Below are 55,351 nucleotides of genomic sequence, written 5' to 3'. Positions count from 1 at the left end.
GGGGTCTTGGCAGCCTACATGCTCTTCTTCCCCCACGCCCAAGTGATGACACTCGTGTTCGCGCCTTACCCCCTATTGATCCCGATAAGGGCGAGCGTCTTCATAGGCTTGTGGTTCCTCTACCAATTAATAATGGGCACTTGGAGCCTCAGCGGAATGCCCACGGGGGTCGCTTGGTGGGCGCACATCGGAGGCTTCTTGACCGGGGCCGCCCTAGCGTACTTGCTAGCCGACCGGAACAGAATAATTGAGCTGCGCCTAAGGGGGCGCTACGTCGTTTATATCTGACCTACTGGTCAAGGACCCGGGGAGGGGCCGTGAAGGAGATAGACCTGACCGCCCAAGACGTTGTATGTGGAGACATGATATCCAACATAGCCATGGCTGTCCAACAGCTCGGGAGCGGCGAGGAAGCGAAAATAATACTTCCCATCGAGTACAAGGAGAGTATCGAAGTGTATAAAGAAGCATTAAAGATGATTGGGGCAGATGTGCTCGAGGTAAAAGAGGAAAACAACAAGTTGATATTGAGGGTCAAGAAGGCTTGAGGTCAACCACCTCCCAAACGGGAGCCCCGTCCTCCGAGAGCGGCTGCCAGCCCTCTCCCAAGGGCTCGCTCGCGTAGACTCCCTCCTTTTTCCACATAACGTAATACCTATCGCCCGTGTGATAGTTGAAGATCACCAGCTTCGACGCGCTCGTGACGATAGCCACGAAATTGGCCGACGGCTTGGGCTTGACAGTCTTAGAAACGGTCTCTAACGCCTCTTCCAGCTCCCTTCCGGAGGCCAAGAGCGCCCCGAAGTAGCAAGCTAAGGCCTCGCTCGAAGTCCTACGGTAGAGCTTCAGCCCAGAGGGCCTCGGGACCTCGACGTTGCCGTTGTGAGCCAAGATGACGCCGTTGCAAACGTGTGGGTGTACGTGTTCCAAGGATTTAGGTAACTTCTCCGCCCTGCGCGCGTGGAGGAGGAAAGGCGCTCTCGGGAGGGGCTCCAAGCTCTCCCATATCGGCTCGAGCTTCTTCTTGATTAGGATAGTGCCGTCCGCTAAATAGGCTGCAAAGCCCCAACCGTCGCCGTTAGGCAGACCTTTGCCGTCCTTGCGAGCCACCTTTACAAAGTTAGTAATGAACCTAGGCCTCGTGCCCGCCATCATCCGGCACAAGCTCGCTCTCCCGAAGGGGCAGTCCGTTGACCTTGTAATGTTTGGCCATTAAGTACGTATGTATCTTCTTTATCTGTTTCACCTTGCCTATCTTCTCCTTTACGATGTTCTCTAAGCTCTCCAAGTCCTCCGCCCAGACCACCGCGTAAACGCTCGCGTCTCCCAAGAGCGTGCCCAGCTCCACCACGTGCGGTATCTCGGCTAGAGTCTTCGCGACCTCGTCTACGCTCGAAGGTTCTGTTTCTATTAACAAGAGGGCGACGACGTTGAAGCCGAGCTTCTTAGGGTTTAATATTGCCGTGTAGAACCTTATCACGCCCTCTTCCTCGAGCTTCTTGATCCTCCTCCTAGTAGCCACGTCGCTTATGTTGAGCTTTTCAGCTATATCGGTCGTAGTCGTCTTCGAATTCTTTAATAATGTCTTGAGGATTAACTTGTCCCTATCGTTTATCCTCTCGGAGCGGACGAAGTCTATTATGCTCGGCTCGCCCAGGTTCCGGACCCTTCTGGCAGCCATCACAGAACCCCATTAAGGGGGTTAACATTACTCGCTAATGAAGCTTCCGCAGGCTCCGTTTCCCTACAATAGGGAAGGTAAACTTGGTCCGACGCTATTTTCACGTTTAGGCCCCCCACGGGTTCGTCCACAGAACCTCGTTGCCGCGATTTAAACGCGGTTTATGAAGCGCTAAGATATTTATAATGCCCACAGAGCAGTAACATGCGGTTATGTGATTTCCTTCGCCTCCTCCATCGAGCTTTTTACTTTAAACAATTGGGAAGTGGAACGGGGAGGTAGGTGGAGGAAGAGCGCGAGGTCGATTACCTAGAGCCCGAGACCCAAGCGAAGGTCTATAGCAGCATAGCTGAAATAAACCTCATCGAGACTCTGAATAACTTGATGAGTTCTCTCACCGAAGAGATTAGGGCTGCCCTATCTATGGTCGAGAAGGCCAAAGGGGGGACCGCGGCGGAAGTGGACGCCTCCCTTCAGAGCGTCAGGGAGCTGAAGGAGAACATAGAAAACTACAAAGATAAGGCTATGGAATACTTGGTGAGGTTGCCAGCAGGCCTAATAATGAAGGACACATTCATGCCTATAGTACTCGGCATCTCCAACGCCGCCCAGTACGTGGACGGCTCTTGCTACAGGCTGGGCGTCCTCGCGAAGAGGGGGAAGGCACACGAGGAGTTAGTGCTGGAAACTCAAGAGCTCCTAAACTTACTGCTCGAACAAGCGGAGAGGTTGGCCAAGGCAGCGCGCGTAGTAACGGAGCCTAAGATGGCAATGAAGTACGTGAACGAGAGCATAGGCCTGGAAGACGAAATAGATAGGGCTTACCGTTCGAAGCTTATGGACGTATTAGAGGGCTCTAAGGACTGCGCCTCCGCCGTCCTCTCGTGGGAAATATTGGGCAACTTGGAAGACGCCTCCGACATACTAAAGGACGTAGCTGAGAACTTGAAATACTTCTTAATGCATAAGGTGTAAACTTTGTACACCGCCTACTTGGTAGGCGACAGAGTGGTAGTGCTGGACGACGCCGCTGCCAAGGACATATACTCGAAGGGCTTCTTCGGGCACCCCTTGGGGACGGAGAAGCCAAAGGGCCCGGAGGACGTGAAAGCGCCTTTGGCGCTCTCGCCGTTGGAGGCACTCTACTTGCTAGAGACCGGGGTCATTGAGATACGTGACATAACGACCGACAAGAGCTACAGCCCAGAGGAGCTCAAAGAGATTTGGAAATTCATGGAGGGGTTGGAAGAGAAGTACCTCGTTTACAAGGAATTGAGAAACAAGGGCTTCGTCGTGAGGTCGGGGCTGAAGTACGGCTCCGACTTCGTCGTGTACGAGTTCGGGCCCGGGATAGACCACGCCCCCTACGTCGTGGACGTATTGGAGAAGGGCACCAGCTTGGACCCGTCAGAGATAGTGAAGGGGGGTAGGGTGGCGCACGGGGTGAGGAAGAGATACATAATGGCAATAGTAGAGAACGGCTCTATAAACTACGTTATGCTTAAATGGTACTTGCCGTAGGTACCCTCGACGAAAGGCTCCGGGCGAGGTGGGTGCTTAAGTTGAGGGACGGAGTAAGGAGGGGCGGCAAGGGGCGTAGAGACCTCAAGCCGAAGCCTCTGGGCGACAAGTGCAACCCGGCGTGTCCCTTCTTCCGGTGCTCCCAGAACGCCCTCATGTTCACAAAGAAGTACCAAAGAGGGAAAGTGATCACCGTAGTAACGTGCCGCCTCGTAGGCGATAAGTGCATAGGATATAGGTGCCAATACGCGTACTGTGAGAAGAAGTACTTGTTGCCCGACGGCCGCTGCGCGTGGGCCCTGAGGAAAGAAGAGGAGAAGGAGGACGCGTTCTTAAAGGAAGTGGAAGAGGAGGAGAGGGCCTTTGGTAAGCTTAAGAACAAGCTCCGCGGCTACGACGACTTACTCTAACGTAGTAGAGCTGAAGGACGTCTGGGTGAAGTACGGAGACACGTACGCGCTCGAAGGGGTGACGCTAGACGTACCCAAGGGGGACTTCCTAGCGATCATGGGGCCTAACGGGGCCGGGAAGAGCACGCTCTTGAAAACAATCCTAGGCTTGGCCCCCCTAGTGAGGGGAAGCGTCAGAGTTTTTGGAAAGGACCCCTACAAGCAGAGGAGCGAAATTGCGAAGAAGATCGGCTACGTCCCGCAGAGGGAGAACGTCAACGACGAGGTCCCCTTAAGGGCGATAGACGTAGTGATGATGGGCCTCATAGAGGGCATGAGGCCACAGAGGGAGGAAGCCCTCATGGACAAAGCCTTGAAAGCTTTAGAGGAAGTAGGTCTTGTGGACGTAGCATACAAGACCTATAGGGAGCTGTCCGGAGGACAAAAGCAGAGGGTGCTGATAGCGAGAGCCATAGTCTCTAAACCCGAGCTCTTGCTCTTGGACGAACCCTTCTCCGCGCTCGACGCGCAGAGCTCAAGGACCGTCGCCCGACTCTTGAAGAAGTATAATGATGAGGGGACTACTATAATTCTAGTAACTCACGACATCACACCTATCGCAAACGACGTAAAGAGGGTAGCGTTATTGAATAAGAAGCTAATAGCCGTGGGCGAGCCTTTAAAGATATTCACTAAAGAGAACTTGTTGAAAACCTACGGGGTAGAGGTCCCGGTGCTCGTGCAAGGAAGACTCTGCATACCGCTGATAGGTGATCAACATGGACGTTAGCTTTATCTTATTGAACTCTGTCCTTTTTGCGACTACATCCTACGTAGGCAAGTACCTGAAGTACCTAAAAGCGTCATTCCTCGTGCCCGCTTCCTCGGACTTCGCCTTGGCCGCCACAATACTCTCCTTATACTTCCTAGGAAGGGCAGACGCCACGTTCTTAATCTTTGCGACAATTCCGGTCGCAGCCGCCCTGTGGAAGAGTAGGGGGCGCCAGATCCTCTACTTGAAGGCGATAGCGTATACCGTCACTACCCTCATGATTCCGTACTTGAGTTACGAGGTGTATGAATACGCGCAGTCGCTCCTTACGGGGTTCTTGTTCGTAGACCCCAACATGTTATACCTAAGCGTTATAACGGTCACCTTGACATCTGTACTTGTGGCGTTTCGGAAGAACGTCATCTACTCTATATTCGACCCAGAGTTCGCTGCCCTTAAGAACATGAGGCCCGCGCTGTGGATAGGCCTCTTGGTAGTTACTTCAATAATCGACGGCTTTTCGCTGACCTTGAGTCTGGGGTTCTTGTTAGCGCACGTGGTAGCCCTCTCCGCCGTGGGAGTTAGGGAAACGCCCAAGGCCGCTGTCATATTTTTCGTTACGTCGCTAGCGCTCTCGAGCGTCGTCGCCGCTCCTTTAGCTTGCGCGGCCTCCGCTGTGGCGGTAAGGGCCGGTGAAGTGTTACTTCTGCGACTCCTCAGCGGTCGCGAGGTGCGAGGTCTGCGGGCGACCGGTCTGCGAAAGGCACTCCCCCGTCTGTCCCGCGTGCCTTAGGGGGAGGTGCGAAGTCTGCGGGAAGAGGCTCTCCGTGTCCAGGTGTTACGTGTGCGGGCGGTTAGTCTGTAGAGAATGTAGCGAAGAGGTTCAGCCCGGTATGAGGGTATGCAAGTACTGCTTGCCCAACTGGAGGGAGAAGCTCGACGAAGTTACTAAAAAATCCTTGAAGAAGTACGTAAGGTGGTACCTTGAGGAGGCCCGTCGTTATAGTAGGCTGTGGAGGGCTGGGAAGCTGGACCTCGATAATGATGGCTAAGGGAGGATGGAAGGAGTTCGTATTGGTAGACCCGGACGTGATAGAGGAGAAGAACTTGTACACGCAAGCCTACTTCCCTGAGGACGTAGGGAAAAGGAAGGTATTCGCCTTAAAGAAGAAGCTAGAGGCCTTGGGGGCGAGGGCAGAGGCGGTCCCGAGCGCGGTAGAAGACGTCATAGACGACCTCCCGGAGGCCCCCTTAGCACTAGCCTTAACCGATAACATACCGAGCAGGATAAGAGTAGAAGAGAAGTACAAGACGCTCCACGCGATGGTCAGGCCGGGCTTGGGTATCTTGCTCATGACCAATGATAATTTAAAATTAAGGGACATAATGAGGGAAGGTAAACACGTGGGGCCCCAAGAGGTGACGATGGTAACCCTGGTAGCCTCGGTAGCCGCGAGGGAGGCCCTAGAGTACTTGTCCCGGGGCAGTTCGGTCCTCGAAGGAAAAATGCTTTTGATAACTCCTTACAAGTTCGAATTTTGGTGGAAGAAATCTTGATAGAGTTGTTGCTGCTGTGGTCCTTCGAGGGGGGCTGGCTGGTCAGCTCCTTGGCGCCGGGGCCCTTGTTGGGAGTAGCCACCTTCGCACACTGCTTTTACTTGCTGAACTGGACAGACGGGGCGGTAGCGCTAAAGGGCTGCCCCGGGGGCCAGATATTGCGGGCCTCCTACGCCTTCGGGAAGTACGCCTTCCTAGGGAGTGATGGAGTCTACTTAGTTGAGGGGAAAGACGTCCGGAAGTTAGACTGTAACTGCACTTACGTCCTGCCCCTCAAGAACGGCGTAGCGGCTTGTACGAGGGACGGGAAGCTCGTTACCCCTAGGTGGACCCTGCCCATAAGCTGTAACTGGCTCGGGACCAACGGCACGGTCCTCTTCGCCTCTTCGGACAACTCTACTTACATAATAGATCTCAACGACGGTGGGGTGCTCGCGGAACTGAGGGCCGGGGGCGCGGCCGGCTCCGCTTGCGGGAGCTTGCTAGCCTTGACCAACGCGTCCTCCGTCACGGTGTTCAACGGGACCGAGTCGCTGTGGACCGCCCCCGCCAACTGGGCCGGAGAGCCGGACTTCTCGGACGACTGCAAGTACTTGGCTTACCCGGAGGTTTACGAGGGGAGGCTCAACGTGGTCGAAGCTGCTACCGGAAAAGTGGTGCTCCGCAAGACGTTCTACTTCTCTGAGGAGTGTCAGCTGACGCTCTTTTCCGTCGCGTGGAAGGGCCACATAATAGCGCTCGGCAGGGGGGACGGCTGGGTAGAGGCGTACACGGTGAGGGGCCTTGAGGGAGGCTAACGCTTTGAGGTCTAAGGGTCTCGAGGTGAAGTGCGAGGACTTGGGCGACTGCGTCGCGTGTTACTACAAGAAGGGCGAAGAGCTGTACACAATCGTTATCAAGGAGGGTTTGAAGGGATATTTCGCGAAAGTGGTCCCCTTCCACAAGCTCCCTCCCGCGTTCACGTGCTCCTCAGCCTTTTTGGTTCCCTACGGTCTATACGCCTTTGCCGAGGACCTCGACGAGTTGGCGGACAAAGTTAAGGAGAAGTTGGAGTTGGTTAGAACGTCATCTGATTAAGCTTTCCCGGGTTCCCTCCTTGGGGAACCTCCGTGGCCTTATTCGACTGGGGAACCTACAACGGGTTGACCAAACTGGAGAGCGCGTCCTTGACTGGGATGAGGCTCACCGAAATACCCCCGGCCGAGTTCTCCAGAAGGTACTACACGGAAGAGCACTTTATCAAGTATAGAGAGCTCTCCTCCAAGTACTTCCACTTGGTCACGGCACACGCTCCGTACTACAGCTTGGTAAATCACGACAAGTACACCCACGAGAAGGTGAAGCGGGCTATGGTGCAAGCGGCCAAGAAGGCCAGCGTCGCCGGGGCCAAGATCTTCAACATGCACCTAGGCCCAAAGGTGAGGGGAGTTCCTTACGACTACGAACCGGTCGTGGACGTAGTCAAAGCTATACTCAACGAAGTCCCCTCGATATACGTTTCCTTGGAGACCACATACACCGAGAGGTTCCTAGGGAGCTTGGACGAAATAAGAGAGATAATCGAAATGATAGGGGACGAGAGGGTCATACCCTCCGCCCAGCTGGAGAACGACTTCATGAGGGAAACTAGGGCTTACGCCCACGGGGACTTGACCCTCGCGGACAAGCAAGCCACCGTTGACTTCTGGTTGTCCATATTCAACAAGTTAAAGAGAATGACCAACAAGTACTTCAGCCTCAGGTTTAGTCAGATAATATCCTTCAGGTTTAGAACTTTTATAATGAAGAAGAGGGTACCCCTCGGGAAGGGCTACCCCAGCCTCGAGCCCTTGGCGGAGGCGCTGGCCTTGTTCCTAACCAGAGACCTCTACTACGCCGGCTCGGGCCTGGAGGCGCACTTGATATACACCGGCCCGTGGCAGCTCAAGTACAGAGATACCGTGAAGCTCTACTGCGAAGTCATGGGGAGGGCCACTTCTTACATCAAGTGAGGGGAGCGCTATGAAGGTCGTCTGGAGCGAGAGCTTCACGAAACACTTCTTCGCGCCCCCTTCAATAGTTCGCGAGTGGACTGCCAGGATGAAGAAGTTCAAAGAGGTCGTAAGCGGTAAGGTAGAGCTAGTCCCCCCGGAGGAGGCCTCCTTAGAACTCTTCGAGCTGGTGCACTGTAGGAGCTTAATAGAGAGGATAATGGAGTTAGACTCCATCGGAGGCGTCATAGACTACGGGGACACCTACATCTACCCTGGCTCCGCCTCGACGCTCGTGGACGTCTTGGGAGGGGTGTTGAGGGCGGCTGAGCTCGCGGAGGAGCAAGGGTTCGGCTACACCCCATACGGAGGCTTACACCACGCCGGCAAGTGCAGGGCGGCCGGCTTCTGTCCGGCCAACGACGTAGCGGTCTTGGCGGAGGCCTTGGCTAGGAAGGGCTATCGGGTAGCCTACTTGGACTTCGACGTTCACCACGGGGACGGCACCCAAGAGATATTCTACGAAAGGTCAGACGTCCTCACCGTGAGCGTACACATGTACTACCCCGGCTTCTACCCCGGGACGGGCTGGTACGCGGAGCTCGGCGCCGGCGAAGGCAAGGGCTATTCCCTCAACGTGCCCCTTCCCCCGAGGTCCGGTGACGAGGCGTACGCAATGGTAATAGACCTAATTGTGAAGAGGGCCATTGAGAACTTCGAGCCGGACTTCGTGGTCGCCCAAATGGGCGTCGACGGCTACTGGAAGGACCCCTTGGGCGGAGCCCTGAACCTAACCGCTAACACCTATTACAAGATAGGGGAATTTCTGAGAAGTATAGAGGTCCCCGTAGCGGGCGCTGGAGGAGGGGGTTACGGGGAAGGGGCAGTGGTTCCGATGCTGAGCGAGCTGGGGTTTAGGATAGAGGAGGAGCCTACGCCCTCCCCGCCCGAAGCGTTAGAAAGGGTAGAGGAGGTCCTCCGTTACTTCGAAGAAAACGTTAGTTGGTTCTAAAGCCCGCGGGTCGAGAAGCCCCTAGGGTGTGACGTCGTGGAGACCGTAGACTTTAACACCTTTAGTAAGGTAGACTTAAGGGTCGGCAAGGTGATAGAGGCAGAGGACGTGCCCGAGTCGAGGAAGCTGATAAAACTAATAGTCGATCTAGGGCCCCTAGGGAAGAAACAGATACTCAGCGGGATAAAGAAGTGGTACAGACCCGAGGAGCTCGTAGGCCGTTACGTCGTGGTCGTCGCTAACTTGGAGCCCAAGAAGATGGCCGGTCTGGTGTCTGAAGGGATGGTACTGATGGCCCAAGAGGACGAGGGGAGCAAGCCCGTGTTCGTGGTCCCCCAAGAGCCCGTAAGGCCCGGAACGAAGGTGTTCTGAGCATGTACGTTTGGTTCCCTTCGAACCCTAAGTACATAAAGTTTATGTACGGGGCACCGGCACTCTTGATCTCATGGGCCGTGTTGACTATAGCTTTCGGAATAAGGTACTTGCTGTTCGGCTTCTGGCAGCTGTTGGCGTGGGTCGCCCTGGCGGTCGCGACGGGCTTCATCTTCCACGAACTGGCGCACAGGGAAACGGCCAAGAGGATGGGCTGTCGGGCGGAGTACGTGCTGTGGCCTACGGGGCTCGCGATAGCCCTGTTCTTGGCTCTAATAAGCAAAGGCTCTTTCGTCTTCGCCGCCCCGGGGGCCGTAACGTTCGCTTGCGCCTACCGCAACAAGAGGGCCGAGGGCTTGATAGCCGCTGCAGGCCCCCTCGCCAACATTGCGGTGGCGCTGGTATCACAAGCACTGTTCTACCTCACCGGCGCTTGGGGCCTGCTGATAGTTTCCAACGTTAACTGGTTCTTAGCGCTGTTCAACTTGTTGCCCTTGGACCCGTTGGACGGTGCAAAGGTCATGAGGTATAACTTAGCGCTGTGGCTGGCGCTGTTCTCCGTCTCTGTGGTTTTCACTTTCGTGCTCTAACGTATGGATTAGCTTATAGAAAAGCTTTATTTTGCCCAACCGTAGGGTCCCCCGAAGGTTTATGATAAAGGAAAGGACGCTGAAGGTGGTAGCAGCCCTAGGCCTTTTCGGAGTGCTGGTCCCGCTGCTTCTCCTAGTGGTCCCCCTCCTCTCCAACAGCTATGACTTTATACTCGAACACGGCCTAGAGATCATAACGTCTATGAACTGGTCCCCTTACGACGGGGAGTTCGGCAGCCTACAGTTCATCTTGGGCACGCTGTGGGTCACGTTCTGGTCCACGGCGTTAGCTACCCCGCTGGCAGTAGCGTTAGCTGTCTTCGTGACGGAGCTGGTGCCTCCCAAGGCGAAAACTTTCTTCGGAACTTTGATAGACTTAATAGCGGCAATACCCAGCGTGATCTACGGTTACTGGGGTCTCATCATCTTCGGTCCTCTCCTAGCAAACACGGCGTACCCGGTCCTGGCAGGGCTTTCGTGGGTGCCGGCGCTGGGCGCGCTTTTCTCGACCAGCGCGATAAGCCCCCAGTGCTTCATGACGGCCATCCTAGTGCTGTCGCTAATGATAACCCCCTACGCCTCGGCAATAATTAGGAACTCCTACGAAATGATTCCTAGGGAATTAGTAGAGGCCGTTTACGCCCTCGGGGGCACCAAGTGGGACGTGATAAGGATAAACCTAGGTTACATTAAGTCCTCCATACTAGCCGGAGTGGTGATAGCGGCCGGACGCTCCATGGGAGAGACCATGGCCGTTACCATGTTAATAGGTAACTCAATAGAGCCTTTCAAGCCTTGCTTGTTGTGCAGAGGAGCCACGATAACCTCGCTGGTGGCCAACGAATTCGAAGAGGCCATGATGAATCCCGCCCACGTCAAGGCGTTAACCGCCCTCGTCTTAATCCTGATCTTTCTGGGGAGCATTATACTCGCCTTGGGGAGGAAGTTGGGAAGGGCCCTTACGGAGGCTGAGATAGTTGCGTAGGGGCGCGATCTGGATAGCGCTAATATATGTAATAAGCTTGAGCGCCTTGGGCGTGCTAATATGGATACTCGGCTCCATAGCGGTTAACGGGGCCGCGGTCATAGCGAAGTACGGCACCGACATATTCCTAAAAGACATCCCGCCCCCGATCTTCCTCTTCGAAGAGGTAGAGGTGGGGATCGCGCCAGCTATAATCGGGACATTGATGATTGTTGGAATGGCGTTGCTCATCTCCTTCCCATTGGGCTTTTTGGCCGGAATAGTGATATCCGAGTTCGGAAACACCCGTCTGGGAAGGCTCGTAGAGAACTTGGCTTCCACTTTGGTGGAAGTGCCCACCATAACCGCGGGCGTCGCTATCTACTGGACGCTAGTCGTGCCTACGGGCTCTTTCTCAGCGATAGCCGGGGCCCTAGCGCTCTCCCTGATCATGATTCCCTATATAGCCTTGTATACGGCAGAGAGCTACCGGAAGGTGCCGAGGCTGATAAAGGAGGGCGGGCTGGCCTTAGGACTCAAGTACACCACTGTGCTGTTTAAAGTCATCAGAGGGCTCGTGTTGCCGGGGGTAGTCTCGGGGGTACTCATGGCGCTGGCCAAGGGAGCTGGGGAGGCCGCGCCCTTGCTGTTCACCGCCGGTTGGAACGACAAGGTGACTCTGGACCCGTTCGAGCCGGTCTCCACGCTCAGCGTCCTCATATACAAGTTCGGCTTCAGCTCCCAAGACTTATGGTTGGAGATGAGCTGGGCGGCCTCCTTCGTTTTGGTGTTCCTCATAGTCCTTCCTCTAATAATATTGAGTAAATTAGTGGTGAAGAGGCATGAGTTCTGAAACCATGGTCAAGATAGAGAACTTGAGCGTAACCATAAATGGCAAGACTGTGTTACGGAACATAAACTTGGAGGTCCCGAAGAACACGATATTCGCCATAATGGGGCCTTCGGGATCCGGAAAGAGCACGCTCTTAAGGGCAATAAACAAGCTGTGGGACTTGTACCCCCAAGTGAAGGTTACTGGGAAGATATACGTTAACGGGACAGACGTCAACAAGATGCCTCCTCACGAGCTCAGGAAGATCGTAGGAATGGTCTTCCAGAGGCCCAACCCGTTTCCTCACATGAGTATATTCGACAACGTCGCCATAGGGCTGAGGCTGCACAAGCTGGTAAAGAGCAAGGAAGAGCTGAGGGAACGCGTGGAGTGGGCCTTGAAGAAGGCGTACTTGTGGGACGAGGTGAAAGACGACTTGAAGAAGAAGGCTCACGCGCTGTCCGGAGGCCAACAGCAGAGGCTCTGCATAGCAAGAGCCATAGCCCTGAAGCCTAAAGTCCTACTCATGGACGAGCCTACCTCCGCGCTGGACGTGGTATCCACGAAAAAGATAGAGGAAAACATCGTAGAGCTGAAGAAGGACTTTACAATAATAATAGTAACTCACAACCCCCAACAAGCCGCAAGGATAAGCGACTACGTGGCCTTCATCTACAACGGGGAGCTGGTGGAGGTCGGGCCCACTTCCGAGATATTTACTAGGCCCAAGAACCCGTTGACGGAAAAGTACGTGTTGGGGAAGGTGTAATGGTCTCGTGGAGCGAACTCCCCCTCCACGGGGGCAAGGTCCCTCCCCACCTCCTAGTTAGGATGAAGGGGTTAGCTAAAGCTATAGTGGAAGTTATGGTAGAGGAGTGGGGTCCCGACGAGCTCGTATATAGGCTCTCAGACCCTTTCTGGTTCCAAGCGTTCAACAACGTCATAGGGATGGACTGGGACTCCTCCGGATCGACTACGGTAGTTCTCGGCGTACTCAAAGAGATCAGTTGGAAGGAGGACCTCGGCTTCTTGGTCTTAGGCGGTAAGGGTAAGAAAATGTTAAAGGTTAAGGAGGAGGCAGAGGTCGCCGCCAAGAGGTTAAACGTTGACCCGGAGGAGCTGAGGAGGGTTTCCAAGGCCTCAGCCAGGCTGGACTCGGCCTTGCTACAAGACGGCTACGAAGTCTACATTCACTCCTTGATCGTGAGCGAGCGCGCTTGGACCGTGGTCCAGCAAGGGATGAACGAGGAGCTCGCGCTGGCCCGGAGGTACCAGCTAAACCACCTCAACGCCCCTTGGGAGGTCCCGCACTCCGCGGTGGCGGGGAGGAGGGGGGAGGCGCTGGACTTGACTTCCAAAGCGTCCATAAAAACCATTGATATATCCTTAGATATAATTGATGAGGGGCCTAAGAGGGTCCTATCGTTACTCAAGTCCGCCACGGCTGCGTTGAAGGGGCAGAGGAACTTGAGGGGAGAGGTACTGAGGGGGCCCCAGCTGAAGTTCTACTACCCGGTCAGGCCCAGCCCTCAGTTGGAGAGGGCTTTGGCGGACCTCTACGAGTTTCGCCCCAAGAGGAGGGAAGAGCTGCTAGTGGCCCCCGGGGCCGGGCCCAAGGTCATGAGGGCCTTGGCGCTCATAAGCCACCTCATATACGGCGCCGCGCCCTCCTTCGAAGACCCCGTGACCGTGCCCCTGGACCCGTTCTTGTACTCTTACGCCGTAGGGGGGAAGGACGGGGTCCCGTACCCGTACGACGTTAAGACCGCGGACGAGGTGATCAAGATATTGGAAGAGGTAGTGGCGAGGGCTAAGGTGGGGGAGAAGGAGAGGCTCCGAGCCTTAAGGAGGTTAAGCGAGATGGTGGAAAACCTTCACGCGAGGGGGGCGTGAAGCTCTTCGTCCTTCTTCCTCCTCCACTTGTCCAACAGCAGGAAGACGCATAAGCTTCCGCACATGTTGCAGCTCTTTATGGAGGTAGGGCCGTACTGGTTCCTTATCTCCCTCGCCTTGTCCGGGTCGAGGGAGAGCCTTATCATACACTCCCAGTCCAGCCTCCCTCTGCACCTCCCCATCTCTATGTCAACCTTCATCGCCCTGTCCGGGTACTTCACTATGTCGGCCGCGTGGGCGGCTATTCTGAAGGCTATCACGCCTTCCCTAACTTGTTCTGGGTTGGGCAAGTTCAAGTGCTCCGCGGGGGTCACGTAACACAAGAAGTCCGCTCCGTGGGCCGCAGCTATGGCCCCTCCGATCGCGCCCGCTATGTGGTCGTAGCCGGCAGCTATGTCGGTTACGAGGGGGCCAAGGATGTAATAGGGCGCGCCCTCAGTAAGCCTCTTCGCGAGCTTTACGTCAGCCACCACCCTGTCCAAGGGCACGTGGCCCGGCCCCTCCAGCATAACTTGTACCCCGGCCTCTCGAGCCCTCTTCACCAGCCTCGCGTTTACCATGAGCTCGCTCAAGTGGTACTCGTCGTGGGCGTCCTCGAGGGCGCCGGGCCTCAGGCTGTCGCCCAAGCTGATGACCGCGTCGTACTCCTTAAACATCTCTAGGATGTAGTCGAAGTTAGAGAGGAGCGGGTTCTCCTTCCCGTGTTCGAGCATCCAAGCAGCTAGTATCGAGCCCCCTCTGCTCACTATGGGCTCCGCTCGGTCGCTCTTAACGGCCTTCGCCGCCAGATCCCTCGTCAAGGCGGCGTGAAGGGTCATGAAGTCTACTCCGTCCTTAAGGTGCTTCTCTATAGTGTTCAGTATGTCGTCCTCAGTCATGTAGAGTCCCGCTCCCTTGCGAGTAGCCACGTCCATGAAGGCTTGGTATATGGGTACTGTGCCCAGGGGGAGGGGTTCGGCCGCTTCCATGATCTTCCTCCTTATGACGTCCAAGTTCCCGCCGGTGGACAGGTCCATCACTGTGTCCGCTCCGTACTTCTTAGCTATCTTCGCCTTCTCGACCTCCATATTTACGTCTATTAGAGTGTTGCTCGTGCCTATGTTAGCGTTGACTTTGGTTAACATTCCCTCCCCAACGGCCACGGTCTTTACTCTGTCAGCCCTCTTGAGGTTCCTAAGGAGCACTATTCGCCCCGCCGCTAGACCCCTCCTCACGAACTCCGGGTCTACCCCCTCCACTTCGGCAATCTTCTTCATCTCTTCTGTGATCCTCCCGTTGCGTGCGTCTTTGTAGATAGTCATGGCGTGGGACCTTTAGTCCACACAGACCATTGGGTATTAAATATTAGGGTAGGGCTATGCAAGCGGTAAACAAAAAACGCGTTCAGTCGAGTATCCTGACGATCTCTCCCAGTATTTCAGCCTTCCCTCCCCTGGGCCTGACCAAGGGGGTCCCGCACATGAGGCAGGTGGCCGGGTAGGTCGCGTGGCTGAACACTATCTGTTCGTTGTGACACGTGGGACACCTAACCTTCAAGAACTTGGACCTGGGCTCCGGCGTCAGTATCTTGTAGAGCTTCCTCTTACGCGGCACCCTCTCGTCCCCGGGGCCGGAGTTCCGGCTTACAGTTATAATGGTTTGAGCGGACGGCTGACCGACGGGAAATGTTATACGAGCTCCTCTCCAACTCTTGCGTAGCCTGCGACCTGTGCGCCTCGCGGTGCCCTTGGTACCCGGTCTTCAAACCCTCGCAGAGGAACTTGGGGATTAGGGAGGCCGTAGAGAGCTGTACCATGTGCGGCAACTGCGTCTTGGGGTGCCCGCTGAAAGTGCCTACTCATAAGGCAACGTTCGAGAGGAAGGTTAAGGGGTTAATACCTAACGACCTAAAGAAGTTGAGGGAAAGGGTAGAGGAGAAGGGTTCTACCTTCGGGATCAAGATGGATTGGGGCGCGCTGAAGGGCTTCCCTCTGGACGAGAGGGCGGAGTGGCTCGTCCTCCCCGGGGGCTTCGACCCCTTACCCACCTCGCGGAACGACTTCCTCGCGCTCCTATGGACGTTGAGGGAGCTCGGGGTAGACTTCACCTTATCTACCGAGGTTCCGGAGGGCTTCGGAAACTTCTACTTCGATTATGCTGATCCCCAGTACTTCAAAAAGAAGGCAATTAAGATAATAAAAGTAGCAAAGGCGTTGGGGGTCAAGGGGCTCCTACTGAGCGAGTGCGGCGCGGACTACAAGGTCTGGCCGAGGGTCACGAGTTACTTAAAGATAAAACACGACTTGAGGGTAGAGATGGCAGTAAATTTGATTTCAAAGAAGTTGAGGCCGAGGCACGTGGTTAGGAAGGTCCCGTGGAAGACCTCCTACCATGACCCGTGCGGGCTCTCGCGTTACAACTTCTTGACCGAACCCCCGAGGAAGATATTGAAGATCATTAGTGAGAACTACGAGGAGAGGGAGCCGGGAGGGCGAGACCAACTCTGCTGCGGGGGCGGCGGAGGGGTTTCGCTCTCGGAGGCGTGGAAGAGGAGGGCCGTGGAGGCGGTGGGCCGGAAGAAGGTCGAACAGTTCAAGGGAGTAGAAATAGTAGCGACGGCTTGCGCGAAGTGTAAGTCGATGCTCTTGACCTACTCCTTGCTGCTGAGGGGCGGTTTCCGAGTGCACAGAATAGGGTACTTAGTGGCTTGGTCGATGGGCAAGCCCCTCCCCCCTCCGTAATATTGTTATCTTACTGAGACGTCCCTCCGGTAACCTCGCGTCCCCTCTAACGGTTCACCGGGGAGTCCCAGTGGGCCTGAGGGTTAAGGTAGTGGAGGCCTTAAGGAAGACCCACCGAACTCGGAGGAGGCTGGAGGCCTACTTGTATAAAGCTAAGGCGAAGGAAAGGGAACTGATGGAAAAGCTCGTCGAAGCGCAGAAGAACGGCGACGAGCTCAGAGCTAAGGTCTACGCCAGCGAGGTGGCGAAGCTGAGGAAGTTCGTAGAGAGCATAGCGGCGCTGGACGTCAAGCTGGAGCACACCGAGCTGAAGCTCCAGAGCGTGCTGATGTTAGGCGACGCGGGCGCCGCGCTCAAGCCGGTGGTGAACGAGATAAAGGCGCTCGCGGCGCCGGTGAGGAGGCTACTACCGGAGATAGAGGAAGAGATGAACGACTTGATAGAGACCGTTGACGAGCTCGCGGAGGAGGAGCTGGTGGGAGGCGCTTACGTGGACGTCTTCTTGGACCACGAGGCTGAGAAGATACTGAAGGAGGCTCAGCTGATAGCGCAGAAGAGGCTCGAGGAGAGCTTGGCGGTCGCCTCCGAGGAAGGTTCTAAAGCTTAAGTTCCTTCACCCGCTCGGGTGGCCTCCTCGAAAAGGAGTTACTCCCGCAAGAGGGAGCTGTTTTTAGATTGCACCCTCATCCTCCACCCTTCTAACGTGCGCTGGCTGACCGGCTTCGACGCGGGCATAGTCCTAATGGGGAAGGACGAAGACTACTTGATCGTCCCGGAGCTGGAGTATGAAAGGGCCCTAGAGGTCGTGGACTGGCTAAACGTGGTGAAGGGGCCGAGAGGGGCCCTGTGGAAGAAGGCCCTCGAGCTGTGCAATGGACCCTTCTTCGCCGACCTCTCCTACCTCAACTTCAGAACTGCAATAACCTTGATGACTGAACTCGGCGCAGGGGACGCGTCCAAGACCGTCAGGAGGGCTAGGATGAGTAAGGACGAGGAGGAACTATCGAGAATAAAGAAGGCTCTGGAAATAGCGGAGAGGGCCTTCCTAGAGACTTGGAAGGAGTTAGAAGAGGGCACAACCGAGCTGGCCGCCGCGGGCGCCTTGGAGGCCCACATGAGGGAGTTCGGGGCGCAAGAGTTCGCGTTCCCCACGATAGTGGCCTTCGGGCCCAACTCCTCCAAGCCCCACGCTGTCCCCGGCGAGGCCCAGCTCAGCTTCGGGAGCGTGGCGCTCTTCGACTTCGGGGCCGTTTACGGAGGGTTCCGGAGCGACATAACGAGAACCTACGTACCGGACAAGGAGCCCTACGCCTCTTGGTACCACGCGGTGCTGGAAGCGGTTAACGCCGCGCTTAAGGCCTTGAAGCCCGGGGCGAGGGGCAAGGACGTCGACGCGGCCGCGCGAGAGGTGCTGGCGGAGTACGGCTTCGAGAAGGCCTTCGTCCACGGCTTGGGCCACGGGGTGGGGGCGGACATACACGAGCCTCCGTTCCTCTCGCCCTCCTCGGAGGACGTAGTGTCCAAGGGGGCAGTGGTCACCGTGGAGCCGGGGGTATACTTCAAGGGTCAAGGCGGGGTCAGGGTGGAACAGCTCGTTTACGTGGATTATAATCCTATAGTGCTGAATTCCACACCGGTGATGTGGTGGTAAGGGCCGAGGGCCCCGCGCGCGAAGTGTTAGAGCTGGTCAAACGCTGCTTGTCGGAGCTCGAGAGCATAGACGAAAGCTTACAAAAGGAGGACATAGACCTAAACGAGGTCAAGAAGAGAATAGAGGAGATAAGGCCCTTCGTAAGCGCGGTGTCGGCGAAGTGGATACCGGAGATCCTCTATGCGTTAGCGCTCAAGAGGGAAATGAGCTTTAACGAGCTCAAGAACACGTTGGGAATATCTTCCAGAGTGCTTTCGGACAAGTTGAAGGAGCTTCGGGAGTTGGGCTTGGTTGAGAAGGTAGAGGTGGAGGGCAAGAGGGGCGCTTACGTCTTGACTGAAAAGGGTAAGAAGGTGGTCTACGCATTGACGCCGTTCTTAATAGCTGTCTACATTAACAAGGAGTAGATCCTCTCCCTGAGCTTGGCGACGTTGTCCCAAGAGGTCTGACGGGCGAAGCTCTGGAGCCTCCCCCAAGCGTCCGGGAGCTTGGGGGCCTTCATGAGGGCTGCCAAGGCAGCCTCGTCTCCCGGCCTGAAGGTCAGCTCCGGCGCCCTCTCCCAGCACTCCGCCAACCTCTGGACCCTCGAGCACAGCGGGTACCCTCCGGTAGCTACGGTCGTGTGGAAGGCACCCGAGACCCCGAAGTCGTTCGGCAAGTCTTCGTAGGGCAGCAAGACGAAATCTGAAGACTTTATGAGGGTTCCTAACAGCTCGTCGCTCAAGAAGCCTTGAACGCGCGCCGCCCCCAGCTCCTCCGCCCTCTTGACCAACTCCTCGTCTGCTTCGGAGAGGGGCTTGCCTGCCAACAGCAAGGTCCCCTTGCCCACGAGTTCATAGGCCTTAACCGCCACCTCCAGCCCCTTGTCCTTCCTCAATAGGCCGTAGAGCAAGTAGACGGGCCTCTCGTAGCCCAGTTCCCTCTTCTCCCCCGGTAAGGAGGCGCTACCGTGGGGGACGATAAAGGTCTTCTTCAGTTTGCCTAACATCCTATACAAGGCGTTTTCCATCATGAAGTGGTGTACTATTATAGCGTCGCTGGTCTTTAGCAGCTCCTCGTGCAGCCTCCTCCACCATGGGTCCGGGGAGAAGCGGACGGTGTGGAGAGTAGCGACCACCGAACCGTAAGCCTTGGCGTTCCTCAGCAGCCAGATCCCCCTGGAGTCCAGAGGAATTACCGGCCACAAGCCGTACTCGTATTGAAACTCTATGACGTCGAAGGGGCCCTCCCTCTCGAGCGCCTCCAAGATCTGGTAGTGGAACCTCTCCCCTCCGCGGGTCCAAGCCCTCAAGACTCGGGGGTTGTCGCCTTCCTCCCGCGGGGCGTCTGCGTACTCGGTAGCGATAACGACGACCTCGTGGCCTCGCTTCGCCAGCGCGCGCGCCAAGTCGCGGGAGTATATTCCGATGCCGCAAGGCATGGGAGGGTAGGAGCTCACTATAGCTACTCTCAAAGTTCACCTCCTAAAGGACCTCAAGAGCACTTCTCCTAAAACCACCACACCGTCGCCTATCTCCGCCCCCACAGCCTCGGCCAACGGCTTACACTTGGCCGCGTAAGCCAGCACCGCCGGCTCGGAGGGCTTGTAATCAACGTAAGCGTCCGCGTTGAGCAAGCCCTTGGCGAACACTAGGTCGGACTCCCTCCTCAGCCTCTTGGCGTCTTCACAAGGGTCGAAGATCGTGCAGTCCCCGGGCAAGGAGTCTAGCTTGCCGTCCCAGCCCAGAAGCTGGGCCACCTCCGCCAGCTCGGGGTAGGTGGCGTCTATCTCGTAATCTTCTTCCCGGGCCACCAGTATTACGTCCCACCCCATGTACTTGAAGTACTTGGCAACCATTATGTCGTAAGGCAGCTCCGGGAGGTTGTCCACCGCGTATACCAAGGTGCCGGCCGGGTTGAGGAGCACTTCCGCGCCCTCCGTCACCAAGGTCCCGTACTTCACCTTCCCTAGCCTGTACTCCCCGCCTACCGCGGTGTCGTACAAGTTGCCCAACGTCGCCATGCGGAGGGCCTCCTCGAACGTTTGAGGTACCTTGAGCTCCCTTGAGAGCGTTTCTTCGAGGAGCCTCTTCTTTTCTAGAGCATACACGTTACCTACGACGGACTTTAAGGCCTTCCACGAGAAGCGGAAGGCCTTACTCTTCGGGAGTTGCATGGAACCTACCGTGGCACTCAGGATGAACTGGAGCTCCTTGTCGGTGGCGCCGCCCTTAAAGGAATCGTAAATGCGGGCGTCGAGCAGGCACCGGACGCACTCTTCTCTCCACTTCATCAAGTTCGAGCTCCGGGGCGCGGGAGAGCGAGAAACTAAAAAAGGCCTTAGAACTCGCTTCCGAACTTGCTGGAGCCGCCTTCCTCTTCCTCCTCTCCGCCCTCTTCCTTCTTGCCCTTCTTGCCCTCCTTCGGCGGGGCGGCCGCAATCACGTCGTCGATCTTCAGCAAGGCGTTAGCTGCCTCGGTGGCGCTCTTGAGCACTTGCTCCCTCACCCTCACCGGCTCCACTACTCCGAGCTTGGTCATGTCCTCCTCTATCTTGCCCTCGACTACGTTGACGCCAGCCCAGATCTTGCCTTCCCTGTGGAGCTTCCTCAGTTCCATGAGCGCTTCGAGGGTGTCCATACCCGCGGTGTCGGCCAACACTACCGGTATCTCTTCGAGTGCCTCGGCGTAAGCCTCTATCGCCAGCTGCTCCTTGCCGCCCACGGTGGAAGCGAACTTCCTCAAGCGCTCGGCGAGCTCTACCTCCACCGCCCCTCCGCCGCCCACTATCATGGGCTTCATGAATATGTTCCTCAGCACGTGGAGAGCGTCGGTTATGTTCCTCTCAGCCTCGTCCAGCGCCATGTCGCTGGCACCCCTCAGCAGTATGGTGACCGCCCTCGGGTTCTTGGCGCCCTCGATGAAGACCATCTTGTCCTTGCCTACCCTCCTCTCCTCCACTAGCTTGGCCTCGCCCAACACCTCGGGGCTCACGTCCTTTATGCTGGTCACCACCTTGGCTCCGGTAGCCTTGGCCACCTTCTCTATGTCGCTCCTCTTCACCCTCCTAACGGCCATTATGCCCTTCTTCGCCAAGAAGTGAGCGGCGACGTCGTCGATGCCCTTCTGAGTTATCACTACGTTGGCGCCGGTCTCGGCGATCTTGTCTACCATCTCCTTGAGTATCTTGGTCTGCTCCTCCAAGAACGCCTCTATCTGCCTGGGGTCAGTTATGTTTATCTTGGCAGTTATGTCGGGCTTCTCGACCTCCAGCGGGGCGTCGAGGACCAGTATCTTCGCGTTCTCCACCCTCTTCGGCATGCCCGGGTGGACCACTTCCTTGTCCAGCACTATGCCCTTTACCAGCTGGCTGTCGAGCAAGCTTCCGCCCTTCTTCTTTTCTATCTTTATGTCGTCGAGGCTCATCCTCAGAGTGCCGTCAGGCTGCTCGACGGCCACGGTGTAGGCGGCCTCGATTATCATGTCTAGCAGCTTGTTCCTTATCTCCTCGGCCTCCTGGCCGACGAACTTGCTGCTGAGGGTGGTGTATACTAGCTTCCTCATATACTCCTTGTCCTTGGGGTTTATCTTAACGGCTATGTTGCTGAGCTCCTCTAGAGCCTTCTCCATCGCCTTCTTGTATCCTTCGATTATTATGCTGGGGTGGATGTTCTGGTCGAGCAGGGGCTCGGCCTTTTCCAGCAAGCTGCCGGCCAAGACGACGACGCTGGTAGTGCCGTCGCCCACCTCCGCATCTTGAGCCTTGGCGGTCTCCACGATCAACTTGGCGGCAGGGTGCTGGACGTCCATCTCCTTGAGTATGGTTACACCGTCGTTGGTTACAGTGATGTCTCCGAAGGCGTCAACTATCATCTTGTCCATTCCTCTGGGACCCAAGCTGGTCTTCAACGCTTCGGCAATTATCCTAGCGGCTAGTATGTTGCTCCTCAGAGCCTCCCTGCCGTAGGTCCTGGTGGCGCCCTCCTTGAGTATCAGAACCGGTACACCGGCCGCCATCGCGCTCACCCACCGTGGGGTGTGGTGGAACCGGTTCTATATAAGTTTTTCGCCACCATGCTGGCCCCTTAGCCTCTCAGCATTACAAATCGCCAAACTTTTGTATTTAATCATTGCCTCTTTCACCTTCACTCACATGGGAACATCCTATGTTCGAGAGCGCACCATTACTATTCACTCTCTCAGACCCCCTTATATCTTTTCATGGGAACGCTGAAGATCATGAAGGGAAGGGGAGAGGAAATTTTTCTCGAATAAAGGGAAAAGCTTGGGGAATTGTAAACTCTCGGTAGAACGCAATTCTTTTAAGGGAAAGACCTTGGGGCTTTATATGGAAGGGCTCGGTGGAGTCTCAAGAGAGGATAGAAAGCTAACAAGGTAATGTAGTACCAGGTGAGTCTCTCGCTTGTAGAACCGTGGAGTCTCAAGAGAGGATAGAAAGATGATCTCGGCTCCCACGCTCATCGCGAATACCTTTTTGTGGAGTCTCAAGAGAGGATAGAAAGTCGACCACGTCTACGAGGACGTGAGGGAGGTGCAGAGTGGAGTCTCAAGAGAGGATAGAAAGGGTTCGTGTGGCACACACAACGCGCCCCAGTATTGGTACAGCGTGGAGTCTCAAGAGAGGATAGAAAGGCTGCCACGCCTCCTCTCATCGATCGACCGGGTGGTACCTGTGGAGTCTCAAAAGAGGATGAAAAGTCCTCATCGCTCAAGGCGTTTCCGTTGGACCAGAACTAAGTACGCTTTTTACCTATCCACTTTAAACTCCGAGAACTAATTCATGATTTCGGCGAATCCTATGTTAGGCGAAAACCCCCTCAAGATCCCTAAAGATAGAAAGTTTAAGAAGGTAGAAGTGGCCCAAGCCCTTCGCTGGGGAATCATAGCCGAGCTAGACGCGATAAACTTCTACGAACAACTGGCGGAAGCTATCGAAGACGAACGCGTAAAGAAAGTTTTCCTCAACGTAGCGCGTGAGGAAAAGGAACACGTAGGCGAGTTCCTCGCGATGTTGCTGGAGTACGACGAAGAGCTTAAGGAGATGATCGCCAAAGGGTACAAAGAAGTAGAAGAGGAAGTAGGCGTCGTGCCCAAGAGCATCCCGTAAGAGACAAACCCATTAAGGCTGCTTCCGAAGCGCACGCGGGCCTAAGCGTTGAAGACTAAACCTAACGTAAGGTACTTGCTAATGTCCGTCTCTCTATTAGCGCTTTTCGCCGTCGTAGGCTTCTACGCAGGAGCCAGCAGCTCTTACACGGACGTGTCCGACTTGGTGAAGTCGAGGCCGGGCACTTACTTGGTAAGGGGCGACGTCGTGAAGTGGACCGTGACTCCGGACAGGCAGCTCCTAGTGTTATACCTTAAGGGCAAGGACGGCAGCACGATAGAGGCCGACGTTCCCGTGAGCTACATAGAGAAGAAGTACGGTCCCCTGAGCCAAGTTATCATAACCAACGGCGAGATGGTCGTCAAGGGCTACTGGGACGGCAAAGTATTGCATGTAGAGGAAATATTGAAGGGATGTCACAGCGCCTACGAGCAGCCCGCGGTTAACTCCTAAACGTCTCCCCAGTTTTTTGTAGGGGTCAAATTTGTTCACCACACTGGTCGTAAAGGACATTAAAGAGGAGATGAGGAAGAAACACGAACTCGTGGCCCTCCTTTCCTTAACTGCGGCCTTAGCGTTGCCAACGTCCTACGCCATCTCCGGTCCCGGCTCGGTCCGCCCCTACGACGCTCCCTTTTTGGTGGTAATAGCCCAACAAGCGGTCAGCTTGATAATAACTACAGTTTTGGGCTTCGTATTAGTGTTGAGGGAGGCCGAAAGGGGAACTATATACGCGTTAAAGCTGGCGCCAGTTCCCCCCGAGTTGACGGTGGCCTCCAAGATAACTTCCCTCTTCTTGTTTTTACTCCCCTTCAACCTCGTCTTTACTATACTAACCAGTTTCTTCTCCTCAGAGGTCTTCTTGACTCAAGGCTACCTGGTATACTTACTCAGCTTAAGCTTGTACATGGCCTCCTTGGGGGCTCTGGTATCGTTTATGATAATATACACAGACGCGGGTACCTTGCTCTCTTCCGTAGCGTTGGCCGCCCTCTCCGCCCCCTTCTTGTTCTCAACCCTCCCGCAAGCTGTGGACGCCCTCAGGGGGTCGCCGAACGCGCCCTTCTTGATGTCATCGATAACCTTCGCTTTGGTGAGCACGCTGCTCGGGAAGTTCTTAGTAGAGATATAGCTTTCGAGTGGCGCCCCCGGCGGGATTTGAACCCGCGACCACGGGCTCCGAAGGCCCGCGCTCTTCCTGGCTGAGCTACGGGGGCCGGGCGCTGGGGGGAGGCCCAACTAAATAGCTTCTCACGTACGCCTCGCGACGGGCAAGACTCTTGATAAAATTCGTGATAGACACCAGCGCGGTTACCGACCCCAGACTGAGACAGCTGTTCGGCGTCAACGAGTTGTGGGAGGTCGTCGAAAAGTATCTGGAATTGATGGCGTTGGCCAAACTCAAGTTGGGCTTTTCGTTCTACACCACTCCAAGCGTGATGAAAGAAATTAAAGGGTTCTTGGAGAGATCTATGTGTCCGTCGGAAATAATAAGTAAGCTCGGAGTTTGGATACTTGTAAAGGACGTAAGTCAGACGGAGGCCAAGATACCGGCGAGGGTCTTCTTGGAGTACGTCGCAGAGGTGAAGAGGAGGTTGGACAAGGGCCTCAGGGTGGCAGAGGAGAGCACTCGAAGGGCCATGGAAGGCGGGGAGATAGGCGAACACATCCGCAACTTGAGGGAGAAGTACCGCGAGGCCACGCGTAAGGGACTATTGGACTCCGTGGCCGACTTAGAAGCGGCGATACTGGCCCTAGAGCTCGGGGCGGTCCTAGTTACGAACGACGAAGGCTTATGCAAGCTGGCGTCGAAGCTAGGGGTCAGCTGTATCGACCCCCTGACGTTCGTCAAAACGATAGAGGAGTACCTAAATTTAATCAAAAGGCACGGCTAGCCCTCACCAACTACCATCTCGCCGTCGAGCTTTACTACCTTAATGTTCAGCTTCTTCATCAACTCTCCTATTTCCCCCAACACTGCCGCCACCATCTCGGGGTCCTCGACCCCTTCCGCCTCCACCGGGAAGCCCTCGAAGGACTTCACCCTCACCCGGCGTTCCCCGTTTTTCGTTAGCGCTCCTCGGGGCTTTCTCCCGGTCCTCCCCGTATTATTCTCTTAACTGCCTCCTCCAACCCTTCAAAAGTGGCTTCCGGGGCGACCACGAAGTTCAAGCCCAACTCCTTCAACGGCTTTGCTGCCTCGGGCCCTATTACGGCTATTTTCAACTTCTTAAGTTCGTCAATACTAGAGTACTTCTGAAAGGACTCTATTAAGGCCCGGGCGACCTCGGCGCTGCTCACGGCAACTGCGTCGGCCTCCCTAGCCGCCTCCACTATCTTTGGAGAGGGCCTCCTCAAGGTTTTATAAATAACCACCTCGATGAGCTTGTCTCCTAACTCATCCTTCAAAGTCTTTGACGCCTTGTCGGACCTCAGGGCCACTACCTTGTTGTAACGCTTCAAGAGCTTTGCCAGCGCGCCGGAGTGGTACTCCTCCGGCACTATGGGGCTCAAGCCCCTCGCCTCGAGCTCGGCCGCCGTCTTGGGCCCTATTGCCACCACGTCCTTCCCCTTGAGCAACTCGAGGGCCTCGTCCCCGAGCTTTTCGAACACCAACCTCACGCCGGTCTTGGAAGTGAAGACTACTGCCTCCCCCTCCTTTATGGCTTCCTTGATTTGGGAGGCGTCCGCGACGTCCACCAGCTCTAGCGCCGGGACGTTGGTCACTTCGAGGTCCTTGAAGGGGGGAGGTCCGTGGGGGCTCAGAGTGAGCACTCTACCACGTCCCTTACCGTGCCCGCCTTGCAAGCCCACTCGACCACCTCTCCGAACACCAAAACCGCCGGCGGCTTTACCCCGTTACGGACCATTACCTCGGGCAGCTTCGACGCCCTCGCGACCACCACCTTCTGTTCTTCCGTACACCCGTTGGTCACGGCTGCTGCGGGAACGTCCCTGACCTTTAGGATGTCTGAAACTATCTCGTTAACCTTCGTAACCCCCATCAGAACCACCAGAGTGTCCACGACCTTTAGTATCTCGCCGTACCTCGGCCTCTCGCTCCCCTCCGCCGCCCACCCCGTGGCGACCGCAAAGGTGTTGGCTAAGTTCCTCCTAGTTACCGGGATGCCGGCGCACGCGGGCACCGCGGTGGCCGACGTGGGGGCGGGGACCACCTCGCACTCCACCCCGGCCGCCCGGAGGGCCTCGCACTCCTCGTCCCCCCTTCCGAGCACGAAGGGGTCGCCGCCCTTCAGCCTCACAACTACCTTCCCTTCTTTGGCATACTTTATCAAAAGCTCGTTGATCTCTTCTTGGCTCAGGGCGTGGGCCCCGGGGGCCTTACCTACGTAAACCTTCTCCGCCTTAAAAGCTGAAGACAAGAGAGACTTGTCCACGAGCTTATCGTACAAGACTACGTCGGCTGACCGGAGCAAGCCGAAGGCCGCGGCTGGGGCCAGCCAAGCGCCCCCCGGCCCGGCCCCCACGAGATAAACCTTACCCTTCAAGGAGTTCCCCTTTGGACTGACGAGTAGGGGGTATTGACCGCGGCGCGCTCAGCCCCCCTCGAGGCGCTTCTTGAGCTCCTCCAGCTCCGCCCTGATGGTCCTCTCCGCCTCTTCTAAGGGTACCTCGAGTATCACCCTGCCGAAGACCTTGTAGGCTGTCTTGGCCTTGCCTTCTTTGATTAGTTTTAGTGCCTCCTCCAGCTCCGCCGCCTTAACTTCGGGGGGCTCGGCGCCGCGGCCCTTAGGGCCAAAAACCTTCAAGGGACCACCTTCACTGCCCGCCCTCTTCCCTTACGCGGGGGAGGAGCTCGTTCACCTTCCTGTTTAGCTCCTCCAACTTCCTCAGCAGCGTCAGTCTGACTTGCTCCAAGGCGGCTATTCTGCTCTCTATAGCCTTCTTGGCCTCATCGCTGGGCACCTCTAAGCTCAGCCTTCCCCCGACGGACGTTATTACAGTGTTCGTGTCCTCAATCTTAGCCTTGATGAAGTTGCCCGCGCCTATAGGCACCAACACCACCTTGCCCTTGCCCTCCTTGGTCAAGTAGTCCAACACCTCCAAGCTGGCGTAGAGGTCGTCTATCACGGTGTTGACCGCCTCTATTTGGTCTCTCAAGTACTCTATCTGCGCCAGCAAGCTCCTCAGCTCGTCTTGTAGGAGCTTTACCTTCTCTTCTCCGCCCTTAGCCTCGACGCCGACTTGGGCCTTCTCCTCGGCCACCCCTTCCACCGGGCGAGAAGGGTTTGCAGAAGACATATAAGTTAGAGCGATATAGTCGAACGGTTCAATCTGTTCTATTTTCTATTACTTGAGAAATATATATTGCATAAATCAGTTTAATCCGCGCGGTGAGCCGTAGGAGGGGCGAGCCTTGAACCTCCTCGAGTACGAGGCAAAGGCCATCGCGAAGAAATATGGCATACCGACGCCCGAAGGGGTGCTAATCGAGAGGCCGGAACAAGTGAACGAAGCAGTGGAGAAGCTCGGACTGCCGGTGGTCTTGAAGGCCCAAGTCCCGGTGGCGGGCAGGGGGAAGGCCGGAGGGGTTAAGCTTGCCCGCGACCCCGACGAGGCGTTAGAGCTGGCGGAGGAGCTCTTCTCAAAGGAAATAAAGGGGTTCCCCGTGCTCTCGTTGCTAGTAGAAAAGGCGGAGAACATCCAAAAAGAGTTGTACCTCTCTTTCACAATAGACAGAACAAACCGCAAGGTAGTAATGCTGGCCTCCGCCGAGGGCGGGATGGAGATAGAGGAGCTCGCTAAAGAGAAGCCCGATGCCATAGTGAAACTCCCCATAGAGCCCGAGGTAGGCCTCAAGGCCCACGAGGCGAGGGAGGTCGGGAAGAGGATAGGCTTGAGCGGGCAACTGTTAAGGCAGTTCGAGGGGATAGCTAAGACTATGTACAAGATCTTCGAAGATTACGACGCAGAGCTTGTAGAGAGCAACCCGTTAGCTATAACCGACAGGGGCTTGGTGGCGCTAGACTTCAGGATGATAGTTGACGACAACGCGATCTTCAGACACCCGGAGCTCGAGGCCTCTAGGGAGAGGGAGCTGAGCGAGCTGGAGAAGGAGGCCGCCCGCTGGGGCTTCTTCTACGTCGAGCTGGACGGCGACATAGGGATCATAGGCAACGGGGCCGGACTCACGATGGCCACTATGGACGTCGTCAACTATTACGGCGGCAGGCCCGCGAACTTCCTCGACATAGGGGGCGGCGCCAGGAGGGACAGAGTTAAAGCAGCTGTGAACGTCCTCCTGAAGAATCCAAAGGTAAAGGTAATATTCGTTAACATATTCGGAGGGATAACCTTGGCCAGCGAGGTGGCCCAAGGAATAGTGGACGCCCTCTCCGAGTCCAACGTCAAGAAGCCCATAGTGGCGAGGATCGTAGGGACCGCGGAGGAGGAGGGCAAGAAAATATTGAAGGAGGCCGGCATACCGCTTTTTGAGAGCATGGACGAGGCCGCCCAAGAAGCGGTCAAGCTGGCCAAGGCCGCTTAAGGGGGAGGTGATGGGACGTGGTCGTGTTGGTAGACGAGAACACCCGGGTGGTAGTTCAAGGTATAACCGGGAGGTACGGCAAGTTCCACGCCGAGCAGATGATGAAGTACGGAACCAAAGTGGTAGCCGGCGTGACGCCGGGGAAGGGAGGACAAGAGGTCTTGGGGGTGCCGGTGTACGATACCGTCAAGGAAGCTAAGGAGAACCACCCGGAGATAAACACCTCCATAATCTTCGTTCCGGCCGGAGGGGCGGCCGACGCCATAATAGAGGCCGCGGACGCGGGGCTGGACCTAATAGTGGTCATAACCGAAGGGATACCGGTTCACGACTCGATGAGGGCCATAAGGTACGCGAGGAGCAAAGGCTCCACCGTGGTAGGCCCCAACTGCCCCGGAGTGATAAGCCCGGGCAAGGCGAAGGTAGGTATAATGCCGGAGAAGTACTTCGTTCCCGGACGGGTAGGAATAGTATCTAGGTCCGGCACGCTGACGTACGAGATAGCTTACCAGCTGAGCAAGAGGGGCATAGGCCAGAGCACCGCTATAGGGATCGGCGGGGACCCCATCATAGGCCTCGATACGGTAGAGGCCGTCAAGCTTATGGATAAGGACCCCGAGACGGACTTAATTGTAGTCATAGGGGAAATAGGGGGAGACGCGGAGGAGAGGCTCGCAGCCGCCATAAAGAGGGGAGAGATCGAGAAGCCCGTAGTGGCCTACGTGGCCGGGAGGACCGCCCCGCCGGGCAAGAGGATGGGTCACGCCGGCGCGATAATAAGCATGGGGGCGGGGACCGCGGAGAGCAAGGTGAGGGCCTTCCGGGAGGCCGGCGTGCCCGTCGCGGATATACCCAGCCAAGTGCCGGACTTGGTGGTCGAGAAGCTCAAAGAGTTGGGCAAGCTCTAAAGCCCCTTCTGAGGAGACGAATCTATCAAAAGCTCTTTCTTCTACGCCCGCCGGGGCGTGGAGTTGTACAGGATCTACCGCTTCAAAGACATGGTTAGAATACCGCCCGAGAGGTTCGGCGAGGACTTGAAGAAGGTCGCTCTCGAACTCCTCAGGGAGGAGTACGAGGGCGTGATAGACGAGGAGCTCGGCATAATTCTGACAGTAACTGACGTGGACATCTCCCCCGAGGGCTACATAGTGCCGGGCGACGGAGGCACTTACCACGAGGCCACCTTCACTTTGCTCGCCTTCAAGCCCTTGAGGAACGAGGTAGTTGAGGGCATAGTAGTTAACGTTACCAAGAACGGGATATACGTTAACATAGGCCCCATAGACGGTATGGTGCACAAGGCCCAGCTCGGCGACGAGCGTTTCGAGTACGACGCCGCGACCGGGAGCATGGTAGGCACCAGCACGAAAACGGTCATAAAGAGGGGAGACCTCGTTAGGGCTAGGATAGTACAGATTTCGACCAGGAGGGGCCTCAAGGTGGGTATGAGTATGAAAGGCCCGTACTTGGGTAAAATTAAGGACGCGGAGGAGGTCAAGCAATGAAGAGGAAGCCCTTCTTGGCGTGTATGAACTGTAGGTTCCTCGTACCCCGAAGGCCTGAGGTCACGAGGTGTCCGAGGTGCGGTTCCACGGACTTGACGGAGAACTGGGAAGGAATGATAATATTGATCAAGACGGACTCGGAACTCGTGGGCAAGGTAGAGTACCTCAAGGAGCCGGGGCGCTACGCTGTAGAAGTGGGAAGGGAGTAAGGCTGCCCCAGAGCTTGCGAACGCTCTTGGCGTCCCCCAGAGGGGCGTTAGTGAAGGACGACCGCCTCCTACCGTTTCTCTTAAGAGGAAAGACGTTGGTAACTGTAGGAGACGTGACTACCAAAAGGTGCTTAGAACTAGGCTTAGTGCCTAGAACGGCGATCTTCGACGGCAAGACGAGGAGGTCGCAGTGGGTGGAGCTGAGGGCCCCCAACGGGGTGCTGAAGGCCTTCAACCCTCCCGGGCAGATCTGCTTGGACGCGGCCAAGGTAGTGAAGAAGGCCATCCTAACCTCAACTTGGGTAAAGGTAGAGGGGGAGGAAGACCTCCTCGCCATCCCGGCCCTCTTGAGCTCGGAGAACGGGTGGGCGCTGCTGTACGGCCAACCCAAAGCGGGGGTCGTATTGGTTGAAATCAACAAATACACCAAGCTCCATTTTCTCGAAATAATTAAGATGTTCGACGGCGACGTGGAGGAGTTCCTAAGAGAGTTCGACTACGACCCTAACCAACCCCTTCTCGGCGAGCTGGACGAGCGCCTTTACGACCTCCTCTTCCCCGAGCTTTAATTTCTTACACTCCTCTATTAACTTTACCAAGTCCAGCTTACCCTTCTCTAAGACGCTTAGCACTTTCTCCTCGTTCTGGCTTATCTTCGTCCTCAGCTTTATCGTCAACAACGTCCTAGTCTTCTCGAGCGCGTCGTACAAAGTTTGGTAGGTGACGTTCTCCACCACCCCGGGGGGCTTTACGGACTTCATCTTTAACTCCACAGACGATAGCGCTTTGTTAATGTCTTCTATATTCAAGCCCAGCTTGATCGCTACCCTACTTATCCTCTTCAGCTCGCTCAAGTTCCTCTCGAGCTCCTTCATCGCCCTTTCGTGTACCTCTTTCATTTCCCTCAATAAACCCTCGGCCTCGCGCTTGAGCTTCCTCAACTCCTCCTTGATGCCCTCCAGAACCGCGCTCAATTCGCTTACCGAGGCGGGCTCCCTTACCTCCTTGCTCGCGCTCTCGTAGGCCAACCTTAAGGAGTTCAACCTCTCACAGAGGCCCTCGAAGTCGTCCCAGTACGGCGTGCCGGAATAGAACTTCGACGCGAAGGAGCACCAACTCTTAAGCCTCCTCAACTCCTTTTCCAGCTCTTCCTCCTCCCTCGCCACCTCGCCCAGCTTCACAATTACGCTCAGGATCTTCTGATCCGTCATGCTAACGCTGGAGAGAGCTCTGTCCAGCGTCGAGCGGAGCTCCTCCAGCGAGTCCACGGTCAAGTCGTCGGGTAAGACTTCCTTAGGCATCATAACTTGTCTCAACAGCACTTCGTATGCCTTAGAAGCCAGCTCGCTGTTATAGCTCTTCAAAGAGAGCTCCTTCAACTTCTCCTCAACTCTCCTCCTCCCCTCTACCATCCGCGATATCATGTTGTCTATCTCCTTGATCAATATGTTTATCTTTTCGAGCTCGTTCTTTATCTCTTCGGCGTGTCTTTCGAGTATGTAGTACTTAACGTTGAAGTACGAGGCCTTCTTCCACTCGCGCGGGTCGTAGAAGCGCTCGAAATAGAACTTGTCCGGCAAGACGCCTTCTTTCCTCATCTCGGCCACGAGCTTCTCCAACTCCTCTCGCGTGAAGTACTTGTCCGCTAACTCGTCCATCTTGCGTAACATTTTCTTTATCATTACACTTTCTTTCATTTCTTCTGCGTCCAATACCGGAACGCCCACCTCCCCGGACGCCTTGCTCAAGACGCTCCTTATCTTGGATATCGTCGACGTCACCGAGCTGCTAGTCGAGTCCATTAGGTCGTTGGCCTCGGTCCACGCCTTGTGGGTGACGGGGTATAACGTCTCCACGAGGTAGCGGGAGAGGGATATGAGGAAGGCCGCCCTCCTGGCGACGGTCGCTTTGGAGGCCTCAGACCTCAATGAGACCACTCCCTTAGTCACGTAATCTTTGATTTCGTCCAACACTATGACATTGTCTTCCTTTTTCTTCGAGACGACTATGTGGGCGTAGCTCTTCCACGCCTCGCCGTTAGAGCTCCATATTTCGTTTATCTTTTCCAACCAGTTCTCCAACTCCTCCACTAAGGATTTGGTGTTTACTAAGCTGACGAAGTAGGGGTCGTTCCCCCTCCTATCTACCCTCACTAACCCCCTCCTCTCTAATATCTTCAAGTAGAAATCCGAGAGTATTCTCTTGTTATGCGAAACCACTATGAATTCTTTTTCGAGCTCCCTCCAAGCCGCCTTGCCTCCCTTCTCCTTCAACAGCTTTAAGAGCCTCTCTTCCACCTTGCTTATTGTGATCCTCAGCTTGTTGTCCTCTAACCTTTCCAACAGCCCCGCACTTACCAAGTCCTCCTCGAACCTCTTCAATCCCCTCACGTTCTCAATGTCTAAGCCAGAAGAGAACGGAGCCTTCCTCCTGGAGCCCCTTCCGTAAATTATGAACCTTCTGACAGTTTTGATTACGTGTTCAAACACGTCCTCGGTGGTGAGCACGTCCTTCGGATAGGCCAAGTAGAAAGCATAAGCGTCCGAGATGGCCTCCTCGCTGGCCCCGGAGGGCCTCTTGAAGTCCTCCACTATTACGCCCTCTTGGCGGGCCTTATCTATCCACTTCTCTATAGCCTTCGGGACGCCTATCTCGTCACCTATCTGCTTCAGCGTCAGCGCCGCCTTCTCCGCGTCCACGAAGGCCCTCCTCTCCGGCTTCCTCGCGTAGAGCTCGTAGACAGCCATTTGCACTAGCTTGGCCTCCCTGGCTTCCAAAACTACGGCGTCCACTGGGAGCAGAGAGGCCTTGTCCTTTATCGTCTCGTACAACTCCGGCTTAGTGAGTATTATCATCAGGTGTGCGCCGTCCCTCTTGGCCTCTTTCGCCACTTCCTCCAAAGCCTTACTATCCAAGGAAAGGATAACCTTGGGGTATATCCTGAGCTGCACGTCGCCTAGGGCGACGTTCACCAGCCTACCAACTATCGTACCCTTGAACGAATTTATTATCACCTCGGCGAAAACCTTATCTAAGTTTATATCTCCTTTAATTAGAGCATTTAACGCCTCCTTCCAAGCCTTCGCCCTGAGCTGGGGGTCCTTTATGAAAGAGGCCGCGGCCACGGCGGGGGGCGGGTAGAGGTTCAAGGCGTGCTTTCGAGACAACATATACGCCTTCTCGAAAGTTACCCCCTCTTCTTCCATCTTCCGCTTGAGGAAGTTAACCAACTTCCTCGCGTCGACTACAGCCTTTTCCTTGGATAAGACGTCCTCTAAGACCGACTCCTCACCCTCGCCGGGGAGGACTAAGTAGTACTCCTCGCTCCAGAGGCCCTTGGGGTAAGTGAGCTCTTCTACCAACATCTTCAAAGTGTCGTCGTCTATGTCCGGGATCAAACTCTTCAAGGTAGTGCGGAACACGTTAAAGGCCTTCTGGTAGTCGGAAGTCCTCCAGACGGTCGAAACCAAGGGCTCTGAGCTCAAGGACGCCCTCTGGTCCAGCACTTCCAGAGCTTCCTTGGCGCCCTTGACGCCGCTGAGCTCGTCTAACTCCCGTTCGGAGAGCGGGTAGTAGTAGGCCGCTAGAGCGGCCAAGACCTTCCTCTTGTCCTCCTCACCGTAAGTTAGGGGTAAGAGCGCCTTCTCGTAGTACAACTTGTCCAAGGCTTTGCTCGAGCCCACGTAGGTGAAGACGGTGGCGCCGGACAGTATCGAGACGAGCTCCTCAGGGTTCTTAGAAGGGACCGTACAACCGTCCTTAACTAACGAGCTCATGACGAAGTTCGTCAAGCTCGTTAGGGCGCCCGGGTTCCCTTGAGAGGCCGTATATATCGTGTTGACGAACTGAGGGGGGACCGGCGAGAACTCCTCCCCGTAGGAATACTTGAACAGAGAGCCCACCAGCTTGTAGGCCTCGCTCCTCGTGAGGGACCTAAGCTCCAGCTTAAAGTGGAGCCTCCTCTCGGCCCTCCCTTTCAAGCTCTCGTCTATGTCCGCTAAACTCAATGCCTTGTGATAGGCGTAAGGAGTCATAGCAATTACTAGGTGGAGTATTCCGGGGTACTTCTCTTGCATGTATCCGAACTGGCCGTTGATTAGTTCTATCAACCCGTTTATTATCTCTTTCACGACGTCCTTGTTTGACGGCGACACTATTTCTTCGAACTCGTCTATGAACACGACGAACTTCTTCCCGGGGAACTTGCTCGCCAGCTCGTCCAAAGCCTTCTTCGCGTACTCGTGAACCGGGCCTCCCTCGTAGGGTTCTATCAGCTTCTCCCCCTTCTCCATGTACTCCATCGCTAAGGAGTGTAACAGAGCAGCCAAGAAGGTGGCGGCCGAGGACTGGCCCGGTTGGTGCTTCATGTTTCTAATGCTAGATACTACCCGCTTTACGCTGGTCTCCATTAATACGACGTTCGGTGGCTTTAGGGCCTTCATATAACCATCGAATACGCTCGTCTTTCCCTCTCCCCATTCTCCAATTACAAACATAGAAACCGTCTCTTCGGCGTTAGCGACCATGTTCAAGAACGACCTTACGACGTTCTCTACCTCTTCTCTAATCTTGACCCCGGCCTCCCACAGCTCCTTAAGTAAGTTGGATACGTCCTTACCCGTTATGCTCGGCGCCCTCTTGGGCAGGGGCCCGCAATCCATCACCGTTACCGTCGTCTTCGTAGCTTACCCAAGGTTTATAGTTGGCCGGCGAGGGCCGAAAGTGACGTGTGCCCCGCCGTGGAGGCGGGTTGCCCATCCGCCCGCTTGGAGCGGGCGTCGAGGCCTCCCAGCCGTCGCCGGGAACGGCGGGGCCCAACTCCAGCTTTAACCCAAAGCTCGTAAAAGCGTAAGGGGAAGCCGTGGTCTGTAAGCCGAAGGTGGTCAAGTGGGATGAGGTAGAAGCAAAGGAGGTCCCCCGTGAGGTCGCCACCAAGACCACTATCCGCTGGGTCATAGGGCCCGGGGAGGCCCCTACGTTCTACTTGAGGGTCTTCGAGGTCGAGCCTGGAGGCGAAATATTCGAACACTCCCACCCTTGGGAGCACGAGATATTCGTGCTTAACGGTAAAGGGATAGTAAGAATAAACGGGGAAGAGTACGAAGTGGGGCCCGGGACCGTTCTGTACATACCTCCGTGCTCCAAGCACTACTACAAGAACACCGGAGACGAGGTCCTCCGCTTCATATGTATAATTCCAAAGGAAGGGGCCAAGTGAGCCCCCTATACATTACCTTTTCAGAAAGTTTAGGTAACGAGTGAGCCCGATGATATACATAGAAGGAGTCGAGGTCTCGTGGCTGGGCCACGACGGCTTCAAGCTCACCGACGGCGAGCTGACCGTCGCTATAGACCCCTTCAGAATAGTTTCGGCCAGCAACCAGAAGGCGGACGTCTTGTTCATTACCCACGAGCACTTCGACCACTGCTCGCCCAAGGACATAGCGCAAGTCATATCCCCGGAGACCGTAATAGTCGCGCCGCCGATAGCTGAGGACTGTCTGTCAGTCTTCCCTAACGAGAAAGTATTCGTGGCCCCCTTCGAAGAGGGTGAAGTAGTAGGCGTCAAGTTTCGCACGGTTCCGGCATACAACGTGAACAAGTTCAGAGCGCCGGGCGTGGTCTTCCACCCTAAGGAGGACGGGAGGGTCGGCTACGTCTTCGAGCTAGGAGGGGTGACCTTCTACCACGCTGGGGACACCGACGTTATCCCGGAGATGGCTGAGGTCGTGACGGACGTCGCCATGTTACCCGTCTCGGGCGTGTACGTCATGACCGCCGAAGAGGCGGCGGAGGCCTTGAAGATAATAAAGGGAGTGCAAGTAGCAATACCCATGCATTGGGGAACTATAGTGGGTTCGATAGATGATGCTCTGAGGTTCAAGGAGTTGGCCGAGGCCTTGGGGGTTAAGGTCGTGGTTCCCGAGAGGGAGCCTTGGTGAGCCTGCGGAGCCTCCTCCAGTACTCCTTCAACGGGTGATCGCCCTTACACTCGTCTTTTCCTGGGCACAGTCCCCACGAGACTAAAGTCTTACACGAAGGTGGAGAATATTTCTTATGTGAGCCTCTGAGGCCCGCCAAGTGCTCCACTTGGTAACGCGCTATGCGCTCGTTGTAATCGGGCATGTTCTTGAAAACTTCCAATACGTCTTCTACGTCCTTACCTACGTTCAATAAGAACGTAGCTAGTGTGAACCTCTCTTGATGCGAGAGGTTATCCCCTTGGAGGGCCCTCTCGTAAATCGAACGGACGCACGGAGGAAGCGCCCTCGGCTCGAACCCCTTTATCTTGATATCCGCGCTACTTCTCTTCGCCATGTATTTCGTTTTGAGCTCCTCCAGCACCCCTTTGAACCTCTCTGGCAAGGCTTGGGGGTCGACGTCGCCGAGTTCCCTCAAGTCTTCGAGAACTTTAATTACGACCGCTTCTTCTGCAAGCCTCCGCAGCTCCTCCTCCTTTAAGTAGACGAAGCCTCCTAACAAGGCCTTGTTAACCACCTTCCAAGTGGGGTCGCTGAGGAACCTCTTGGCCAACCTGACGTAATCCATTAGTGTCGTCCTCACCAAGTACTCCTCGGCGTAGACCGCTCCCCTCTGTTGCCTCAAGGGCACCCTCAAGGGTTCCCTCAAGACTTCCGCCCAGAAGCCGCAGGCCTTCAACACCCCTACGACGGTCTCTATGCCCTCTTTCTTAAAGAACTCGCTCGCACGCTTGGCTACGTTTACTGCAAAGTTGTTCCTCAACCAATTGCTTCTGGCAGCCGCTACGAGGACTAAGGCTATTCTGTAAGCCAAGACCGCACACAAGTCGTCACAACCGGCGTCTTCGGCTGGACCCCTCCCCTCTACCATCGCTTTAGCTAAATCAATGGCATTTGGATATAGGTCAAGCAGTTCCTCTACGTCCATCTCGACGCCAAACATCCTCTTAGAAAGCTTGGATACGCTGCCAACGAAGGGGTAGCGCGCGTACAACAACTCGACGTTCCGTTAGCCAGATGGGCTTTGACGCTTAAAGGGGGTCGCCGCTGGCAGAGTCGCTCACCGTTCGCTGCCGGAAGTTCTAGCTCATCCCCTCGTCATTAAGGCCTACTACGACGGGGCGCGGGCCCCGTGACACACCTTATATCCCGAGGTCGGGCACGGAGGAGGGGTCTACTTGAATCTGAACTACGAGGAGCTGGGCTTAAAGGTAGGCCTAGAGATCCACCAGCAGCTGAAGACAGAAAGAAAGCTCTTCTGTCACTGCAAGCCCGAGCTGGCCGAGGAAGAAGAGGACTTCGACGTAATAGAGAGGAGGCTGAGGCCGGTAAGGAGCGAGCTGGGCGAGGTAGACGTGGCGGCCCTCTTCGAATGGAAGAAGGGTAGGACTTACGTCTACAGGGCACCGGTGGGGCACTCTTGTCTGGTGGAAGCGGACGAAGAGCCGCCCCACGAAGCCGACCGGGATTCAATAATCATTGCGTTGGCCATTGCCAAGGCATTCAATTCGAAAATAATTGACGAAATTCACGTTATGAGGAAAATGGTAATAGACGGTTCCAACACGTCCGGCTTCCAAAGGACTATGTTGGTAGCCCTCGGAGGGGAGCTAAACTTAGGGGACAAGAAGATAGGAATAGAAACAATATGCGTAGAGGAGGACGCGGCGAGGAAGGTGGAAGAGAAGGAAAAGGTTACCGTGTTTAACTTGGACCGCTTGGGAATACCCTTAATAGAGATAGCCACGGAGCCTACGATAACCTCTCCCCAAGAGGCCAAGAGGGTAGCGTTGAGAATAGGCCAGATGTTGAGGCTCACCGGAAGGGTAAAGAGGGGCTTGGGCACAATAAGGCAAGACCTCAACGTCTCCATTAAGGGAGGCACCAAGACAGAGATAAAGGGCGTTCAGAAGCTCCAGATAATAGACAAGGTCGTAGAGTACGAAGTAATCAGACAGTTGAGGCTGCTCGAGATAAGGGACGAGCTGAAGAGAAGGGGGGTAAAAGAGGAAGAAATCCTCTCCCAACCAATTAAGGACGTAACTGAAATATTCAAGGATACTGAGAGCAAGTTGATCAAGAGGTCGTTATCCAAGGGCAGCAGAGTCTATGCAATTAAACTTCCCAAGTTCAAGGGCCTCCTCGGGAAAGAGGTCCAGCCGAACCGGAGGTTCGGAACGGAGCTCGCGGACTACGCTAGGTTCTGGGCGGGCGTAGGGGGGATAATTCACAGCGACGAGCTCCCGGGCTACGGGATCTCCGAAGACGAGGTAGAGGACTTGAAAGAGGCCTTGGGGTGCGGCGAAGAAGACGCTTTCGTGATGGTAATAGCGCCGCCGCCCGACGCGAAGAAGGCCTTAGAAGCTGTCAAGGAGAGGGCTGCGTACGCCCTCAAAGGGGTGCCGGAGGAGACTAGGGCCGCGAACCCCGACGGGACGACCCGGTTCTTGAGGCCCAGGCCGGGCTCCGCGAGGATGTATCCCGAAACCGACGTGCCTCCGATAGTGGTCACTGAAGACATGCTAACTAAAGCGGAGAAGCTGAAGCCGAAGAACCCTATAGAATTAATCCAGGAATTGATCACTGACTATAAACTTTCAAAGGACATGGCAGAGAAGGTCATATCCAGCGAACGCTTCGATTTGGCCTACAGACTCATCAAAAAGTACAAAAACAAGCTGAGTGCCAACTTGGTGGCTAGGACCGTAGTGGACACCTTGAGGGAGTTGGAGAGGGAAGGACTCGAGACTGACAAGATTTCCGACGAAGCGATAGAGAAGGTCCTAGACGAAGTCGCGGAGGGTAAGGTAGCTAAGGAAGCCATTCCGGAGGTCCTCCGCAAGGTCGCGGGTGGAGCTAGTGTGGAAGAGGCGTTGAAGGAGTTCGTCACGGCTAGCCAGATCAACGTGGAAGAGGTAGTGAAGAAGGTAATACAGCAAAACATAGAGGAGATAAAGAAGAGGGGAGTAGAAAGGAGCTTCGGCTTGGTCATGGGGAAAGCGATGGCCGAGCTTAGGGGCAAGGTCGACGGGAAGGTCGTAGCCGAAACCGTAAAGAGGCTATTGAAAGAACTGGGTGAAGAGGGTGGCTGACGCGCTACGCGTCACGATAGCTGCAGTCCTTTTGTTAACAGCTATAGGGATAATATCTCAAGTGGGCAACTTCCTAGCCTTGATTCTGAAGTTCCCTCAACTGGCCAAGTGGACAAACGTCTTAACGGTCGTACTCTCCGCGTTGGTCATATCTTGGTGGGTGCTGGAAGTAGGGTAAGAGAGTTAATAATTTTAAAATTTTAAATCCGAACTTGGGTCTCCCTTTGCTCGGGGTTTGAGTGGCCAACGTGAGGTTCGGCGTGGCGTTACCAAAGGAATTGGCGGAGCGCTTAGACGAAGTTGCGGAAAGGTTGAACGTATCGAGGTCCAAAGTAATAGAGATGGCTACGTCTGCTTTCATTAACTATTTGGAAGCCCTTGAAGATCCAAACAAAGCAACTATATTTGTGGTGATAGCCCCCGCGAGCGAGCTCGAGAAGGTAGTTAGAGCTCTGGAGCCGCTAGAAGCGCCCGCTTTCGCATGTGTGATAATGAAGAGTAAGTATGTCATTTTGTTAATAAACGTAAACGGTCAAGAGGTATCTGTCTTGGAAACGTTGAGGAAGTTGAAGGGGGCCGTCTATCCAATAGTCTACCCGGGCTCCAACGGGGTGTGACCGGTGCAACTACGCAAGTTGGCCTTGCCGACTTACATTATTTTAATTTCCGTGGTATTTGGGAGCTATTCCGTGCTGAGGTTCCTAGACCTCAGGTTCTACGGCGACGCTCCCACGTCTATCTTGGCTATATGTCAGTACCCCCATCACAAGGGCGTGCTAAATGTCCACTTTTCTTACGCCCTATTGCTCTTCAAGCCTCTATGTATGGTATTGCCTTGTTGGTTGTTCGTAGCTACCTTGGCCTTCCTTCAAGGCGTGGGGCTGGGGCTAGCGACGTATGCCGTTTACGCCCTTGCCCGCGAACTGCTGGGGAGTTGGAAGTTAGCCCTAGTCGCCTCGTTGGCCTACGCCCTCCACCCGGCCATGCACGGGATAGTGAGCTTCGATATACACCCCGAGGCCTACGCGCTTCCCTTGATAGCCCTCGGCGTCAGATATCTGGTGTTAGATACTTCCCCCTTGAAGGGCTATTTCTTGATGATATTTGCAATTCTCTTCAAAGAGACAGCCGCGTTCCCGTTGCTGGGCGTAATGTTATGGAGGGTCGCTACCAAGAAGGTAAAGCACAACGTAGAGAAGGCCTTCGTTCTCCTGGTCCTAGTGGCCGCGCCGCTGCTGTTGGCTCTCATACTCGAGTTAGGCTTAGTACACCTTCAGTTCGACAGGTGGGCGATCTTCTTCGAGAAGTCCTCCGCAAGGTTTAACGACGTGAAGGTTCAGTTCCTAGTAGTCGCTCTGCTCAGCGTGTTCCCGCGTTGGTCCCCAACGCCAACGCGTTGCTCTGGCTCCCGGACTTCTTGAACTTCTTGTTCACCACTTCGTGGTACAAGTTCAAGTTCTGGTACGGCTTCCAGTACCCAGTGTTCTTGATAACCATGATGGTTGTAGCAGCAATATTGAACACGTCCAAGCTGAAGAATTACTTGTGCGCAGGGGTGTGGGGAGCTCAGCTGGCCTTAGTGCTGGCCCTAGCTGCCGTCGCCGACCCCCTGGCCTACTGGGCAATGATATACGAGTATTACTATTACTACGCCTCTGAGGGAAAGCCGGCACCTTACCCCATATACCCGTGGATGTCACTGACCACTTACCGGCCTATAGCCCCCAACAACTTACATTGCTTCTGGAAAGCGCTAGAGCTCTACGAGGTGGCCTCCAAGTACTTGAAGCCCGGCGAGAGGGTCAGCGTGCCCGACACCTTGATGGCGCTCTTCTCATGTAAGTACAAACCGGACCACACCGGTAACATGGCTATGAAGGACTGGTACTGGAACGCCCACCTAACGCCCCAGAAGATAGCTGCAATCCTAACTACTTGGCTGAACGCCCGCGTCTTCGTGAACATGTACGGAACCGTGAGGACTATGGACATCCCTAAGTACATATGGAGCGAGGTGGTCAACGAAGCAATAATGGTCAGAGACGCCGGGTACGTGTTTATTATGAACCTAACTAAGCTAGCTAAACTTAACAGCCTCCTCAACAAAAGGGTAATCTGGCTGAACAACGGAACTTTCGTAATTGTTGAGACCAACAAAAACGTAAACGGGACCAAGCTGTTCAGAGCTAAGTACGGGCTGTCAAGCGAGGACGGGAAGCTCGTCCCGGCGCTTTACGATTATGTACCCAAATACGGCATAAACAACATAACGTGGCTTGAAGGATACATTTACGTGGACGTAAATGGCACCTACGCCTTCTACGGCTCGCCCTCGGTCCTGGAGATAAGGATAGATAACATTACCTTAAAACCCACCAAGAGGGTAGAGGTCATGCAAGACTTCGTACATGCGAGCTACTTCGGCAGCTTGGAGCTAAACTGAGGGTGGCACGAGATAAGGGTCAAAGTGTTCCCGGGCTGGGTGCAGCTGTACTGGAAGACCCCCTTCAGCTGCGCCCCCTACCCCCTTCGGCCGCGCGCTTCTTGCCGTCAACGAATTAAGGCCCAAAGGAGAGCGACCGGGGGATGACAACGACTTGCCCCCCTCGAGCTCGCGCGATGAAGAGATTACCGCGATGGGACCCTCGGAGCGTGGTGGGGCTTGAAGTTAGAAGACCTACCAATAGAAGACTTGGGGGCCTTCGCGGAGGCGGTAGAGACCCTAACCGAGGACGAAGTAACTAAACTGCTCGAGGAGGCTAAGAAGCACCTCGAAGGAGAGTGGCCCTTCGTAGTGACCCAGCCCGACGCTCGTACGGTCTTCCACGGCGACCTCTTCGGGGACTTGGTGAGCGTATACGACGTCTGGAACGTTTTAGGTTTGAAAGAAGTTCTGGAGAACTACAAGCTGGTGTTCTTAGGCAACTACGTGGACAGGGGGCCTAAGCAGCTAGAAACCTTGTTGTTAGTGTTGTCCCTCAAGGCTAGGAGGCCCTCCGAGGTATTCGTGCTGAGGGGAAACCACGAGCCTTACAGGGGGCTGGAGCCGCTCCCCCACGACTTCCCCCAACACTTAGCCAAGAGGTTCAAGGGTTGGAAGGATGTGCTGAGGGCTGCGAGGTCGGTCTTCGAGGCGTTGCCCTTCGCCTTAGTTGTCGACGGAGCTGTCGTGGCCTACCACGGGGGACCGGCTACGGTCCTCTTGCGTAGGGGGTGCAGGGGGCTCGAGTGCGTCTTCGGGGAGCCTCGGGCGGAGGTAGTGGAAGAGATTCTGTGGAACGACCCGGCTAACATATGCGGCTGGGAGGACGGGCCGGAGGCTTGTTGGGCCCCCTCGCCTAGGGGGAGGGGCTTCCTCTGGGGGCCGGGGGCCACGCGTTACCTGTTGGAAGCGCTCGAGGTGAGTTACGTAGTAAGGGGACACACGCCAGTGGATGGGGTCAAGTTCTTCCATAGGAAGAGGGTGGTGAGCGTGTTCACGCGCGTGGGGTCGCCGTTCTTCAATAAGAGGGCCGGGGCTTGGGCTCCCGACTTCTTGGACCCATCTTGGGAGCTCGAGCCCGAGAGGTGGGCAGTAATAGTCTAAGGCTTACCAAACATCCTTATCATTACCTTTCTTAGCGGTACTAATTTCATCTTGATCTTATCGCTTAAGTTGACCTTAATTCGGTTCAGAACGTCCGGAGGGAAACCCTCCCCCTCTACCTCTTCCATTTCTACCTCGTATTCCCAACAGCCCTCGAGGGGCTGGAAGAGGGGGACGCTAACCCCTATCGGGACGCCGCCTCGGAAGGCGCCGGCGTCGTTGAGGGGGAGCGCCGTCCAAGCGAGGGGGGCGACGAACCAACAACAATGGCCGGGAACCTCCTTCAGGAGGACTACGGGCTGGCCGACTTCGCGGCTCATCTCCTTAGCGACCTTCAAAGGCTCCCTCAAGGATGCGAAGCCCTTAGGGTGCCTCAGGGCCGGTTCGACGAAGATTCTGTCCCCCTTCTTGACCACCAAGGCGGGGTCGTGTTCCAATTTCATCAAGTTCCGTACGGCGTTAAACTTGGAGTGCGGAGGGGGCACCCTAACTACGGCGACAGGTTCGCCCACGTTTAAGTTCGCGCGGGCCCGAGACGGCTCTATTCCAAAGACGCTGTACAAGGCTAAACTCTCCTCGTCGAAGGGCCCTTTCCAGTGAACCACCTCCCCGAACTCGTCGATCACCTCAGACACGTGGCAAAACAAGGGCGCTCGGGCGTCCCTCCAGTCCTCCAGCCTCCGAGGCAACGGGGCTACTTCCTCCTGCCGCCCTTCCTGGGGCCCTTCTTGCCCCCCTTCCTGGGGGGCCTCTTCTTGGCCCTCTTGGCCGGAGGGGCCTTCTTCTCTTCCTCGGTCTTCTTGGGCGGCTTGGCATAGACCCTCTTTATTTCTTCTATCCTCGCCCTCAGCTCTTCCCTCAGCCTTTCGCCTATGTTCCTGCCCGTGAAGTAGTCCGTCCTAGCGGCTATCGCCAGTTTGGCAGCGAGCGCCCTGGCTATCTTACCCCTCTGCCACTTCGGACTCCTATGTATGTCCGGGTACTGGAAGATCACGCCGTGCTTGGGGGGCTTGCCCCCGGTCCTCAGAGCTCTGAATAACGCCTTCTCCGCGCCCAGCACTTGTATCGTGGAGGCTGGCATCTTCGCGAGGTTCTCCAAGGAGCCGGCGAGCGATATGAGCCTCGCGCCCAGCACCGGACCCACTAGGGCGGTCACGTTGGGCGCCACCTCTTTCATTATGTAGCTTATGTAGTCGACCAAGTCCCTCCTCAAGTTGTACAAGCTCATTATTATTGACGCCAACTTCTGCAACTGCTCTATGTCTGTCTCGGTTAGGTCGGCGCCCGTACTCTTCTTAGCGGCTTCGGCTATCTTCTCAGCCAAGGCCTCGCTGAAGCCCAGCTCGAGCAGCTTCTCCTTGGTAATGTTGTCTCTCCCGCCTAATTCGGCTACTATTTTTACGAAGGCTTCGTGGTCCTTGACAAGCTTGTCCAGCTCTGGGAAGTGTAGGGAGTACCACTCCCTCAGCCTAGCCACCATTAAGTTCACGACCTTGTCGATGTCGTCTATGCTCCTAACCGCTTGGGCTGCCAGCAAGTCCCTCTTCTGCGCGACGCTCCTCAGCTTCCTCCTGACGACCTCTATGTCGACCCTCCTCAACCACTCGTAAAACTCCTTCTCGCTGTCAACAAAGCCGTACTTGACCGCTAAGCTGGCCACTTGGGATCGGAGCGCGCGGGCCGGCTCGTTGGCGGGCTCTACGGCTACCTCGAAGCCCAGCTTAGCGGCCTCCCTGGACTCGGAGTCCGTTTCGAATACTAGGACCCCCTCGAAGTTCTCGTTCTTTAAATTCTCTAGGAGCTTCCTCGCCGGGGCCGCCAAGCCGGCGCGCTTCTCCTCGCCTTCCCTCATCCCTCTGACCCAACCTTCCATCACCAGCGCTTGTTCCGCAGCTTCGTCCACGTCCTTGGTGTTCAACTCGTACCTCTCTACGTTCCCTTGGGGGTCGAGCAGGAACGCCCCCAGAGCGTGCTGGACCAAGTACTTTTTCGTCATTCTTTCAGTCCCTAAAGCGGGCTTGTCCGGGAATTAAAAACGGCTCCCGCCGATGAGGACGTCCCGCCCCTTAAGGAACGATGACTGCCTATCCCGGGACTGAGGCTTAATTACTCTACCGATCCGTCACGTATAGGTGTAAACCGAAGTGATTGTGATATCATTCTTGATTAGCGTACTAACCGGAATAGTCGCCTCGCTCTTCGGCGTGGGAGGAGGGGTCTTAGCGATTCCGGTAATGGTCCTCTTGCTGGGCCTCAGCCCTCCCGAGGCCGTGGCTACAAACTCCGTGATAATAATTGTTAGTACCCTACTCTCCGCGTTCTTTCATTGGAGACAGGGGACCCTCCGGAAGGAGGGGGTCTGGATAGGCGTCGGCGGGGTCTTAGGAACGTTGCTCGGCAACGCGCTCTTCCTCTACATAAGCAAAGTCGGAGCAATGAAGACTGTACTAGGCATCTCATTTATCCTGATAGGGATACTGATGATGCTTGATATAACGAAGAGATCCCAGACTAAGTCGTTTACTGCAAAGAGCTTAGCCGTTATAGGCTTCTTCGGAGGGACTTTTGCAGCCCTAGTAGGCATGAGCGGAGGCGTGTTGTTAAACCCGATATTGGTCTTACTCGGAGTGGACATAAAGTACGCAATAGGCATGAGCGTCACAGCGTTACCGCTGATCACCGTGGCCAGCGCAATACCGAAGGTACTTGCCGGGTACGCCAAGCTCGACGTAGCTGCCGTGTGGATTCCGGGTCTCATAATAGGTACAAAGATAGGCGCTCGTTTGATGAAAACTATGAAGAGCAAAACGTTGAAACGGGCCTTTGGTATTTTCATGATCCTCATAGGTATCAAACTTCTCCTCTAACAAATGGTCTCGATCAGTGACTTTTCCTTCCACTCGGCAGTCCTACCGAGCAGCTCCACCCACTTCGGAGGGCTCGGCTCGTACTCTTCGAGCGCGTAGTAATCTATTACGTAACTGACTATGTTCCCCTTTAACTTTAAGTAACCCTTCCTCTCTAAGTGCTTAACCGCGCTGAGGGCGTCAAACGTACCCGGCCCCAAGGCCCACGTGACCTCCCCAACCCTCAGTATTGAATAGAAAGGGTTGGAGTCCGCCAGGTGGTAGGCGAGGCTCCACTCAGCCTCCGACGAGAAGAGAGCCACGGTGGCCTCCTTCCACTTGGGCGAGGGCAGCCCTAGCAAGGAGGCTAAGTAGGGGTACGGCGCAGTCCAGATCAACCTTTCAAATTCTATCACCTTCCACCCAACCTTTAGCTTCCCCTCCTTCAGCCACTTGACCCGCCCGGGAACTATGTTTACCTCGGCTCCTCTCGACTTTATTCCCAACACCAAGTACCTTTTTTCCATATCCTTCCAGCGCAGAGGCCAAGGAGCTTGACACCGAAGGTCCCCACAAGCCTTGCCGTGGGAGCCGTCCTTCAATACTACCGGGTCTCCCTTAACTTCGACGCACACCAACGGATCGGGGCACTGGGGGACCAACATGGGTATCATTGGGACCTCCTTCCCGCCCACCCTAGCCTTTCGGAGGGGGTAGGGCTCGCTCTGCACCGGGTCTATTACTGTCCCGCCGACGCAGCGCGCCGCCATGGTGTTCCCGACGACAACCCACATTAGCGCGCTCCTAGGAGAGCGGCCGACGGGCCGCTTATTTTGAAACACCAAGAGATATTGAAGAAACTGAAGGATCTGAAAATAACAAAAGAGGACAAGCTCTTAGCGAGGAAGTACGGTTACCTCCCCTACATGGTCAGAAGGTACAGAGAGATGCTCGGCGACCCCCTCCCCTTGCTCGAGGCCTTCGAGGTTCCCCCGAAGCCGACCATAAGGTGCAACTTCTTGAAAGTCGGCTGTGGGAAACTGAAGGAGAGGTTGGAAAGCAGAGGGTTCGTCTTGAAGCAAGTCCTCTGGTGCCCCCACGCGTACGAGGTTCTAAGAGAACCTTTCTCCTTGTCCTCGACGCCCGAGCACTTGGACGGCTGGTTCTACATCCAAGACAAGGCCTCGACCTTACCTCCTTTGGTCTTAGGCCCAAAACCCGGCGAGACCGTCGCGGACCTAGCCTCGGCCCCCGGAGGGAAGGCCACGCACTTGGCCCAGCTCATGGGAAACAGCGGGAGACTGATACTAATAGAGAGGAGGAGGGACCGAGCTAAGGCGCTGATGAGCAACTTAGAAAGGATGGAGATACTCAACGCAAATGTGATAATAGACGACGCCTACAACGCGTCCAAGTACGGCCCCTTCGACAAGGCCTTACTAGACGCGCCGTGCACCGGAGAGGGCGTGATAGCGCGCGACCCCTCTAGGAAGAGGTCCCGGAGGCCCGAGGACTTGGCGCTCATGCACAAGGTACAAGCGATGCTCCTCAATAGGGCTTTGGACTCATTAAAACCGGGAGGGGAGCTGGTCTACTCCACTTGCTCCATAGCCCCGGAGGAAAACGAACTGGTTATCGAAACTATCCTCAAAACGAGGGACGATGTCGAAGTATTGGATGGGGGAGAGGCCGGCTCGCCCGGGATAGAGGAATACTTGGGGTGGGAGTTCCCCTTCGCCTACAAGTGCAGACGGCTGTGGCCGCACGTACACGGCTCCGAAGGCTTCTTCGTCTGCAAGCTGAGAAAGCTTTGAACCCTTTAAAAGAGATGAACTTTATTCCGGCTCCCCAATAGGAGTCGTCGCGGAACAAAGACGATGAAGGTAGCGATCGTGGGAAACGGCTTCGCCGCGCTGAGCGCGGCGCACGCCGCCGAAAAGCTGGGCGTAGAGGTGGTCCAGATAGGACCTAAGAAATTTGAGTACTTGCCTTCCATAACGAAGGTTCTGAGCGGAAGAAAGAGCGCAGAAGAGCTGGAGGTCGTGCCCAAGTTCCGGTGGGAGCACGTAGACGCCCTCGTCAAGGCGGTAAGGGAAACCAACAGTGGCGTTGAAATAGTCTTGAAAGACGACAAAACCATAACGGCAGACTACGCCGTGGTTGCTACCGGCGCCTCCGCTTGGGTGCCCGTGGAGGGGGCCTTCCCCTTGTATAGGGTTGAACACGCCCGCAAGTTGAAGAAGGAGCTGGAGAGGCTGGGGGGTGAAGCCACCATAGCTGTCGTGGGCACCGGGCTGGTCGGGCTGGAGGCCGCGGGAGAGCTAGTGTGGACCAGAGAGGCGGGCTTCACCAAGTATAAGGTAATCATGTTAGAGGCAGCCCCCGTCATCTCGCCCACTTTACCGTGCGAGAAGGTGAGGGCTGTGGTCCCCAAACTCCTGAAGAAACACAAGGTCGAATATCACCTAAACGCCATGGTATCTAAGATAAAGAATGGGAAGGTGATAACGAAAGACGGCAAGGAGTACGATGCCGACTTGGTGGTGTGGGCCGCCGGGGTTAAGGGCCCCGAGGTCGAGATACCTTGCGGAGAGAAAGATAAGAGGGGGTTCTACTTAGTGGACGAGCACCTCAGGGCGAAGGGGTGTAAGAGGATCTACGTGACCGGCGACTCCTCGAGCGGGCCATCCTTAAAGATGGCTGAGGAGGCGCTCCGTCACGGTTGGTACGCGATCCTTCACATTGCCGGTAAGAAGACGAGTCCCTACAAGCCCTTCTTAACCAAGGACAACCCCTTCTGCTTCATAACTTTCGGACCCAACGACGGCATCAGCGTAATGAAGAGAGTGGTAGTGCCGGGGAGGTTAGCACCGATAGTAAAGGAGATCTTGGAGAGGATAATGATTAGGTGGGCACGAGAGGCCAAGATGAGGCCGCCCGTGCCGGTTTAATTTTTAAGGAGCCTTGCGGACCCTAGCTCGCCGGGGTGCCCGAGCGGCCCAAGGGGGTGGCCTGGAGAGCCACTCCCCCTGATGGGGGGCGCGGGTTCGAATCCCGCCCCCGGCGCCAGACCTTAAAATTCAACCGATGGTGACCGATGGGCGGACTGACGGGATCTAAATGATGATCCATTGTAGCCCTGAGGCCTCACATAAAGGAATTGCTCTCACCCCTCGACCTGGGGAGTATTGATCATCGGCCCTTTACAGCCCCACGTTTCGTAGAAAAGTTAGAGGGTTGAGGCGTTCGCTCGTCGGTCCCGGAAAGCGGCGGGTCAGAGATGCGGGGTTGGTCCACACCGTCCTTCGGTACCGGGGTTTCACATCATTCCTCCTAAAGGGCTCGTGCGAGAGCTCTCAGTCACCGATCCTCCGATGTCGGCGCCGTCATCGCCCTTTATACCTTCTTTATCTGGATCTCGATGTAAACGTTGCTCGGCACCCGTATCCTCATTATGTTCCTCATCACTTTGTCGTTGAGTTCTACGTCGATCAATCTCTTATGTATCCTCATTTCCCAGTGGTCAAACACCTTAGTACCTTCGCCGTGAGGGAGGCGGAGGGTGGATATCTCGAGGCGCTTGACGGGCAAGGGCACGGGGCCCCTTACCTCTACGCCCGAGCGCTCCGCTATCTCCCTTATCTGTTTTGCCACTTCCTCTATTGACTTCACGTCCGTACTCCACATCTTTATCCTCGCCATGTTCTTGGGCGGCATTCCGGAACCCCTCGGGGCTACTCCGCGGGGTTTTTCAAAGCCGCTTCAGTTCTTCTATCTCAATCCCGTCGCTGGTAACGCTGTAATACGCGGCGAAGGGGTTGGTCGGGTGACGGCTCCTACACAACTTCATTATCCTTTCGACCCTTAAGTTCGCCCAGTAAGTCTCGAACCTCACTACGTACTCTGCGTTAGCCTCGAGGATGCCCAAGGCCTCGGGCTTCACCCTCTCATCTATCAAAGTTATTACCATTATCGAGTTGCTATTGATGAGGGTTGAGATCGTCCTGTGGAGCAGAGTTAGGTCCGGGTCGAACCAAGAGGTGGCGTCCACCAACACGAGCGCGAAGTTGGCGAAGAGTTCTATTGCCTTTGTCATCGCATCGTCGCTGTTGTCCACTTCCTCGTACTTCCACATGTTCGACTCCTCGAGACCCATCGCGTCTATCCCGAAGCTCTCCGCCACCACCCTGTGGACGTTCACGAAGCCCTTGTCAATAACGAACGCGACCCTCTCCCCTCTGTCAACCCACGCCTTGGCTATTAGGTAGTTAAACAAATGCACGTAAGAGTCCTTATCTCCCACGAGAACCTCGAGGCTGCCTAGGCTGACGTTGCCGACCCTGTCGTCGAACACCGGAATGCCTAGACGGATCGCGCGCGCGTGAATCGCCAACCTGAGACCCGGGAAAACTTCTTTGAGATAGAGTTTTCACGGGCACGCGGGTAGTACGCTTTGAGTATAGATCTGACCTTATTATACGTCGGCATAGTGCTGGCCGTAATAGTACTTAACGTGGCAGCGTACTTCCTCATCTACCAATCAATGATCTCCGCCTACAGGGAGGCAACACATGCAATAATAAGCGAGTACGACAAAGTCACGAGTTTGTACTTACAACTTTATATAGAATACCTAAAGATGCTGAGGACTTACTTGAACGCTACCATAAGCAACGGCTTTGTTCCAACCAGCCTCCCCTCGCCCCCCAGCGTCAGCTTGCCCCAGCTGCCCCTCAGCATAACAGTAAGCACGCCGAGCCAAGTGAGCGTGCCGATATCCTCGTGGCCGCCCTTCCCGCCCGCCGCCAACTCCAGCACCACCTAAATTTCTCGAAGGCGTTGAAGGCGAACGGTAGGAAGGACTTTGAAGTTCTACGTACTCGACGTGAGCTACGAACTGGAAGGCAACAAACCAGTAATACTAATTTGGGCGCTCGACGAGAACGAAAGGAGAGTCCTACTCAAAGACAAGAGGTTTAGACCCTACTTTTATGTGCTCCTAAAAGAGAACGCAGACTTGGAAAGGCTTAAGAGGAAATTATCCCTCTTGAGTAAGCCCAAGTCTCCCATAATTTCCCTCGAGGTACTTAAGAAAAAGCTCATTGGTAGGGAAAAGACTGTAATTAAAGTGACTACCGTAATCCCCGAGAGCGTTAGAGAGTACAGAGAAGAGGTCAAGAGGTTGGAGGAAGTCGCAGACGTACTGGAGGCAGACATAAGGTTTTCGATGAGGTACATAATAGATACCGGCTTAAGGCCTTGTGGCTGGGCGGAGTTCGAGGTAAAAGAGCTTGGCCCCGAGAAGAGCTACCGAGTAGAAACGGTCTACGAGGTCTTGAACGGACCCGAGGCACTGAACATAGATGTCAAACCGAAGTTGAAGACCTTAGCCTTCGACATAGAGGTATATAACAAGTCGGGAACCCCCCGACCGGAGAGGGACCCAATAATTTCTATTGCATTGGCCTCCGAAGGCTCCGTAGTCTCTAAGCTCTCCCAAGATAAGAACGATAAGGACTTGATCGTTTGGTTCAAAAAGGAGATGCTCGAACGAGACCCAGACGTCGTCGTTGGGTACAACAGCAACAGCTTCGACTGGCCGTACTTGATAGAGAGGAGCAAGGTCGTCGGCGTACGCCTAGACGTGGGACGGAAGGTCGGCGTAATCCCCACTACCGGCGCCTACGGCCACGTCTCCGTTCCGGGGCGCCTTAACGTGGACGTCTACGACTTTGCTAAAGAGGTGTACGAAGTTAAGGTGAAGACCTTGGAGAACGTCGCAGATTACTTCAACGTCATGAAAAAGGACGAAAGGCCGTTGATCCCTCACCACCTAATATACCAGTACTGGGAGGACCCTCAAAAGAGGGACGTCTTGAGGAAGTACAACGAAGCTGACGCCCTCAGCACGCTGATGCTGGCCGAGCTCTTCATTCCTTTCGGAGAACAGCTGAGCTACCTAACCGGCCTTCCGTTAGACCAAGTCATGGCGGCGTCCGTCGGCTATAGGGTTGAGTGGTACTTGATGAGAGTTGCCTTCGTCACTAACGAGCTCGTGCCGAATAGGGTAGAGAGGAAGGTGGCCAGTTACAAGGGGGCCATAGTGCTGCGCCCGCTAAAAGGGGTACACGAGAACGTCGCCGTTTTGGACTTCTCGTCGATGTATCCAAACATAATGATAAAGTACAACGTCGGCCCTGACACCTTAGTGAGGCCCGGCGAGAAGGTGTCGCCCGACGAGGTATACGTCTCGCCGGCCGGTTACATGTTCAAAAAGAGGCCCGACGCGTTCTTCAAAAGGTCATTAGTAACCTTGCTAAACTTAAGGAAGGAAATTAAGGAAAGAATGAAGTCGTTAAGCCCCGAAGACCCCTTGTACAAGCTATTAGACAATAGGCAAAAGGCAGTGAAGGTGCTCGCCAACGCTCACTACGGCTACATGGGGTGGCCCCACGCCCGGTGGTACTGTAGGGAGTGCGCAGAGGCAGTAACGTCGTGGGGGAGAGAGTTGATCTTGAAGGCGATCCAAATGGCCCGGGAACTCGGACTTAAGGTAATTTACGGGGACACGGACAGCTTGTTCGTAATATATGATAAAGAAAAAGTAGAGAAGTTAATCGAAAGAATAGAAAAAGAGCTGGGCTTTGAAATAAAGATAGATAAAATATACAAAAAGCTCTTCTTCACGGAAGCGAAAAAGAGGTACGCCGGCATCTTAGAGGACGGCCGGATAGACGTAGTAGGGTTCGAGGCCGTCAGAGGCGACTGGGCGGAGGTCGCCAAGGAGGTCCAAGAAAAAATTATTGAAATAGTTCTTAAAGAAGGTGACGTGAATAAGGCGGTGGAGTACGTCAATTCAATAATAGAAAAACTCAGGAGAGGCGAGGTACCTATAGAGAAGTTAGTCATTTGGAAGACGTTAGAGAAATCCTTAGACGAGTATAAGTCTGAGCCGCCGCACGTAGCGGCTGCGAAGAGGGCCATAGAAAGAGGGTACGAAGTAAAGAAAGGGGACAAGGTAGGCTACGTGATAGTGAAGGGCGTAGGGAAGCTGTCGAGCAGGGCGTGGCCTTGGTTCTTGGTCCAGAAAGAAATGATCGACTACAACTATTACATAGACCATCAAGTCATACCGGCAGCCATGAGGATATTGGGATACTTCGGGATCACTGAGGCTAGGCTCAAGGGGAGGAAAGACGGCCTTTGGAAGTTCATAAACAAGTAATAAGGAGAGATTAACTCAAGAGGACTACGAACACGCCCTTAGGCCTCTTGCTGACCCTAGCTACCCTCCTCCCCAGTATCAATCGGCCTCCCTTCAAGCTCATCACGTCCAACATCCTCTGAGTTATGACTCCGTCGTGAAGCACGGCGTACGCGCCCTTCTCCTCTATGGCGCTGACCACGTCCTTCGCGGGCACCTCGGCGACGATGTTCCACTGGGAGTCGTAGAGGACGGACCTCAAGGTCCCCGTGATTTCTTTAGCCTTCTCGAACACGCTGTCGGGGATGAACATTACGTATTCCTTGACCTTCTCTTCCTCGGTCTTGACCTCTTGCTTTACTTCTTCCTTAGCGGCCGCCTTCTCGAGCGCCGTCGCCGTAGGCTGTTCGGCGCCCTCGGCCTTACTCTCCATCTCCTCACCCCTTTCGGCTACTTCCTCTTTCTTCACGACCTCTTCGGCCTCAACCTTTTCTGCTTTCTCTGCTACCTCCTTGACCTCCTCCTTCTGTAACTTCTCTACCTTCAATAACTCCTCTTTCATCTTGCTTGCCGGTATTAAGTTGCTAAGCGACTTGGCGATCTCTCTAGCGGTCAAGTCCTCCACTTCCTTGCCCGGGGGCGCTCTGGCCACGTAGTCTATGTCTGCTTGGGAGAGCAAGTTCTTCAGTACCATCAACCCCCCTCTGTCGCCGTCCACGAAGGCTATCGCTATCTTCTCCTTAGCTAATTTCTTTATCGTTTCGGGCACCTTAGTGGTTGCCCCTCCCAAGGCGATCACGTTATCGTAGCCGTACCTCAACAAGTTCAACACGTCCGCCCTCCCCTCGACTATGATTATCGTGTCCGAGCGCTCCACGCCCGGGCCGGCCGGGAGTTTCTCGGGGCCGTACTCTATCAGTTGGGACTTTTTCGTGGTCTCGCTTATCTCTTTCAATATTTCCCTTATGTCGACACTCTTCTCTTGACTCCACTTCTTCAATATTTCTTTAGCCCTCTCTATTATCTTCTTTATCTTCTCGGCGCGCACGTCTATTATCTCAACCACGCTTATGCGGGCAGGATAGGGCCCGACCTTGTCGACTGACTCCAGCATCGCTGCGACGAGGGCCGTCTCCACCCGGTCCAAGTTGGAGGGCACGTAAATCTCGCCTACCGCCTTGTTCCCCCTCCTCTGCAGCTTAACGAGTATACGGCCGATACGGCCCTTCTCTTGCAACTCCCTTAAGTCGAAATCGTCCAGGAGGCCTTCGGTCTGCCCGAATATGGCACCTATGATGTCGTGCTCGTCAACGGGACCGTCAACCTCTACGAGGGCTTTGATGATATATTTTACCATAATCCCTCCCTCATACCAAATCGATTCTGTTCCACATACTCTTTAACGGCCCGATTTTTAAATGATGGCGTCTTGTTTCAAGAGTTCCTCCATCTTCACTTTGAACGTCCTTATATTGTTGACAAAGCCCTCAGCTACCATAGTGTCAGTGTCAAGTATTACGTAGCCTCCGCTGCTCGTATCCACGTGGAAGACGTGGCATCGATCTACCTTAGCGTGTAGGGACGGAGCCTTGTGTAGGTGACCCACTACGAGTACCTTAGGTTTGACCTCTTGGACCGCCGTGAGGGCGGTTAGGGGGCCCACAGACCTCCACATCTTTCCGAAGACCATAGGCATGTAAGGCGCTTCGTGCATCACCATTAGGTCGACTCCCTTTATCCTCTCCGCTACTTTGACGAACTCTTCTGGCCTCTTCCTAGGGGTATTAGACTTCGAAGGGGTGCCCTTGGGGCTGACTATCCCGCTGACGCCACCGATCTTGAGGCCGCCCAGCTCTACCACGTCGCCGTCCAAGACTTTCGCATATTTCTTTAATTCGTAGACCTTATCGTGGTTCCCGTAGACTGTGATTACCTCTTGTCCTTCAAGGAAGCTGTAGTCCTCACAGTCCCCCCAGTCTCCGGCGCCCAAGACTACGTCTGGGGAGCTCTTGTTGTAGGCCTCGAGGTACTTCCTCACGTTGTCCTTTTCCTCACAGTGAACGTCACTGACCACCAGAATTCTCAACTCTGATCACCGTCGTTGCGGGACGAGAAGCGTGATGGTAGGTGGAGCCGGGGCCGGGATTCGAACCCGGGAGAGATCGGGTATCCAACGGGCGGTGGCCAACGCTCCACTGCAGCCCGACCCCTTAGGCCGCTCGGGCACCCCGGCTCCATCAGTCTGGAAAGCATGTAGGGATTATTAATTTACCACTTACCCTTCCTCGCCGGTCATAATAACTACAAGGCCGCAGGTGTCGCCGCTCAAAATAAAATCCTTTTATTCCGTCACGCGCCAGCGCCACTCGAAGAAAATGACGAGGTGAT

67 protein-coding genes, 3 tRNA genes and 1 CRISPR repeat array (2 of these 71 only partly in view) are annotated in these 55,351 nt (G+C 55.3%); of the genes, 47 read left to right on the top strand and 23 right to left on the bottom strand.

Translation table 11 applies throughout. The features are described 5' to 3' along the window. Window positions 1-288, top strand: partial view of a rhomboid family intramembrane serine protease gene (locus tag IGNI_RS00655; RefSeq protein WP_052569748.1) — the 3' end only. 453 nt of this gene lie to the left of the window's left edge; 288 of the gene's 741 nt are visible here — the last part of the coding sequence; its start codon lies beyond the left edge, outside the window; it ends in the stop codon at window positions 286-288. A gap of 29 nt (window positions 289-317) precedes the next feature. Then, window positions 318-548, top strand: a complete 231-nt coding sequence (locus tag IGNI_RS00650) for a hypothetical protein (RefSeq protein ID WP_011998160.1) — start codon at window positions 318-320, stop codon at window positions 546-548. Here IGNI_RS00650 and IGNI_RS00645 read toward each other — a convergent pair. Together IGNI_RS00645 and IGNI_RS00640 are read right to left on the bottom strand one after the other, a co-directional pair. After that, window positions 535-1,164, bottom strand: coding sequence for a class II glutamine amidotransferase (locus IGNI_RS00645; RefSeq protein WP_148202181.1), 630 nt, complete (start codon window positions 1,162-1,164; stop codon window positions 535-537). The two genes, IGNI_RS00650 and IGNI_RS00645, sit on opposite strands and share 14 nt — an antisense overlap. Next, a complete protein-coding gene (locus tag IGNI_RS00640) occupies window positions 1,133-1,681 on the bottom strand; it encodes an Lrp/AsnC family transcriptional regulator (RefSeq protein WP_011998158.1) in 549 nt (182 codons plus the stop codon). The genes IGNI_RS00645 and IGNI_RS00640 overlap by 32 nt, the downstream gene beginning before the upstream one ends. A gap of 282 nt (window positions 1,682-1,963) precedes the next feature. On the opposite strand from IGNI_RS00640, the gene IGNI_RS00635 reads away from it, so the two are divergent. Genes IGNI_RS00635 through IGNI_RS00560 form a run of 17 tightly spaced genes read left to right on the top strand, consistent with a single transcriptional unit; the run spans window position 1,964 to window position 13,553 of the window. Beyond that, window positions 1,964-2,656 carry a hypothetical protein gene (locus tag IGNI_RS00635; RefSeq protein WP_011998157.1) on the top strand — a complete coding sequence of 231 codons (693 nt, stop codon included), beginning with the start codon at window positions 1,964-1,966 and terminating at the stop codon, window positions 2,654-2,656. A gap of 3 nt (window positions 2,657-2,659) precedes the next feature. After that, window positions 2,660-3,202, top strand: a complete 543-nt coding sequence (gene endA / locus IGNI_RS00630) for a tRNA-intron lyase (RefSeq protein ID WP_011998156.1) — start codon at window positions 2,660-2,662, stop codon at window positions 3,200-3,202. A 32-nt stretch (window positions 3,203-3,234) separates the two neighbouring features. Continuing rightward, entirely contained in the window at window positions 3,235-3,612 is a 378-nt protein-coding gene (locus IGNI_RS00625; RefSeq protein WP_187145974.1) for a hypothetical protein, read from the top strand. Continuing rightward, a complete protein-coding gene (locus IGNI_RS00620; protein ID WP_052569747.1) occupies window positions 3,566-4,381 on the top strand; it encodes a metal ABC transporter ATP-binding protein in 816 nt (271 codons plus the stop codon). The genes IGNI_RS00625 and IGNI_RS00620 overlap by 47 nt, the downstream gene beginning before the upstream one ends. Beyond that, entirely contained in the window at window positions 4,371-5,156 is a 786-nt protein-coding gene (locus IGNI_RS00615; RefSeq protein WP_011998153.1) for a hypothetical protein, read from the top strand. Before IGNI_RS00620 ends, IGNI_RS00615 begins: the two co-directional genes overlap by 11 nt. Then, a complete protein-coding gene (locus IGNI_RS07620) occupies window positions 5,056-5,415 on the top strand; it encodes a hypothetical protein (RefSeq protein WP_011998152.1) in 360 nt (119 codons plus the stop codon). The genes IGNI_RS00615 and IGNI_RS07620 overlap by 101 nt, the downstream gene beginning before the upstream one ends. Then, window positions 5,348-5,920, top strand: coding sequence for a ThiF family adenylyltransferase (locus IGNI_RS00610; protein WP_052569744.1), 573 nt, complete (start codon window positions 5,348-5,350; stop codon window positions 5,918-5,920). Before IGNI_RS07620 ends, IGNI_RS00610 begins: the two co-directional genes overlap by 68 nt. Beyond that, a complete protein-coding gene (locus IGNI_RS00605) occupies window positions 5,917-6,717 on the top strand; it encodes a hypothetical protein (protein ID WP_011998150.1) in 801 nt (266 codons plus the stop codon). Before IGNI_RS00610 ends, IGNI_RS00605 begins: the two co-directional genes overlap by 4 nt. Beyond that, the gene (locus IGNI_RS00600) at window positions 6,704-6,997 is read left to right on the top strand and encodes a hypothetical protein (protein ID WP_011998149.1); all 294 of its coding nucleotides are present in this window, start codon (window positions 6,704-6,706) and stop codon (window positions 6,995-6,997) included. The genes IGNI_RS00605 and IGNI_RS00600 overlap by 14 nt, the downstream gene beginning before the upstream one ends. A gap of 32 nt (window positions 6,998-7,029) precedes the next feature. After that, window positions 7,030-7,911 (top strand): TIM barrel protein, encoded by an 882-nt coding sequence (locus IGNI_RS00595; RefSeq protein ID WP_011998148.1) that lies wholly within the window; start codon window positions 7,030-7,032, stop codon window positions 7,909-7,911. Between the two features lie 10 nt (window positions 7,912-7,921). Then, a complete protein-coding gene (locus IGNI_RS00590; protein WP_011998147.1) occupies window positions 7,922-8,902 on the top strand; it encodes a histone deacetylase family protein in 981 nt (326 codons plus the stop codon). A gap of 36 nt (window positions 8,903-8,938) precedes the next feature. Continuing rightward, entirely contained in the window at window positions 8,939-9,274 is a 336-nt protein-coding gene (metG, locus tag IGNI_RS00585; RefSeq protein ID WP_011998146.1) for a methionine--tRNA ligase subunit beta, read from the top strand. Between the two features lie 2 nt (window positions 9,275-9,276). Next, complete coding sequence (locus tag IGNI_RS00580; RefSeq protein ID WP_011998145.1) at window positions 9,277-9,864, top strand: site-2 protease family protein; 588 nt, start codon at window positions 9,277-9,279, stop codon at window positions 9,862-9,864. A 31-nt stretch (window positions 9,865-9,895) separates the two neighbouring features. Continuing rightward, the gene (pstC, locus tag IGNI_RS00575) at window positions 9,896-10,849 is read left to right on the top strand and encodes a phosphate ABC transporter permease subunit PstC (protein WP_187145973.1); all 954 of its coding nucleotides are present in this window, start codon (window positions 9,896-9,898) and stop codon (window positions 10,847-10,849) included. After that, window positions 10,842-11,681 (top strand): PstA family ABC transporter permease, encoded by an 840-nt coding sequence (locus IGNI_RS00570; RefSeq protein ID WP_011998143.1) that lies wholly within the window; start codon window positions 10,842-10,844, stop codon window positions 11,679-11,681. The genes pstC and IGNI_RS00570 overlap by 8 nt, the downstream gene beginning before the upstream one ends. Then, window positions 11,671-12,429 (top strand): phosphate ABC transporter ATP-binding protein PstB, encoded by a 759-nt coding sequence (pstB, locus tag IGNI_RS00565; RefSeq protein ID WP_011998142.1) that lies wholly within the window; start codon window positions 11,671-11,673, stop codon window positions 12,427-12,429. Before IGNI_RS00570 ends, pstB begins: the two co-directional genes overlap by 11 nt. Continuing rightward, complete coding sequence (locus tag IGNI_RS00560; protein WP_011998141.1) at window positions 12,429-13,553, top strand: DUF763 domain-containing protein; 1,125 nt, start codon at window positions 12,429-12,431, stop codon at window positions 13,551-13,553. The genes pstB and IGNI_RS00560 overlap by 1 nt, the downstream gene beginning before the upstream one ends. On the opposite strand, the gene thiC is transcribed toward IGNI_RS00560, so the two are convergent. Together thiC and IGNI_RS00550 are read right to left on the bottom strand one after the other, a co-directional pair. After that, window positions 13,535-14,854 carry a phosphomethylpyrimidine synthase ThiC gene (gene thiC, locus IGNI_RS00555; RefSeq protein WP_011998140.1) on the bottom strand — a complete coding sequence of 440 codons (1,320 nt, stop codon included), beginning with the start codon at window positions 14,852-14,854 and terminating at the stop codon, window positions 13,535-13,537. The genes IGNI_RS00560 and thiC overlap by 19 nt on opposite strands. 82 nt (window positions 14,855-14,936) lie before the next feature. Continuing rightward, the gene (locus IGNI_RS00550) at window positions 14,937-15,146 is read right to left on the bottom strand and encodes a 30S ribosomal protein S27e (RefSeq protein ID WP_011998139.1); all 210 of its coding nucleotides are present in this window, start codon (window positions 15,144-15,146) and stop codon (window positions 14,937-14,939) included. A gap of 71 nt (window positions 15,147-15,217) precedes the next feature. On the opposite strand from IGNI_RS00550, the gene IGNI_RS00545 reads away from it, so the two are divergent. The 4 genes from IGNI_RS00545 to IGNI_RS00530 all read left to right on the top strand — a co-directional run bounded on the left by IGNI_RS00545 (window position 15,218) and on the right by IGNI_RS00530 (window position 18,331). Continuing rightward, window positions 15,218-16,273, top strand: a complete 1,056-nt coding sequence (locus tag IGNI_RS00545) for a (Fe-S)-binding protein (protein WP_011998138.1) — start codon at window positions 15,218-15,220, stop codon at window positions 16,271-16,273. A 70-nt stretch (window positions 16,274-16,343) separates the two neighbouring features. Beyond that, on the top strand, window positions 16,344-16,880 hold the full coding sequence (locus IGNI_RS00540; protein WP_011998137.1) for a hypothetical protein: 537 nt from the start codon (window positions 16,344-16,346) through the stop codon (window positions 16,878-16,880). Window positions 16,881-16,898: 18 nt separating this feature from the next. Next, on the top strand, window positions 16,899-17,924 hold the full coding sequence (locus IGNI_RS00535; protein ID WP_011998136.1) for a M24 family metallopeptidase: 1,026 nt from the start codon (window positions 16,899-16,901) through the stop codon (window positions 17,922-17,924). Beyond that, window positions 17,918-18,331, top strand: a complete 414-nt coding sequence (locus tag IGNI_RS00530; protein WP_011998135.1) for a winged helix-turn-helix transcriptional regulator — start codon at window positions 17,918-17,920, stop codon at window positions 18,329-18,331. The genes IGNI_RS00535 and IGNI_RS00530 overlap by 7 nt, the downstream gene beginning before the upstream one ends. Here IGNI_RS00530 and IGNI_RS00525 read toward each other — a convergent pair. From IGNI_RS00525 to thsA, 3 genes are read right to left on the bottom strand one after another with little or no spacing between them, the layout of a single operon-like run. After that, window positions 18,313-19,377 (bottom strand): glycosyltransferase, encoded by a 1,065-nt coding sequence (locus tag IGNI_RS00525; RefSeq protein ID WP_011998134.1) that lies wholly within the window; start codon window positions 19,375-19,377, stop codon window positions 18,313-18,315. The genes IGNI_RS00530 and IGNI_RS00525 overlap by 19 nt on opposite strands. A 3-nt stretch (window positions 19,378-19,380) precedes the next feature. Next, window positions 19,381-20,196, bottom strand: coding sequence for an ARMT1-like domain-containing protein (locus IGNI_RS00520; protein WP_011998133.1), 816 nt, complete (start codon window positions 20,194-20,196; stop codon window positions 19,381-19,383). A 47-nt stretch (window positions 20,197-20,243) separates the two neighbouring features. Further along, complete coding sequence (thsA, locus tag IGNI_RS00515; RefSeq protein WP_011998132.1) at window positions 20,244-21,920, bottom strand: thermosome subunit alpha; 1,677 nt, start codon at window positions 21,918-21,920, stop codon at window positions 20,244-20,246. Between the two features lie 344 nt (window positions 21,921-22,264). Beyond that, window positions 22,265-22,622: a CRISPR direct-repeat array (repeat unit 26 nt; unit sequence GTGGAGTCTCAAGAGAGGATAGAAAG). A gap of 100 nt (window positions 22,623-22,722) precedes the next feature. On the opposite strand from thsA, the gene IGNI_RS00510 reads away from it, so the two are divergent. From IGNI_RS00510 to IGNI_RS00500, 3 genes are read left to right on the top strand one after another with little or no spacing between them, the layout of a single operon-like run. Next, entirely contained in the window at window positions 22,723-23,031 is a 309-nt protein-coding gene (locus IGNI_RS00510) for a ferritin family protein (protein WP_052569737.1), read from the top strand. A 48-nt stretch (window positions 23,032-23,079) separates the two neighbouring features. Further along, the gene (locus IGNI_RS00505; protein ID WP_011998130.1) at window positions 23,080-23,484 is read left to right on the top strand and encodes a hypothetical protein; all 405 of its coding nucleotides are present in this window, start codon (window positions 23,080-23,082) and stop codon (window positions 23,482-23,484) included. Window positions 23,485-23,515: 31 nt separating this feature from the next. After that, a complete protein-coding gene (locus IGNI_RS00500; RefSeq protein ID WP_011998129.1) occupies window positions 23,516-24,163 on the top strand; it encodes a hypothetical protein in 648 nt (215 codons plus the stop codon). Between the two features lie 8 nt (window positions 24,164-24,171). Here IGNI_RS00500 and IGNI_RS00495 read toward each other — a convergent pair. Then, a tRNA-Arg gene (locus IGNI_RS00495) sits at window positions 24,172-24,248 on the bottom strand. Window positions 24,249-24,311: 63 nt separating this feature from the next. Between IGNI_RS00495 and IGNI_RS00490 the strand changes: the two genes are divergently transcribed. Continuing rightward, window positions 24,312-24,926: an RNA ligase partner protein gene (locus tag IGNI_RS00490; protein WP_011998128.1), complete on the top strand. Its 615-nt coding sequence runs from the start codon at window positions 24,312-24,314 to the stop codon at window positions 24,924-24,926. Here the strand turns inward: IGNI_RS00490 and IGNI_RS07695 are convergent. The 5 genes from IGNI_RS07695 to pfdA are packed head-to-tail and all read right to left on the bottom strand — an operon-like array spanning window position 24,923 to window position 27,258. After that, complete coding sequence (locus IGNI_RS07695; RefSeq protein ID WP_011998127.1) at window positions 24,923-25,081, bottom strand: hypothetical protein; 159 nt, start codon at window positions 25,079-25,081, stop codon at window positions 24,923-24,925. The genes IGNI_RS00490 and IGNI_RS07695 overlap by 4 nt on opposite strands. A gap of 20 nt (window positions 25,082-25,101) precedes the next feature. After that, window positions 25,102-25,806 (bottom strand): uroporphyrinogen-III synthase, encoded by a 705-nt coding sequence (locus IGNI_RS00485; RefSeq protein WP_011998126.1) that lies wholly within the window; start codon window positions 25,804-25,806, stop codon window positions 25,102-25,104. Continuing rightward, complete coding sequence (gene cobA, locus IGNI_RS00480; protein ID WP_011998125.1) at window positions 25,794-26,540, bottom strand: uroporphyrinogen-III C-methyltransferase; 747 nt, start codon at window positions 26,538-26,540, stop codon at window positions 25,794-25,796. The genes IGNI_RS00485 and cobA overlap by 13 nt, the downstream gene beginning before the upstream one ends. Before the next feature lie 48 nt (window positions 26,541-26,588). Next, complete coding sequence (locus IGNI_RS00475) at window positions 26,589-26,801, bottom strand: hypothetical protein (protein ID WP_011998124.1); 213 nt, start codon at window positions 26,799-26,801, stop codon at window positions 26,589-26,591. 10 nt (window positions 26,802-26,811) lie between these two features. Continuing rightward, window positions 26,812-27,258: a prefoldin subunit alpha gene (pfdA, locus tag IGNI_RS00470; RefSeq protein WP_052569735.1), complete on the bottom strand. Its 447-nt coding sequence runs from the start codon at window positions 27,256-27,258 to the stop codon at window positions 26,812-26,814. A 151-nt stretch (window positions 27,259-27,409) separates the two neighbouring features. Between pfdA and sucC the strand changes: the two genes are divergently transcribed. The 5 genes from sucC to IGNI_RS00445 all read left to right on the top strand — a co-directional run bounded on the left by sucC (window position 27,410) and on the right by IGNI_RS00445 (window position 30,823). Next, window positions 27,410-28,540 carry an ADP-forming succinate--CoA ligase subunit beta gene (gene sucC / locus IGNI_RS00465; RefSeq protein ID WP_011998122.1) on the top strand — a complete coding sequence of 377 codons (1,131 nt, stop codon included), beginning with the start codon at window positions 27,410-27,412 and terminating at the stop codon, window positions 28,538-28,540. A gap of 17 nt (window positions 28,541-28,557) precedes the next feature. After that, window positions 28,558-29,448, top strand: coding sequence for a succinate--CoA ligase subunit alpha (gene sucD, locus IGNI_RS00460; RefSeq protein ID WP_011998121.1), 891 nt, complete (start codon window positions 28,558-28,560; stop codon window positions 29,446-29,448). Window positions 29,449-29,511: 63 nt separating this feature from the next. Beyond that, on the top strand, window positions 29,512-30,045 hold the full coding sequence (locus IGNI_RS00455) for a DNA-directed RNA polymerase (protein WP_011998120.1): 534 nt from the start codon (window positions 29,512-29,514) through the stop codon (window positions 30,043-30,045). Further along, window positions 30,042-30,254: a transcription elongation factor subunit Spt4 gene (gene spt4 / locus IGNI_RS00450; protein ID WP_011998119.1), complete on the top strand. Its 213-nt coding sequence runs from the start codon at window positions 30,042-30,044 to the stop codon at window positions 30,252-30,254. Before IGNI_RS00455 ends, spt4 begins: the two co-directional genes overlap by 4 nt. Before the next feature lie 50 nt (window positions 30,255-30,304). Beyond that, window positions 30,305-30,823: a GTP-dependent dephospho-CoA kinase family protein gene (locus tag IGNI_RS00445; RefSeq protein ID WP_187145972.1), complete on the top strand. Its 519-nt coding sequence runs from the start codon at window positions 30,305-30,307 to the stop codon at window positions 30,821-30,823. Here the strand turns inward: IGNI_RS00445 and IGNI_RS00440 are convergent. Next, window positions 30,737-34,915 (bottom strand): AAA family ATPase, encoded by a 4,179-nt coding sequence (locus IGNI_RS00440; RefSeq protein ID WP_011998117.1) that lies wholly within the window; start codon window positions 34,913-34,915, stop codon window positions 30,737-30,739. The genes IGNI_RS00445 and IGNI_RS00440 overlap by 87 nt on opposite strands. A gap of 200 nt (window positions 34,916-35,115) precedes the next feature. Here IGNI_RS00440 and IGNI_RS00435 point away from each other — a divergent pair, with 200 nt between their 5' ends. Together IGNI_RS00435 and IGNI_RS00430 are read left to right on the top strand one after the other, a co-directional pair. Continuing rightward, window positions 35,116-35,472 (top strand): cupin domain-containing protein, encoded by a 357-nt coding sequence (locus tag IGNI_RS00435; RefSeq protein WP_011998116.1) that lies wholly within the window; start codon window positions 35,116-35,118, stop codon window positions 35,470-35,472. Window positions 35,473-35,521: 49 nt separating this feature from the next. Then, a complete protein-coding gene (locus IGNI_RS00430; protein ID WP_052569731.1) occupies window positions 35,522-36,196 on the top strand; it encodes an MBL fold metallo-hydrolase in 675 nt (224 codons plus the stop codon). On the opposite strand, the gene IGNI_RS00425 is transcribed toward IGNI_RS00430, so the two are convergent. Next, a complete protein-coding gene (locus IGNI_RS00425; RefSeq protein WP_011998114.1) occupies window positions 36,162-37,232 on the bottom strand; it encodes a DNA primase large subunit in 1,071 nt (356 codons plus the stop codon). The genes IGNI_RS00430 and IGNI_RS00425 overlap by 35 nt on opposite strands. A 181-nt stretch (window positions 37,233-37,413) precedes the next feature. On the opposite strand from IGNI_RS00425, the gene gatE reads away from it, so the two are divergent. From gatE to IGNI_RS00395, 6 genes are all read left to right on the top strand, one after another. Further along, the gene (gatE, locus tag IGNI_RS00420; protein ID WP_011998113.1) at window positions 37,414-39,327 is read left to right on the top strand and encodes a Glu-tRNA(Gln) amidotransferase subunit GatE; all 1,914 of its coding nucleotides are present in this window, start codon (window positions 37,414-37,416) and stop codon (window positions 39,325-39,327) included. Further along, the gene (locus tag IGNI_RS00415) at window positions 39,320-39,505 is read left to right on the top strand and encodes a hypothetical protein (protein ID WP_011998112.1); all 186 of its coding nucleotides are present in this window, start codon (window positions 39,320-39,322) and stop codon (window positions 39,503-39,505) included. Before gatE ends, IGNI_RS00415 begins: the two co-directional genes overlap by 8 nt. A 61-nt stretch (window positions 39,506-39,566) precedes the next feature. After that, the gene (locus tag IGNI_RS00410; protein ID WP_011998111.1) at window positions 39,567-39,944 is read left to right on the top strand and encodes a CopG family ribbon-helix-helix protein; all 378 of its coding nucleotides are present in this window, start codon (window positions 39,567-39,569) and stop codon (window positions 39,942-39,944) included. Between the two features lie 3 nt (window positions 39,945-39,947). After that, window positions 39,948-40,748: a DUF2079 domain-containing protein gene (locus tag IGNI_RS00405; protein WP_011998110.1), complete on the top strand. Its 801-nt coding sequence runs from the start codon at window positions 39,948-39,950 to the stop codon at window positions 40,746-40,748. Continuing rightward, window positions 40,703-41,770 carry a hypothetical protein gene (locus IGNI_RS00400; RefSeq protein WP_052569725.1) on the top strand — a complete coding sequence of 356 codons (1,068 nt, stop codon included), beginning with the start codon at window positions 40,703-40,705 and terminating at the stop codon, window positions 41,768-41,770. Before IGNI_RS00405 ends, IGNI_RS00400 begins: the two co-directional genes overlap by 46 nt. A 219-nt stretch (window positions 41,771-41,989) precedes the next feature. Continuing rightward, window positions 41,990-42,913, top strand: coding sequence for a metallophosphoesterase family protein (locus IGNI_RS00395; RefSeq protein ID WP_011998108.1), 924 nt, complete (start codon window positions 41,990-41,992; stop codon window positions 42,911-42,913). Here IGNI_RS00395 and IGNI_RS00390 read toward each other — a convergent pair. Both IGNI_RS00390 and IGNI_RS00385 read right to left on the bottom strand, forming a co-directional pair. Next, window positions 42,910-43,602, bottom strand: a complete 693-nt coding sequence (locus IGNI_RS00390) for a hypothetical protein (protein WP_011998107.1) — start codon at window positions 43,600-43,602, stop codon at window positions 42,910-42,912. The two genes, IGNI_RS00395 and IGNI_RS00390, sit on opposite strands and share 4 nt — an antisense overlap. A gap of 5 nt (window positions 43,603-43,607) precedes the next feature. Further along, entirely contained in the window at window positions 43,608-44,909 is a 1,302-nt protein-coding gene (locus tag IGNI_RS00385; protein WP_011998106.1) for a hypothetical protein, read from the bottom strand. A 148-nt stretch (window positions 44,910-45,057) separates the two neighbouring features. On the opposite strand from IGNI_RS00385, the gene IGNI_RS00380 reads away from it, so the two are divergent. Then, the gene (locus IGNI_RS00380; RefSeq protein ID WP_011998105.1) at window positions 45,058-45,780 is read left to right on the top strand and encodes a sulfite exporter TauE/SafE family protein; all 723 of its coding nucleotides are present in this window, start codon (window positions 45,058-45,060) and stop codon (window positions 45,778-45,780) included. Here the strand turns inward: IGNI_RS00380 and IGNI_RS00375 are convergent. After that, the gene (locus IGNI_RS00375; protein WP_011998104.1) at window positions 45,777-46,553 is read right to left on the bottom strand and encodes a hypothetical protein; all 777 of its coding nucleotides are present in this window, start codon (window positions 46,551-46,553) and stop codon (window positions 45,777-45,779) included. The genes IGNI_RS00380 and IGNI_RS00375 overlap by 4 nt on opposite strands. A gap of 39 nt (window positions 46,554-46,592) precedes the next feature. Between IGNI_RS00375 and IGNI_RS00370 the strand changes: the two genes are divergently transcribed. From IGNI_RS00370 to IGNI_RS00360, 3 genes are all read left to right on the top strand, one after another. Next, a complete protein-coding gene (locus tag IGNI_RS00370; RefSeq protein ID WP_011998103.1) occupies window positions 46,593-47,573 on the top strand; it encodes an RsmB/NOP family class I SAM-dependent RNA methyltransferase in 981 nt (326 codons plus the stop codon). Between the two features lie 63 nt (window positions 47,574-47,636). Beyond that, on the top strand, window positions 47,637-48,710 hold the full coding sequence (locus IGNI_RS00365; RefSeq protein ID WP_011998102.1) for an NAD(P)/FAD-dependent oxidoreductase: 1,074 nt from the start codon (window positions 47,637-47,639) through the stop codon (window positions 48,708-48,710). Window positions 48,711-48,739: 29 nt separating this feature from the next. Continuing rightward, window positions 48,740-48,828 (top strand) — tRNA-Ser (locus IGNI_RS00360). A gap of 327 nt (window positions 48,829-49,155) precedes the next feature. On the opposite strand, the gene rpsJ is transcribed toward IGNI_RS00360, so the two are convergent. Together rpsJ and IGNI_RS00350 are read right to left on the bottom strand one after the other, a co-directional pair. Then, window positions 49,156-49,476, bottom strand: coding sequence for a 30S ribosomal protein S10 (rpsJ, locus tag IGNI_RS00355; protein ID WP_011998101.1), 321 nt, complete (start codon window positions 49,474-49,476; stop codon window positions 49,156-49,158). Between the two features lie 34 nt (window positions 49,477-49,510). After that, window positions 49,511-50,152 (bottom strand): hypothetical protein, encoded by a 642-nt coding sequence (locus IGNI_RS00350; protein ID WP_011998100.1) that lies wholly within the window; start codon window positions 50,150-50,152, stop codon window positions 49,511-49,513. 60 nt (window positions 50,153-50,212) lie between these two features. On the opposite strand from IGNI_RS00350, the gene IGNI_RS00345 reads away from it, so the two are divergent. Further along, the gene (locus IGNI_RS00345) at window positions 50,213-50,584 is read left to right on the top strand and encodes a hypothetical protein (RefSeq protein WP_011998099.1); all 372 of its coding nucleotides are present in this window, start codon (window positions 50,213-50,215) and stop codon (window positions 50,582-50,584) included. 39 nt (window positions 50,585-50,623) lie between these two features. Then, window positions 50,624-52,984 carry a DNA-directed DNA polymerase gene (locus tag IGNI_RS00340; protein ID WP_011998098.1) on the top strand — a complete coding sequence of 787 codons (2,361 nt, stop codon included), beginning with the start codon at window positions 50,624-50,626 and terminating at the stop codon, window positions 52,982-52,984. A 10-nt stretch (window positions 52,985-52,994) separates the two neighbouring features. Here IGNI_RS00340 and dnaG read toward each other — a convergent pair whose 3' ends face one another. The 3 genes from dnaG to IGNI_RS00325 all read right to left on the bottom strand — a co-directional run bounded on the left by dnaG (window position 52,995) and on the right by IGNI_RS00325 (window position 55,196). Next, entirely contained in the window at window positions 52,995-54,320 is a 1,326-nt protein-coding gene (gene dnaG, locus IGNI_RS00335) for a DNA primase DnaG (protein WP_011998097.1), read from the bottom strand. Between the two features lie 57 nt (window positions 54,321-54,377). Next, window positions 54,378-55,049 (bottom strand): metallophosphoesterase family protein, encoded by a 672-nt coding sequence (locus tag IGNI_RS00330; RefSeq protein WP_011998096.1) that lies wholly within the window; start codon window positions 55,047-55,049, stop codon window positions 54,378-54,380. A 42-nt stretch (window positions 55,050-55,091) separates the two neighbouring features. Continuing rightward, window positions 55,092-55,196, bottom strand: a tRNA-Cys gene (locus IGNI_RS00325). Window positions 55,197-55,346: 150 nt separating this feature from the next. On the opposite strand from IGNI_RS00325, the gene IGNI_RS00320 reads away from it, so the two are divergent. Continuing rightward, window positions 55,347-55,351, top strand: partial view of a hypothetical protein gene (locus IGNI_RS00320; RefSeq protein ID WP_052569713.1) — the 5' end (the start) only. Its footprint extends 532 nt past the window's final position; the window shows 5 of its 537 coding nt (coding positions 1-5); its start codon is at window positions 55,347-55,349; the stop codon falls past the right edge of the window.

The organism is Ignicoccus hospitalis KIN4/I, from assembly GCF_000017945.1.
GTDB classification, from domain to species: domain Archaea; phylum Thermoproteota; class Thermoprotei_A; order Sulfolobales; family Ignicoccaceae; genus Ignicoccus; species Ignicoccus hospitalis.
Note: the sequence above shows the minus strand (reverse complement) of the source record. Positions and strands in the feature narration are given on the sequence as shown.

Coding starts and splice junctions, on each gene's coding strand:
- IGNI_RS00560 (WP_011998141.1), top strand. CDS start 12,429: ATGGTCTCGTGGAGCGAACTCCCCCTCCACGGGGGCAAGGTCCCTCCC.
- spt4 (WP_011998119.1), top strand. CDS start 30,042: ATGAAGAGGAAGCCCTTCTTGGCGTGTATGAACTGTAGGTTCCTCGTA.
- dnaG (WP_011998097.1), bottom strand. CDS start 54,320: ATGGTAAAATATATCATCAAAGCCCTCGTAGAGGTTGACGGTCCCGTT.
- IGNI_RS00510 (WP_052569737.1), top strand. CDS start 22,723: ATGTTAGGCGAAAACCCCCTCAAGATCCCTAAAGATAGAAAGTTTAAG.
- IGNI_RS00520 (WP_011998133.1), bottom strand. CDS start 20,196: ATGAAGTGGAGAGAAGAGTGCGTCCGGTGCCTGCTCGACGCCCGCATT.
- IGNI_RS00580 (WP_011998145.1), top strand. CDS start 9,277: ATGTACGTTTGGTTCCCTTCGAACCCTAAGTACATAAAGTTTATGTAC.
- thiC (WP_011998140.1), bottom strand. CDS start 14,854: ATGACTATCTACAAAGACGCACGCAACGGGAGGATCACAGAAGAGATG.
- IGNI_RS00640 (WP_011998158.1), bottom strand. CDS start 1,681: ATGGCTGCCAGAAGGGTCCGGAACCTGGGCGAGCCGAGCATAATAGAC.
- thsA (WP_011998132.1), bottom strand. CDS start 21,920: ATGGCGGCCGGTGTACCGGTTCTGATACTCAAGGAGGGCGCCACCAGG.
- pstB (WP_011998142.1), top strand. CDS start 11,671: ATGAGTTCTGAAACCATGGTCAAGATAGAGAACTTGAGCGTAACCATA.
- IGNI_RS00365 (WP_011998102.1), top strand. CDS start 47,637: ATGAAGGTAGCGATCGTGGGAAACGGCTTCGCCGCGCTGAGCGCGGCG.
- IGNI_RS00430 (WP_052569731.1), top strand. CDS start 35,522: ATGATATACATAGAAGGAGTCGAGGTCTCGTGGCTGGGCCACGACGGC.
- rpsJ (WP_011998101.1), bottom strand. CDS start 49,476: ATGCCGCCCAAGAACATGGCGAGGATAAAGATGTGGAGTACGGACGTG.
- IGNI_RS00440 (WP_011998117.1), bottom strand. CDS start 34,915: ATGGATTGCGGGCCCCTGCCCAAGAGGGCGCCGAGCATAACGGGTAAG.
- IGNI_RS00615 (WP_011998153.1), top strand. CDS start 4,371: ATGGACGTTAGCTTTATCTTATTGAACTCTGTCCTTTTTGCGACTACA.
- IGNI_RS00385 (WP_011998106.1), bottom strand. CDS start 44,909: ATGACGAAAAAGTACTTGGTCCAGCACGCTCTGGGGGCGTTCCTGCTC.
- IGNI_RS00545 (WP_011998138.1), top strand. CDS start 15,218: ATGTTATACGAGCTCCTCTCCAACTCTTGCGTAGCCTGCGACCTGTGC.
- IGNI_RS00375 (WP_011998104.1), bottom strand. CDS start 46,553: ATGTGGGTTGTCGTCGGGAACACCATGGCGGCGCGCTGCGTCGGCGGG.
- IGNI_RS00590 (WP_011998147.1), top strand. CDS start 7,922: ATGAAGGTCGTCTGGAGCGAGAGCTTCACGAAACACTTCTTCGCGCCC.